The following is a 55035-nucleotide window of genomic DNA, read 5'->3' as shown; positions in this document are numbered from 1 at the left end:
CCGGGTGCTGCAATGCCACCCCGATAGCACACCCCCCGCCGAGGATTTCCTGCAGGGCGAGGCCGAGCCGATGCTGGCCAGACTGGCCGATCGCGGCCCGTGCGTGGCGCTGGCGCATTACGATTTCGGACGCGGCATCAAGCACGAAGACGTGGCCGAAGCCGCCCGGCTCAGCCCGTTGATCGCCCGGGTCATGGTACCCGGCGGCTTCCTGATCTCGGGTCAGCCGCTGGTGGGGTTCGAACAGATACGCGGCCCCGACAGCATCGCGCCCGACCGCTATCTTTTCTATCGCGCCTGATCAAGCCACGCGGCGCCCGCGTGACCACACCGCGCGTAGGGCCGGCACCGCATCCCGTATCCGGAACCGGATCAGATCGCCGCGCATTCCGGCTTCAATCGCGCCCCGATCCATCAGTCCGGCGGCCCGCGCCGGGGCCAAGGTCACGGTCTTCAATCCGCGCGCCATGTCCCCCCACATTCGGCCCAGTTGTACGGCAGACAACAGCAAGGCCGAAGGCACATAGTCGGACGACAGGATGTCCAGGTATCCGTGTCGGGCCAGGTCGCGCGCCGCCACGTTGCCGGAATGCGATCCGCCTCGGATCACGTTGGGCGCCCCCATCATCACTTGTATGCCGAGGTCATGGCAGGCCCGGGCGGCCTCGACGGTGGTGGGAAACTCGGCTAGGCGAATGCCGTGACCCGCCGACACCCGCACCTGCTCGGGCGTGGTGTCGTCATGGCTGGCCAGAACCGCCCCAAACCGACGCGCGGCCCGCACGACTTCGTGTTCGTGCCGGTCTCCGTTGCGGTCCCGCAAGGCCTTCAATTGGGCAACATGTTGCAGAAACATGTCGTCGTTCATCGCGTATTTGCCCTTCAGATAGGCCTCTAACTTGGACAGGTCGCGGAACTGGCGCTGCCCCGGCGTGTGATCCATCAGCGAAACGATGCCGACCCGGTCCTCGGGGCCGAAGTCGGCCAACTCCTCGATCAGGGTTTCCGAGCAGAGCTCGGCCCGCAGATGTAGAAAATGGCTGATCTTCAGCGCGTCCTGCGCCCGTAAGTCCCACAGTTCGCGCGAGAGCCCGCGCGCGTAGGGCAGATACCGCCGCGCACCCGACGGGATCGACCCGACCCGCATCGCATCGAACACCGTGGTGATTCCGGTACTGGCCAGTTCGGCGTCATGCGCGATGATCGCGGCGGCGTGGGGCCAGTCGACGCCCGGCCGCGGCTGGATGTGACGCTCGAGATTGTCGGTGTGCAGTTCGACCAGACCGGGGCCGACGAAATCTCCCTCGCAATCGATCGCGCCCCTGGGAACCCGAGGGCCGGGATCGACCGCGGCGATGGTTCCGCCGGCGACCCGGACACAGCCGCGTACGATCTCGTCGGGCAGAACCAGTGCGGCATTGGCAAGGATCAGTTCATCTGTCATCGGAATTTCACACGGATTGTTCTAACAAGAGGCCACGCAACAGGAGGCCAAGGTGACATACAGGCGCTACGCGATCTATTTCGTTCCCCCCCGCAGCGCGGATTGGGCCGCATTCGCAACGGCCTGGCTGGGCTGGGACGCCGAGACCGGGACCGAGGTTGGGCATCCTGCGGTCGATGGCCTCGATATTGCCAGCATCACCGAGGTTCCGCGCAAATACGGCCTGCACGCGACGTTGAAGCCGCCCTTTCGCCTGCGCGCCGGGCAGACACTGCCTGCACTCGAGGCGGCCTGTGCGCGCCTCGCGGCGGTACAGCGCGCGCTGACACTGGACGGGTTGGAAATCGCCCGGCTGGGCCGGTTCCTGGCCCTGCGCCCCTTGGGTGATACCGACGCGCTGAACGCGCTGGCCGCGGCCTGCGTCCGCGAGCTGGACGGGTTTCGGGCACCCTTGACCGATGCGGATCTGGCCCGCCGGCGCGCGGCCCGCCTGACACCCGCGCAAGAGGCCAACCTGGCGGCCTGGGGCTATCCTTACGTGCTGGACGCCTTTCGATTTCACATCACCCTGTCCGGCAAGCTGGACAAAGACACCCTCGGCCGAACCCAGGCGGTTCTGGAGTATCACCTTGCCCCCTTGTTGCCTGCCCCGTTCCACATTGCGGATCTGGCGCTGGTCGGCGAGGCCGAGGACGGGCGGTTTCACGTGATCCATCGCTATGCCCTTTCGCCCTGAAGCTGCCGCAGGATCTGATCGACGGTCCGCGCGAGCGGGCCAGAATTGTCCACGGTGATCACCCGCCGCAAACCGTCCGGCAGCGGGGTCTTGGCCCGCCCCAACCGATTGGCCTGCGCGGACGTGCTTTCCCGCCCGCGATCTCTGAGCCGTCGCGCCAGAACCTCGGGGGAGGCAGTCAACGAGACGACAACCAGATCTCCGAACACTTCCTGCGCCGGCAGCAGGACCGAACGGGACAGGTTGACCAGAATGCCACGGGCCGCGCGCCGCTGGTCCAGGATCGAGGCCGGGATTCCGTAGAGCAACCCATGCGCGGGCCAGTGCAGCGCAAAGGCACCATTGGACGCCAGCAGATGGAACTGCGCCTCGGTCACGCGTTCGAAATCCTCGCCTTGTTCGCCCATGGGTCGGGTGATCACCCGCCGAACGCGGCAATATCCCGGTTCCCGGTCCAGAAGCGCCTGGATCACGCTGTCCTTGCCCACGCCAGACGGCCCAGCCACGGCAATGACCGGCGCCAGACTCATATCATCCGCTCCGGCGCGAAGCCCGAAACATCCACCGCCCTGTCACAGACCCGATCGCGCGCCTCGGCGTCGTGGAATATGCCGACGATGGCGGCGCCACGCGCCTTGGCCTCGCCGATCAGCGACAACACGGTTTCGCGGTTCTCGGCATCCAGGCTGGCGGTCGGCTCGTCCAGCAACAGCGCCGGATAGTCATGCACGAAACCACGGGCGATGTTCACGCGCTGTTGCTCGCCGCCCGAAAAGGTCGTCGGGCTCAGGCCCCAAAGGCGTTCCGGGATGTTGAGCCGGCGCAGCAGTGCGCTGGCCCTCCCGCGTGCGGCCTGCCGATCCACGCCCAGCGCCAGCAACGGCTCGGCCACGACGTCCAGCGTCGGCACCCGCGGCACCACGCGCAGAAACTGACTGACATAGCCCAGAGTTTCGCGGCGCAGTTGCAAGATCTCGCGCGGTTGGGCCCGTGCGACGTCCAGGCCACCCACCCGCACCTGACCCGAGGCCGCCAGGTAATTACCGTAGATCACCCGCATCAGCGTGGACTTCCCGGCCCCGCTGGCCCCGGTCAGGGCCACGCATTCTCCGGCCTCGACCCGCAGCGACGCGCCAGCCATCACCGGGATCACGGCGTCGCCCAGATTGTGGAGGACGAAACTCTTGCTCACATCTGTCAGTTCGATCATCGCGGTTCACCCTTTCGCACGGTGTCAGACCTGCAGAACGCTGGACACAAGCAGTTGCGTATAGGCATGCTGCGGGTCGTCCAGCACCTGATCGGTCAGCCCCGCCTCGACCACCTCGCCATCCTTCATCACCATCAACCGGTCCGCCAGCAGCCGGACCACGGCGAGATCATGGGTGACGATGATGGCGCTCAGCCCCATCTCGCGCACCAGACCGCGCAGCAGGTCCAGCAGCCGCGCCTGCACCGAGACATCCAGCCCGCCGGTCGGTTCATCCATGAAGACCAGCCGCGGACCGGTCACCAGGTTGCGCGCGATCTGCAACCGTTGCTGCATGCCGCCCGAAAACGCGCTGGGTCGGTCGTCCACACGAGATTCTGCAATCTCGACCCGGCCCAGCCAATCCAGCGCCTGCCCGCGGATCTGACCATAATGCCGGCTCCCCACGGCCATCAGCCGCTCGCCGATATTGCCACCGGCGCTGACCGACATGCGCAGCCCGTCGCGGGCATGCTGATGCACAAAGGCCCAGTCGGTGCGCCCCAGCATCCGGCGGGCCGGTTCCGACATCGTGACCGTGTCCACCGGCCCATCGGTGCGGGTGTCGAAGATTACCTGCCCGGCATCCGGTTTCAGATGCCCGGCCAGACAGTTCAGCAGGGTCGACTTGCCCGACCCGCTTTCGCCGACGATCCCCATCACCTCGCCGGGGTAGAGGTCGAAACTGACATCCCGGCACCCGATCCGCGCGCCATAGCGTTTCTCGATGCCTTTGACCTGCAACAGCGGGGTCATGCCGCGCCCTCCTGCGTCAAACGCCCTTGGTGTCCGGCGTCGCGGCGGGACCGGCAGTAATCGGTGTCCGAGCACACGAACATCCGGTTGCCTGCATCGTCCGTGATCACCTCGTCCAGATAGCTGTCTTCGGCCCCACACAGATCGCAGGCATGATCGGCCTTGGCGGCCTCGAACGGGTAGTCCTCGAAATCGAGGCTGACCACCCGCGTATGCGGCGGCACCGCATAGATCCGCTGCTCGCGCCCGGCACCGAACAGCTGGATCGCGTTCATTTCCAGTTTCGGATTGTCGAATTTCGGGATCGGAGACGGGTCCATCACATAGCGCTCAGCCACCCGGACCGGATAGGCATAGGCCGTGGAAATCGCGCCGTGCTGGCTGATGTCTTCGTAGAGTTTCACATGCATCAACCCGTATTCCTGCAGGCTGTGCATCTTGCGTGTCTCGGTTTCGCGCGGTTCCAGAAACCGCAGTGGTTCGGGGATCGGGACCTGATAGACCAGGATCTGATCGGCGCGCAGCCGGGCCTCGGGGATACGGTGGCGGGTTTGGATGATGGTCGCCTTCCCGGTCTCTTCGGTCGTGACCACGCCCGCCGTCTTTTCAAAGAACTTTCGGATCGACACGGCATTGGTCGTGTCATCGGCACCCTGATCGATGACCTTGAACGTATCGTCGGGGGTCAGCGTCGCGGCCGAGACCTGAACCCCGCCCGTGCCCCAGCCATAGGGCATGGGCATCTCGCGGCTTGCAAAAGGCACCTGATAGCCGGGCACCGCCAAAGCCTTGAGAATGGCCCGACGGATCATCCGCTTGGTTTGTTCGTCCAAATATGCGAAGTTATACTCATTCATTTGATGTATCACTTTCGGTTTTTGGTGTTGTTGTGGACGGTTATCTGGTTGCCTCGGCCTTCGCGGTCGTCATGGTGTACTTTCTCTGGCGCAGGATACACTCCCGGCGACGGCGCCGGGCCATGCGACGCGACCAACATGGCGAATGGGCCGCGATCGGCTCGGAAACCGCCACACGGCCGTTTGCTGCCGACAAGACAACCCATCAAGCGGACAGGATGCAGGCAGGTCACGGAAGTCATTCTGCCGCCTCCGGTGATGCCACTCGTTCTTGGGCCTCGCGGCGCAATTTGCGCACCAGTTCCAGTTCGGACTGGAAATCGACGTAATGCGGCAGCTTGATATGCTCCAGAAAGCCGGTCGCCTGAATGTTATCGGCATGGCTTAGGACGAATTCCTGATCCTGCGCCGGGGCACCCAGATCGTCTTCGCCCAATTCCTCCCAGCGCAAGGCGCGGTCCACCAGCGCCATGGCGATGGCTTTGCGCTCGGACTGGCCGAAGACCAGCCCATAGCCGCGAGTAAACTGCGGCGGCTCGGTTTTTGATCCCTTGAACTGGTTCACCGTTTCGCATTCGGTCAGGGCGATCTCGCCGATCTCGATCGCGAAACCCAGTTCGGGGATTTCCATCTCGACCGCGACGGTGCCGATGCGCAACTCGCCCACGAAAGCGTGGTTGCGGGCATAGCCGCGCTGGGTCGAATAGGCCATCCCCAACACGAACCCTTCGTCCCCACGCGTCAGCGATTGCAGGCGCAGGGGGCGGTCGGCCGGGAACTCCATCGGTTCGCGCGTAAGGTCGCCCGGCGGTTCATCGCTGGCGGGTTCATCTTGAATTAGGCCTTCGTCCTTGAGGAATTCGGTGATGCGCGGGGTCGGCTCATGGCGCGGCGCGGCGGTGGGGGCTGCAGGCACCGCGCCATCGGCGGCCAGTTTGAAATCCAGCAGACGGTGCGTGTAGTCGAAGGTCGGGCCCAGAACCTGCCCGCCCGGTGCGTCCTTGAACGTGGCCGAGATCCGGCGATCGCAGGCCATGCCGCCGGTATCGACCGGGGTCGAATAGCCGAACCGCGGCAGGGTGGTACGGTAGGCGCGGATCAGGAAGATCGCCTCGATCAGATCACCGCGCGCCTGCTTGATCGCAAGTGCGGCCAGATCGGGGTCGTACAGAGAGCCCTCGGCCATCACGCGGTTCACCGCAAGGCTTAGTTGTTCGCGGATCTGCGCCAAGGACAATTCAGCCACGCCGGGATCGCCCCGGCGTTCCTCGGCCAGCCAAGCATGGGCGTTTTCGATCGCCTTTTCGCCCCCTTTGACGGCTACGTACATGGCCTAACCCTCGGGCTGGATGCGGGTGCTGCGCGGCAGGGCCGCGACCGTATCACCGCAGGTGAAGAAGAAATCGCACCCCAACGGATACAGGTCCGAATTGTCCTGCAGCGCCGCAACGTCGGGCACGGAAAGGCGTGCGGCGTCGCGGATGCCCGGACCTCGCAGGACTGCACCGGAAAGGTCCAGCGCGTCGCACTCCACGATCAGGGTGGCGGATCGGTCCGGATATTCCGGTGTGCCGATCCGGTATTGGTCCAACGGCACCAGGTCCGGCCAGCAGCCTACGGCGAAATCCGCCTGCTCGGCGGGCACGAGGGGCGCACCGGTATGGAAGGTCAGCCATTGGCGAATGGCCGAACTATCGGCCCCGCCCGCCAGATAAACGCCCGTATCCGGGTCGCATAGCGTCAGCAGAAGCGTTCCCGCGGCGACCGACAGGCCGTCGGGCGGGGTCGCGCCGACCAGCTGCCGCAACTCGCCCGGCCGGGCCATCACGGTCATGGCCGCACGAAAGGCGTGGGCCGCCTGAATCGGCGCGTCGGTGAAACCGCCTGAAAAACGGGTCTGTGGGGTCATTGATCCTCTCCCCGAACCATCGTGAAAAACTCGACCTTGGTGGCCGCGGCCTTCGCGGCCCGGGCCGATTTGGCCGCCTGGACCTGGCGGGTCAGCGGCTCCAGAATTTTCGCACGCACCTCGTCTGCGCCCCCGGTCTGCATCAGCGCGTCGATCAGAGCGGCGGTTTCGGCATGGGTCTTGTCGCGCCCCTGCACATATCCGTGGCCCTCGGTTCCATCGGCCAAGACCAGAGCGCAGCGCGTGACCGTCATCTCGCCCAGGTTGAATGGCGCGCCCGTACCGCCTGCCCGCCCCCGCACCATGACGCCGCCAATCTCGGGCGTGCGCAGCCACTGGAACTCGGGACGCGCGCCATAGCCGGACCACAAGGCCGCCAGCGACTCGGCCGGCGCACGTGCCAGAAGGCCCAGCCAGGCCCGTCGATCACCTGTCGCAATTTTTGTCTGTTCCGCCATCAAAGCCTCTTGGCCAAGTTGTCTACAACTACTATACAACTAGACAAATCATAACGAGGCAATGGGTGACTCGCAACGAATATGCTGTGAAGTTTTGATGACATGAGCCAAACACCGATCTGGAAGACCATCGCGCTGGCGCTGACCGCCGACATCGCCGAGGGCCGCTTTGCCACCGGCGACCGCCTGCCAACCGAGGCGCAGCTGGCCGCAACCCACGGCGTGAACCGCCACACGGTGCGCCGGGCCCTGGCCGAACTGGCCAAGCAAGGCCTGGTGCATCCGCGCCGCGGGGCCGGCGTGTTCGTTTCGGCAGCAGCGACCGATTACCCGATCGGCAAACGGGTCCGGTACCACCAGAACATCTCGGCCAGCGGCAAGATTCCGGGCAAGCGGGTACTGTCGCTGATCACCCGCGCCGCCGACAAGACCGAGGCCGAGGCGCTGAAGCTGACCCCCGGCGACCCGGTGCATGTCTATGACGGGTTGTCGCTGGCCGATGGACAACCGATCGCGGTGTTCCAAAGCGTCTTTCCTGCCGCCCGCCTGCCGGACCTGCCCGAGGCGCTGGCCGAGAACGGCTCGGTCACGCGGGCGCTGCGGTACTGCGGCGTGGCGGATTATACCCGTATCTCGACTCGCCTGACCGCCCGCGCGGCCGACGCGGTTCAGGCCCGGCACCTGCAACTGATCGAGGGCGCGCCGGTTCTGCATTCGGTCGGCATCAATGCCGATCCGCAGGGGCATCCGGTTGAATACGGCAAGACCGTCTTTGCCGGTGAGCGGGTCACCCTGACGCTGGATGACGACCACGGGTGATGCCGGTCAATCTTCGTATTTCTCCAGGAACGCCTCGGCGGGCAACGCGCGGAAATCGGGCAGCGCCGCGCGCAGGCGGGCATTGTCCCAGTCCCACCAGGCCAGAGCCATCATCCGCTCGGCCACCCGCTCCGGGAACCGGCGGCGGATGGGTTTGGCGGTGACACCGCCGACGATGGTATAAGGCGGCACGTCCTTGGTCACGATCGCCCCGGAGGCGACGACTGCCCCGTGCCCGATCGTCACCTCGGGCTTGATGATGGCCGCGTGGCCGATCCAGGTGTCGTGCCCGATATGCGCCAGCCGCCCCGCGCGCAGGGCGAACCAGTCCGCATCATCCTCGGCATCGTCCCAATAGTCAGCCGAGCGATAGTGGAAGTGATGCAGAGACGCTTTCTCAATCGGATGGTCGGTGGCCCCGATCCGGGTGAAACTGGCGATATTGGCGAATTTTCCGATCCTGGCATTGGCGATGTCGCAGGTCCGGTCGCAATAGGAGTAGTCCCCGATAACCGAATTCGTCACCCGCGTTCCGGCACCGATTTCGACAAAGGCGCCAAAGCTGCTGCCGGTTATCTGGCAATCCGGGTGGATGACGGGCTGGTCCGGTCGCAAGCGCGCCATGGTCTGCAAGTCCTCGTATGCGATTCAGGGCAACATCAGGGGCTTGGCCTGCGGGTCGCACGGTTTTCGCGCCTTGGGTGGCCCGCCCTGGATCAGCCGCCTGCGCAGCCAGCCCGAGAACCAGTCCATCAGCATGACCATCAGGATGACCAGCACGATGTAATAGGCCACCTCCTCCCAGTCTTTCTGGGTGATGATCGCCTGTGTCAGCAACAGACCGATCCCACCGCCGGTGATCGCCCCGATCACGGTCGCGCTGCGGGTGTTGGATTCCAGGAAGTACAGGACCTGGCTGAGCAGAACCGGCGTGATCTGCGGGATTACCCCGAAACGATATTTCTGCGGCGCATTGGCCCCGGTGGACTCTACGCCTTCGATCTGCTTTTGGTCGACGTTTTCCAGCGCCTCGGAAAAAATCTTGCCGAAGGTGCCGGTATCAGTGACGAGGATGGCCAGCGCCCCAGTCAGCGGCCCGGGCCCGAAGGCGCGCGCCAGCACCACCGTCCAGATCAGGCCATCCACCCCGCGCAGAAAATCGAAGACGCGCCGCACGATGAACCGGGCTGAGCGCAAAGGGTTGAAGTTCCGCGTCGCCGCGAAGGCCAGCGGCAGGGCGATCAGCGCGGCGCCGAATGTTCCCAGAAAGGCCATCAGGATGGTTTCGAAAATCGCCCAGGCCACGTCCTGATGGCGCCACATCTTGTTGGTCCAGAAATCGTTGAATATGGCCCCTGCCTGACCGCTGGCGGCCAGCCCGGCCAACTGGGCAAAGGACTTGCCATGATAGGGGCTGTCCAGCGTGAACCAGAACAGCTCCCAGCCAGTGAAGTATCGGAACACCTCGGCCCGGTTGCGCGTCACGGTCAGGCGCCCGGCTTCGGTGGTGATCGCCAGCCGGTTTCGCGACAGGCTGATCCACTCGGGCACCGCGTCCGAAGGCAGTTGGGCCTGCACTCCCGCTGATCGGCTGGGCGTGGCGCGCACCGTTCCATAGCCGGGGATGTCAAATTCGACAGAGTCAGGACCGAAGCGAACGACATGGCCGCCCTCAAGGTCGATCACCGTGGTTTCGCCGAGGGTCACCCAGTCGGGCGCCTGACCCTCGGGATAGGCGCCCTTGCGCTCGCCCTCGATGGCGACCGAGACGTCGCCAGTGCGGTTGTCGCGGGTCACATGGGTCTTGTAGCTGAAGCTGTCAGAAATCAGAATCCGGCCGTTTTCCCAGTTCGCCCGTCCGGCAAGACCGGGCATGTCGAAGGCAAAGAACACATAGATCAGGTAGACCAGAACCAGACCGGGCAGCGCGAGACTGGTCAGGCGTTTGCGCGCGAACAGGCGGTCGGCCCGGGCCTTCAGCGCCTCGCGGGGCAGATCGGTGGCAAAAGTCGTCATGCGGCGGTTCCTTTCTGCGCGCCCTCGGTCAGGCGGGTTCGCACCGACCCCGAAACCTGGTCGACGATCACGATCGTGACGAACAGCAGAAGAAAGATCGCCGCCGCGTCGTCATACCGTCCCTGCCCCCACGACATCGCGTTGCGCAGCTCATAACCAAGGCCCCCCGCGCCGACGAACCCCAGGATGGCCGAGGCGCGGATGTTGATCTCGAACCGCAGCAGGGCATAGCTGACATAGTTCGGGCCAACTTGTGGGATCACGCCCAGAACCATCCGCTGCGTCCAGGTGGCACCGACCGACTGCAGCCCCTCGACCGGCTTCAGCGACGCGTTTTCGTTGACCTCAGAAAACAACTTGCCGAGCGCACCGGCGGTATGGATGGCGATTGCGATCATGGCCGGAACCGGACCGCCACCCAGCACGAAGATCAGAACCAGCGCGATCACGATCTCGGGGACGGCCCGGCAGATATCGGCGAGGCGGCGAAACAGCGGGATCAGCCGAGGCCAGGGCGCCAGCCCCCGTGTCGAGACCAGCGCCAGAAATGCTCCTGCCAGCGTGCCGACCAGTGTGGCCGCTGCCGCGATGTTCAACGTTTCGACCAGGGCCGGAAAATACGCGACAAGGTTCGCGGGCATGTCCGCAATCTTGTCCCACGCCTCGGACAGCACCTCGGCCGGATAGTCCAGAACGCGGTGCAGGCCGTCGGTGAAACTGCCGGCATTGCGCCTGTCGGCGGTGCGGAACCCCGCAGCCATCAAGGCCACGAACAGGATCAGAAGAATTCCGCCATAGACCCGCTTTCGGCGGGTCATCGCGACATAGTCGTCGCGGACATCGTCTACGCTTCGGGCGCTGGCGGTCAGATCTGTCATGGAATTCTCCCGGATGGACGGCGAGGCCCGGCCTCAGGCCGGACCCCGGGGCGGCAAGGCTTGGCGTCAGTTCGACTTCAGCTTGCGGGCCTCGATGATGCTTTCATAGGCCGCATGGGTGATCGGTTCGAACCCTTTGGCTTCTCCCGCCGCCACGCCATAGAAACAGTCACGGTCCTTTTCGGCCAATCCGGCCATCAGCGCCGTCATCTTCGCCTTGATCTCGGCCGGCAGCGCCTTGCGCAGCACGACCGGGCCTTCGGGGATGGGCTTGGACCGCCAAATCTCGACCAGATCGTTCATGTCCACCAGACCGGCATCGACCGCCTTGCGCAGGGCACCCGAGTTGTATCCGTCTTCCCATTCACCCAGACCGTCGGCCCAGGTCACGCCGGCATCCACGTCGCCATTGCTGACGGCCACGATGGTCTGTTCGTGCCCACCGGTGAACTTGACTTGGCCGAAATAGTCACCCGCCTCCATCGTGGCGCCGATGGCCTGAGGGATCTCGATCGACGGGATCAGGTAGCCCGAGGTCGAGTTGGGATCGCCGAAGCCGAAGACCTTGTCCTTCATGTCGGCCAGCGACGCGATGCCGCTGTCCTTGCGGGCGAAACCGATGGAATGATACCCGAACCCGCCGTCGGTGTTGACCTTGACCAAAACCGGCTCGACCGCCTCGGGGTCGCTCAGATAGGTCTTGGCATAGGCCGAGGCCCCCAGCCAGGCCATATCGATCGTGCCGCCCAGCAGTCCCTGGATCACGCCGTTGTAGTCCGCCGGGGCGAAAAGCTTGGTTTCGACGCCCAGCGCGTCCTCGGTGTACTCACGCAGACATTCGTTGTTGTTCAGCCGGTCCTGTGCGTTTTCTCCGCCCAGGATGCCGATACGGAATTCCCCGATCTCCTCGGCCATGGCAGGCGCGCTCAGGGCAGTGGTCGCGACCAGGGCGGCAACAAGTTTCTTCATCTGTCTCTCTCCGGGTTGATTGGCCCACCCCGTTCATCGGGCCGGGCGATGAATGAGGTAGTTGGGGCTCAGATCGTGGCCTCGGCTTCCATCAGAGCCTTCCGGGTGGCATCCAGCGTTTCGATCTCGGTCGAGGTCGCGGTCTCGGAGAAGCTGGCATCAGCTCCGTAGATCTCGCGGGCGACGCCGGTGGTCAGCTGCTCGGGCAGGCCGTCGAACACGATGCGTCCGTCGCGCATGCCGACCACGCGGTCGCAATAGCGGCGCGCGGTGTCCAGCGTGTGCAGATTGGCGATCACGGTGCGGCCATCCTCTTCGTGGATGCGGCGCAGGGCCTGCATCACGACCTGCGCATTCATCGGGTCCAGCGAGGCGATGGGCTCATCGGCCAGGATGATCTTGGGGTCCTGCATCAGCGCCCGCGCGATGGCGACGCGTTGCTGCTGCCCGCCCGACAGCGCCTCGGCTCTTTTGGGGGCATGTTCGGCGATGCCCAGACGGTCCAGAATGTCGATGGCGCGGTGGATGTCCGCGGTCGGGAACAGGTTGAACAGGGTCGCCAGCGTCGAGTGCCGGTTCAGCGTTCCATGCAACACGTTCGAAACCACGTCCATGCGGGGCACAAGGTTGAATTGCTGGAAGATCATCGCGCAATCCGCCTGCCAGGCGCGTTTGTCGCGCCCCTTCAGGGTGGTCACGTCGCGCCCGTGAAACAGGATCTGTCCGGCGCTGGCATCGGTCAGGCGGTTGATCATACGCAGCAGGGTGGACTTGCCGGCACCCGACCGCCCGATGATCCCGATCATGCATGGCTTGTCGACGTCCAGCGTCGCGGTGTCGACGGCGGTTATGTCGCCGAAGCGCTTGGTCAGGTTTTCGATGCGCAGCACGGGCCACCCCCAGTTGTTGATGGCGGTCAGCTACTGACCCTGTTCAACGTCTGTGTGTCGGTCTGGTAAAACTTTTGCAAAGGCGCGACATTGACGCGGTACGGTGGGGCTGGGCAATGCCGCTCGTCCCGTCTATACGCGGGCCCAACACCTGAAACGTCAGATCTGTCACATGAGGCTGCCATGAGCTTTGACCGCAAGATCAAGATCGCTCCGTCGATCCTATCCGCCGATTTCGCCAATTTCGGGCAGGAGATCCAAGCCATCGAGGCCCAAGGCGCTGACTGGGTCCATGTTGACGTGATGGACGGGCATTTCGTGCCAAATCTCACCTTCGGCCCGCCGGCGGTCAAAGCGTTCCGGCCGCATGTCAAGACGGTGATGGACGTGCATCTGATGATCACGCCGGTCGACCCCTACATCCAGGCCTATGCCGATGCCGGCGCGGATTATCTGACGGCCCATGTCGAGGCCGGCCCACATACGCACCGCACACTGCAAGCGATCCGAGCGGCCGGGATGAAGGCAGGCGTGGCGCTTAACCCGGGCACTCCGGCCGAAGCAGTCGAGCATCTGCTGGATCTGGCCGATCTGGTCTGCGTGATGACGGTGAACCCCGGCTTTGGCGGGCAGAAATTCATCGACATGACCGCAAAGGTGCGCCGCCTGCGCGAGATGATCGGCGACCGCCCGGTGCATATCGAAATCGACGGGGGAGTCGACCCCTCGACCGCCCCGCTGGTCGCAGCGGCCGGTGCCGACGTTCTTGTTGCCGGTTCAGCGGTCTTCAAGGGCGGGTCGGTTGCGAACCCGGACGTTTATGGCCAGAACATCCGCGCCATTCGCGCCGCAGCCGAAGACCACGCGGTCTGACGGCCGCTCCCGCCAGTCGTCGACGTTTTTTTGACAAAACGCCTCCTCCTGTTGGGCCCGGCGCAGCAGATGTCGCGCGGGCGCGAAAGCGTTTTGCCGGCCCTGCCCCTAGGCCAGTTGATCCGCGAAATGCGTCAGCAGCTTGTGCTTGAGGATCTTGCCCGTGGGCGCGGCGGGCAGAGACGTGGCCAGCACGATCCGGCTGGGCCGTTTGTAGCCCGCAAGACGTGCGGCCACGAACTCCGCCAACTCTGCCTCGGACACAGCGCCGATTTCAGGCACTTGGACAAAGGCCAGTACCTGTTCGTCGCCGCCCACCCGATGCCCGATCACCGCAGACTGGATCACCAGCGGGTGGTCGTTCAGCGCGGCCTCGACCTCAGGCGGATAGACGTTGAAGCCGCCGTGAATGATCAGTTCCTTGGCGCGGCCGACGACGTGTAGATTTCCCTGCGCGTCAAGACGGCCGAGGTCGCCCGTGCGCAGCCACCCCTGGGCAAGCACCCGGCCCGTTTCCTCGCCGTTGCGATAGTACCCCTTCATCACATGGGGGCCGCGCGTCAGGATCTCGCCCACGCCATCTCCGCCGCCGGGTATAGTTTCGTCAATGCGCAGTTCGACCCCCGGCAAGGGCGGGCCGACCGAGATATCTGGATCCCCGATCCGGTTGTGCGAGGCGCAGATCCCCGCCGTGCTTTCGGTCATGCCATAGCCATTCTGCAGCGCGACGCCATAGAAGGCCTCGGCCTTGCGTTTCCACGCCGGGTCCAGCGGGGCGGCCCCGGACGAGGTATAGCGCAGGGCGTCCGACGGCAACCGCTCCAACCCCTGTTCCTGGGCATATTGCATCAGCAGGGCATGCATCTGCGGCACACCCGAAAACACCGTGACGCCCGCGTTCAACGCGGCAAAGGCGCGGTCCGCCGCGAACCGGGCATCCAGTTGGACGAAGGCCCCGGCCAGCGCCGATCCGGTGACGATCGAGGCCAGCCCGAAGATGTGCGAAATCGGCAGTACCCCATAGACCACGTCATCCTGCGTCAGTCCTCGAAAATTTGCCGATGTCAACCCGCCGAACCGCAGGTTTTCATGGGTCAGCATCACGCCCTTGGGCGTTCCGGTCGTGCCGGTGGTGAACAGCATCGCCGCGACATCCGCCAGATCGGGGTCGGGCGCGCTCGGGTACGGCGCGGCCAGGTGCAACTGCCCGAAGGCCCCGGAAACAGGCTGGGCCCCGGCCCTGTGCGCATGGCGTCGCGCCTCCGAAGACGCCGCCGATGTGAACAGGATCACTGACGGAGTGACGTGATCCACAATGCATGCCAACTCAGCCGCGGTCTGACGGGCGTTCACCGGCACCACGCAGGCGCCGATTCGGGAACAGGCAAACAACGCGGCCACCGCCGCACAGCAATTCTCGAGCACCAGCATGACCCGATCGCACGGGCGCACCCCCGAGGCCAGCAGGATGTCTGACAGCTCGGAAATCGCGCGGTCGAGGTCAGCATAGCTCCAATCGGCGCCGAACTCGTCGGCAAAGGCGCGGGCCCGCGGACGGGTCCGGATCTGGGCATCCGGATAATCGTGCCACTTGTTCATGTCCCTTCGCCCTCCCCTGCGCCGGAACCGGTTTTGCGCTCAGCGTTTCATGGTGCGCTTGAACACTCCCGCCGCCGTTGCGATCAGGGTTCCGTCGTCGCTGTGCAACTCTCCGGTCACATAGGCCAGCGTGCGCCCGCCACCCGTTGCGCGCCCCGTGGCCGTCACGCGCCCCTGACGCACCGCCGCCACATAGCTTGTGTTCAGCGACAGGGTCAGAACCAGCGGATGTTCGTCCCGGTCGAACCAGGCCGAGGCGGTGTTGCCGCAAGCCACGTCCAGAAGCATGGCGATGATGCCGCCATGCAGGATGCCCTGGCTATTCAAGTGATCCGCCCGGATGGTCAAATGACACCGGGCACGGCCGTCGGGGTCGGACAGATCCACCTCGAACCCGATCGCGTTCTGACAGCCCGATCGCCGGACCCTTGGGTCGTCTTCAGGCCGCGCCGAGTGCAATGAACCGCTCCAAATGATAATCCGCGTCGCCGAACCTGTGATCCGACATGACGATCCGCTTGGCAATATGCGCCAGCTCATATTCCTGCGTCATGGCGATGCCGCCATGCATCTGGATCGTTTCCTCGGCCACCAGCCGGCCCACCCGCGACACAAGGTTGCGGGCCGCGGCGATCTGCCGGTCGCGGTCAGGTGCTTCAAGGTGACCGGCCGCGTTGATCACCGCCGAGCGCGCCTGCTCCAGCTCGATCAGCATATCCGCGAACCGGTGCTGCAGGGCCTGAAAGGTCCCGATCGGGCGGCCGAACTGCTTGCGCGTCATCAGATATTGCCGTGTCAGTTCCACCGCACTTTCCATAGCGCCCAGAACCTCGGCGACCAGCGCGCAATTGGCTGCGGCCACAACGTCCATCAGCGGATCGAACCCCTGCCCCGCGGCGCCCAGACGCGCGCTTTCCGGCAGGCGCACATCGTCCAGAGTGACCTCGGCCGCTCGGCCTCCGGCCAGCATCGGATACCCGCGCAGACCCAGCCCCGGCGTATCAGCTGGCACCAGGAACAGAGATATGCCGTCCAGATCGAACGGCCCGCCCGTTTCGCGCGCGGATACGATCAGCTGCCCGGCGGCCTCGGCATTCACGACCACGGCCTTGCGCCCGTTCAGGATCAGATCCGTGCCGTCGGTCCGCACGGTGGTCTCGACCCGGCTCAGGTCATACCGGCTGGCAGGCTCACCATGCGCCAGCGCCAGATGCAGCGTGCCCGAGATCACCTGATCCAGCAACACTCGCTGATCGGGGGTGCCCGCCTGCGCGATCAGCCGGCCGCCCAGAATGCAGCTGTCCAGAACCGGCTCGACCACCCCGGCCCGGCCCAGTTCCTCGAACACGGTGGCGATGTCAAAGCCCGCCCCGCCGAACCCGCCATCCGCTTCGTCGAACAGCGCGCCCAGAACGCCCAGATCGGCCAGTTCGCGCCAGATGTCGGCGCTGAACCCCGCCGCGCTGTCCAGAATGTCGTTACGCACCGGAGTAGTGTAGCGGTCGGCCAAATAGCGCCGCAGAGTGTCCTGCAGCATCTGCCGTTCTTCGGTCAGGTTGAAATCCATCTCAGCCCCCCATCTTGACCTTGGCGATGATACCGCGCTGGATCTCGTTCGACCCGCCGAAGATCGACAGTTTCCGGTTGTTGAAATACTGGGCGGCGACCGGCGCGGCATAGTCCGGCCCGATCGGGTCGTTGTCGCCTGCCACCGCCTCGGAGGCGAAAGGCATCGCATAAGGCCCCACCGCGCGGCGGGCCAGGTCGTTGATCTCTTGCCGGATGATCGTACCCTTGACCTTCAGCATCGAGCTTTCCACCCCCGGTGCCTGTCCGGCCGAAGCCTGGCTGATGATGCGCATGTTGGTGGTGGCCATGGCCATCAGGTCGATCTCGACCCGTGCCAGCCGGGCGGCGAAATGCGGGTTCTCGATCAGGGGGCGGCCATTCGCGGTTTCGATCCGGGCAATCCGCTTGACCATGTCCAGCCCCGCCTGGCTGAAGCCAACCCCGGCGATGTTGGTGCGTTCATGCGTCAGCAGATACTTGGCATAGGTCCAGCCCTTGTTCTCCTCGCCCACCAGATTTTCGACCGGGACGCGCACATCGTCAAAGAACACCTCGTTCACCTCGGGCGTTCCGTCCAGCAGGACGATGGGGCGCACTTCGATCCCCGGCGTATTCATGTCGATCAGCAGGAACGAGATCCCCTCCTGCGCCTTGGCCTCGGGGTCGGTGCGCACCAGGCAGAAGATCCAGTTGGCGTATTGCGCCAGCGTGGTCCAAGTCTTCTGGCCGTTCACGACATAGTTGTCGCCGTCGCGCACCGCCCGGGTCTTCAGCGAGGCCAGGTCCGACCCGGCGCCCGGCTCGGAATAGCCTTGGCACCACCAGTGTTCACCATTCAGGATGCGCGGCAGAAAATAATCCTGCTGCGCCTTCGAGCCGAATTTCTGCAGCACCGGGCCCAGCATCGACAGGCCAAACGGCACGATGCGCGGCGCATAGGCGGCGGCGCATTCCTCCTCGAAGATATGGCGCTGAACCGCGTTCCACTCGGCGCCGCCAAACTCCTTCGGCCAGTTGAAATTCAACCAGCCGCGCTCGTTCAGCGTGGCATGCCACCACTCATACCCTTCCTTGCCGATGTTTCGGCCAGCCCGGATCTTGTCCGAGATCTCCTTGGGCAGTTTCTCGGCCAGAAAACCGCGTACCTCGTCGCGAAAGGCCTTCTCCTCGTCCGTATAATTCAAGTCCACATCCGCCCTCCTCCTCGACGCGATCGGAACCTTGCCTGCTCGGCCCCAAGGGCCGGGCAGCGCCGGACCGGCCCTCGATGGGCTGGCCCGGCGCCCCTTTCTTCAATAGATCTCGAACAGACCGGCCGCGCCCATGCCGCCGCCGATGCACATGGTCACGACACCCAGCTTGGCCCCGCGCCGCCGCCCTTCGCGCAGTAGATGGCCGACCATCCGCGCGCCGGTCATGCCGAATGGATGCCCGATGGCGATCGAGCCGCCGTTCACGTTGCATTTCTCGTCATCGATCCCCAGACGGTTGCGGCAGTACAGCGCCTGCGAGGCGAAGGCCTCGTTCAGCTCCCACAGGTCGATGTCATCAACGCTCAGACCATGCCGTTCCAGCAGGCGCGGCACAGCAAAGACCGGGCCGATACCCATCTCGTCGGGCTCACACCCCGCCACGCAGAACCCCTTGAACGCGCCCATGGGCTCCAGACCCCGGCGCTCTGCCTCGGCGCTGTCCATCACGACAACGGCGGCTGCGCCGTCCGACAGCTGGCTGGCATTGCCGGCAGTGATGTAGTTTCCGGGGCCACGCACAGGCTCCAGACCGGCCAGACCCTCCAGCGTCGTGTTCGGCCGGTTGCATTCATCCCGGTCCACGGTGACCTTCCGGTGCGAGATCTCGCCGGTCTCTTTGTCCTTGACCGCCATAATCGTCTGCATCGGCACGATTTCCTCATCGAACTTGCCGGCCGCCTGCGCCGCCGCGATGCGCTGCTGCGACCGCAGGCCATAGGCGTCCTGTTCTTCCCGGCTGATACCATAGCGTTCGGCCACGATGTCGGCAGTCTCGATCATCGTCATGTAGATCGCGGGCTTGTGCTCCTGAATCCACGCCTCGGGCACGGGGCGGGTTTTCGGCTGGACCAGCGAGATGCTCTCGACCCCACCGGCCACGATGGGGCCCGCGCCGCCCTCGGTGATGGCCTGCGCCGCCAGCGCCACGGTCTGCAGCCCCGACGAGCAGAACCGGTTCACCGTCATTCCCGAAACGCTGACCGGCAGACCGGCCCGGATGGCGATCTGGCGGGCGATGTTGCTGCCGGTCTCGCCTTCGGGGAAACCGCAACCGATGATGCAATCCTCAATCTCGGCGCCATCCAGCCCCGACCGTTCGACCGCGGCCTGAACCGCGTGGCCGCCCATCGTGGCGCCGTGAGTCATGTTGAACGAGCCCCGGAACGACTTGGCCAGCCCGGTGCGCGCGGCGGATACGATTACGGCTTGTTTCATCACTCGGCGCCCTTGTTCAGATCATCAAAGCTGCGGCCCTCGGCCACCAGTTTTTCCAGCAGTGGCGCGGGCTGCCAGAAATAGTCGTCCTCGGCCGACCAGGCGCGGATATCCTCCAGAATACCCGGCAGACCCTGCAGATCCGCCCATTTCAGCGGCCCGCCGCGATAACGCGGGAACCCATAGCCATAGAGCAGCACCACATCCACGTCCAAGGGGCGGCGCGCGATGCCCTCGCCCACCACCTTGGCGGCCTCATTGACCATCGCCACCATATATCGCCGCACGATCTCGTCATCCGTGAATGTGCGCGGGTTGATGCCCTGCGCCGCGCGGTCGGCCGCGATCAGGTCCAGAACCTCGGGGTTGGTCGTGCCACCGCGCTTGCCCTTTTCATAGACATAGAAGCCCTTACCGGTCTTCTGTCCGAAATGCCCGGCCTCACACAGTTTGTCGGCATAGCTGCTGTCGCGGGCACGCGGGTCCAGCCCCTCGGCGCGTTTGCGTTTGCGCACCGCCCAGCCGATATCCAGCCCGGCCAGATCGGACACCGCGAACGGCCCCATGGCAAAGCCGAAATCGGTCAGCGCCTTGTCGATCTGGAACGGGCTTGCCCCGTCCAGGACCATGTGGTCGGCGCAGGTGCGATAGGTGCTGAGGATCCGGTTGCCGATGAACCCGTCGCACACCCCCGCCCGCACCGAGACCTTTTTCAGCCGATGCCCCAGCGCAAAGCCGGTGGCGACCACCTCGGGCGCGGTCTTGTCGGCCACAACGATCTCGAGCAGCTTCATCACATGGGCAGGCGAGAAGAAATGCAGCCCGATCACGTCATGCGGGCGCGTAGTGGCGGCTGCAATTTCGTTGACGTCCAGATACGAGGTGTTGGTCGCCAGAACCGCCCCCGGTTTGCAGACCGCATCCATCTGGGCAAAGACCTGTTTCTTGACGTCCATATCCTCGAATACGGCCTCGATCACCAAATCGACGGCGCTCAGCGCGTCATAGCCGGTGGCAAGCTGCAACTGGTCCGACAGGATTGCGTCATGCTGTTGTTGGCTGATCTTGCCGCGCTTTAGGGCGCCGGCGATGTTTCCGGCGATCCGGTCCTTGGCGGCATGGGCGGCCTCCTGCGTCATCTCCAGCAAGGTCACGGGCAGACCCGCCAGCAAGGCGGCGGTGGCGATCCCCGCGCCCATCGTGCCGCCGCCGATGACCCCGATCTGATGCACCGGACGCGGCTCGACACCCTTCAGTTCAGGCAGTTTGCCCACAGCGCGTTCAGCGAAGAAGGCGTGGATCAGGCCCTTGCGCTGATCCGACTCCATCAACTGCATGAACAGTTCCCGCTCGCGCGCCATGCCCTCGGCAAAGTTGGGCGCCTCGCAGGCGGCTTGCACCGCGCGCACGGCAACAGCTGGGGACAGCTGGCCCCGGCCCTTCTTCAGAACGGCCTCGTAGACCTCATCGAAATCGACAGAGTCCGGCGCAGGCATCTCTCCGACTGCGCGACGGGGCGCGCCCGAGTCAAGCAGCTCCTGCGCATAGGCCAGCCCGATCTCGCGCGGGTCGCCATCCTGCACCTTGTCGATCACGCCCAGCTTCAGCGCCTCGTCGGCCTGGACATGGCGGCCGGTTGTGATCATATCCAGCGCGGCCTCGACCCCGGCCACGCGCGGCAGACGCTGAGTACCGCCGGCACCGGGCAGGATGCCCAGATTGACCTCGGGCAGACCGACCTTGGCTGAGGGGAGCGCGATGCGGTAGTGGCTGGACAACGCAACCTCGAGCCCGCCGCCCAGTGCCGTGCCGTGTAGCGCCGAAACCACCAGCAGGGGCGAGGCTTCGATTCGGTCGCACAAGCCCGGCAGCCAGGGCTCTTGCGGGGGTTTGCCGAACTCGCGGATATCGGCCCCTGCGAAATAGGTCCGCCCCTTGCCGTAGATCAACACCGCCTTTGCGCCCTCGGCCTCGGCCCGTTCAATTCCGGCCAGCAGGCCCCGGCGCACGTCCACGCCCAGCGCATTGACCGGCGGGTTGTTCGCCGCCAGCACCGCGATATCGCCAATCCGTTCGTATTCCACCGCCTCGGACATCAGACTTGGTCTCCTCTTGCCAACCAGAGCTTGTTCCGCATTGCGGAACAATATTCCGCAACAGATTGAACCCGTCCGCGCGCGGGTTCAACCCCTTATACCCGACTACGCCTCCGGGCCGCATTTGTTGTCGGCGAGCGGGGTCAAAACAACTTGTGAACCGGATCGCGGAAAACCGTGCTAGGCTTTGCCCACCCGGCCAATGAATTCGGCCGGGAACGAAAACAGATTGCAGAACAGGGAGTTTTGAAATGTGTGACGTTTGCGTAATGAACGCGGTGAAAGACCGGATGCTGTCCCGCCGTTCCTTTTTCAAGGCTGGCGCGGCGATGGCGGCAGGCACGGCGCTTGGAACGGTGGCAGCACCCCCTGCACTGGCCGCGGGTCATGGCGAGGTGCTGGACATGACCCATGTCTACGATGCCGATTTCCCCACTTATTTCGGCCAACCGGGGATCGAGGCGACCCAGGCCTTCAATTTCAAGGAACATGGCTTCAACCTGTTCAACCTGACCGTCAACGAACACACCGGCACGCATGTCGATGCCCCACTGCATTTCTCGGCGGATGGGCAGTCGGTGGACGAAATCCCGGTCGCGAACCTCGTCTGCCCTCTGTGCGTGGTGGACATTGCCGCCCGCGCGGCCGAGGACCCGGATGCGCAGGTGACCCCCGACGATCTGAAGGCGTGGATCGCGGCAAATGGCGACATCCCCGATGGCGCCTGCGTCGCCATGCATTCGGGATGGGCCGCCAAAACCGCCACGCCCGAGTTCCGCAACGCCGACGGCGACGGCAAGATGCATTTCCCCGGCTTCCACGTCGAAGCGGCTCAGATGTTGATCGAAGGAACCGGCGCGGTTGCGCTGGCCGTTGACACGCTGTCGCTGGATCACGGGCCATCGGCCGATTTCGTGACGCATTACGCGTGGCTGCCCACCAACCGCTACGGCATCGAGAACCTGGCCAATCTCGACAAGGTGCCCGCCAGCGGAGCAACGCTGGTGGTCGGCGCGCCGGCCCATCGTGGCGGGTCGGGCGGCCCGGCGCGCATCTTCGCGATGGTCTGAGCATGGCAACGGTTCGCCTGTTGACGGACGAAGAGGTCAGCGCCGAGGCGCTGGCCGTCTTCGATGACATCCGCGCCACCCGCAACACTGATTACATCAACAATTTCTGGCGCGCTCTGGCCCATGACCCGGTGTTGCTGAAAGCGACGTGGGAGCGGCTCAAGACCGTCATGGCCCCCGGCGCGTTGGACCCGTTGATGAAGGAGATGCTGTATGTGGCGGTTTCGATCGCCAACAATTGCGAATACTGCGTGCACTCCCATTCGGCCGCGGCCCGCGCCAAGGGCATGACCGACCAAATGCAGGCCGAGCTGCTGGCGGTGATCGCGATGGCCAGCCAGACCAACGCTCTGGTCACAGCCTTGCAGGTGCCGGTGGATGACCGGTTCAAAGCCTGAAATCCTGCATTCTGCCCGCAGATTTGCATCAGACGCACGGCGGGTATTCGGGGAGAACCCTAGCTGCACCGCAGCATCGGGTCTAACTACGCGGGGTCAACTTCAGACCAGAGGAGTTCTACTCATGGCACATACGACGCGCCGCCCGGCGGTCTTCAACCTGCTGTCGACAGTGGCCGATGTGTTCTACGGCATCTACGAGGCGCTAATCCGCATGGGCGAGGCCAACGCCAAAGTCGTCAAGATCAAGCAACTGCACGCGCTGACCGACGAAGAACTGGCCGCGCGTGGCATGAAGCGCGAAGACATCGTGCGTTTGGTGATGGCGGGCGTCTACTAAGACACGCCCGCATCCTGCATCTCGACCACGGCCTGCGCGGCCTTGGCATAGGCGGCTTTGCACAGGTCAAAGTCCGCTTCGGTCAGCGCCAGGGACGGATAGGTCTTGCCCGGTGACTTGAACATCCCGTTCTGCATCAGAACCGCATTGAACCGGGTGGCCTTGGCCGTATCCGCGCGGACTACATCCCTGTAATCCCGCACTTTTCCGTCCGTGAACACGATCTCGAACAGGGTCGAATCGCCGATGATACGATGGGCGACCCCCTGCTTGGTCAGCGCGGCCGAGGCCATGTCCATCAGACGCTGACCATTGGCGCGCAGCCGGTCGTACTGACCGGGACGGCGCAACACCTCCATCGTCTTGAGCCCGGCCACCGCTGCCACCGGATTGCCTGACAGAGTCCCCAGCTGCATCAGCCATTTCTCAGGTCCAACGGCGGGTTTGTCGAAATGGGCCATGATCTCGGCCCGCCCGGCGATCGCGGCCAGGGGAAAGCCGCCGCCGATGATCTTGCCCAGCGTGGCGATATCGGGGGTCACGCCATACAGCTCCTGCGCGCCGCCATAGGCGAAACGAAACCCGGTCACCACCTCGTCAAAGATCAGCACGATGCCGTACTTGTCGGCCTCGTCTCGCAGAAGTTGCAAGAAGCCGGGTTCGGGCGGGATGATGCGTTGCAGCGGCTCGACGATGATGCCCGCGACCTGGTTGCCGTGCTCGGCCAGCAGCGAGCGGATGTAATCCGGGTCGTTGAACGGCGCGATCAGCATTTCGGCCTGAACGCTGGCCGGTATGCCCGCGCTGTCGGGAACCGCCTGCGGGAAATTCACCATTCGTGACGGGGCTAGGCTCATCTGTGCTTCGGCGCTCATGCCGTGATAGCCGCCTTCGAACTTCACGATCTTGTCGCGGCCAGTAAAGGCGCGGGCCAGCCGGATCGCGTACATGTCAGCCTCGCCGCCGGACGAGACATAGCGGATCTGATCAGCGCAGGGCACGGCAGCGCAGATTTCCTCGGCCAGTTCGACCGCGCGCGCGTTGTTGGCGAAGAACGTCATGCCCTTGGGCATCTGTTCGGCGACGGCCTCCAAGACCTCGGGGTGGCCATGGCCCAGCAGCATCGGCCCCGAGCCGATCAGCAGGTCGACATATTCCTTGCCGTCTTCGTCCCAGACGCGGCTGCCCCGGCCCTCGCGGATGAAGACCGACGGGTTGAAATTGCCAAAGCCGCCGCCGGGCAGCACCGCGCGGGCGCGCTGGCCCCAGTCGGATTGGCTGAGATGTCGCGGCATGGTCGCCTCCCTAATCCAGTATCACGTCCGGCGCGCCCAGGTATTCGCGGTCTGGCGAGACGCCGAGGCCGATCCCGTCGGGCGGCGCGATCCGACCGCCCTTGCGGGCCGGGCCATCCGGCGCCAGCCGCGGCGCGACATAGCCCGACAGGTCGCACACGTTCATCAAGCGCGCGGGTTCGGTGGCCGCGCCCAGATGCAGCAGGGCGGCTGTGGTGACGTCAGACCCCCAGGTGTCTTCGACGCACATCTTCGCGCCCAGATGCAGGCACAGATCACGCGCGCGGCGCGCAGCCGACAGCCCGCCGAATTTCGACAGCTTCACCGCGACCGCGTCCATGCAGCCCAGCGCATGCGCGGCCAGCAGGCTGGCGGTGTCGTGTGCGCTTTCGTCCAGCTTCATCGGCAGGCCGGTGGCGGCGCGCACGCGGGCGCAATCTTCAATCGTGGCACAGGGTTGTTCCAGCATCACATCCAGATCCGCAACCGCCCGCCCCACCCGGCTGGCGTCCAGAGACGTGGCGCCGCAGTTCCAATCGCCATAGACCAGCGGCCCGTCGCCCACCGCCTCGCGCACCAGACGCAGGCGTTCGACATCGGCCTGCCAATCGGCATCCGCGCCCAGCTTGACCTGGAACTGGGTGATGCCCTGCGCCTGCGCCTCGCGGGCGATGCGGGCCATCTCGGCCGGGGCGATACAGGTGATCGAGTGATAGAGCGGCATCGTCTGCGCCCGCCGACCGCCCAGCAGCGCGTGCAGCGGCAGCCCTGCCACCTGCCCCGTCAGATCCCACAGCGCGATGTCAATCGCCGATTTGGCATAGACATGCCCCGGCAGGTGCCGGTCCAGCCGCGCCATCAACGCCTCGGGTCCGATCGGGTCGGCGCCCAGCAGAACCGCGGCCATGTCCTGAACCGCCGGAGCCACGCCGCGCGCATAGGCGGGCAGGTAATGCGGAATCGGGCAGACCTCGCCCCAGCCGGTCAGATCGTCATCGGTGTCCAGCGCCAGAACCACCGTTTCAACCGTGTCGCAGGCCTTGCCGTCAGCCATGTAATAGGCCTGGTGGCTGGTCAGCGGCACATGCCAGAGCGAAATGCGGGTGATGCGAGTCATTGGTACACGGCCTTGGGATCGCCCAGTGCATCTTCATCCGGGGCCAGGCCAAGGCCGGGGGCCTCGGGCAGTTCCAGATGACCCTGACGGTTGCGTGGGCCGCGTCCGCCCGCAACGTCCAGCGTTAGCATGTCCTGACAGGCCCAGACGCCCAGACGGTTGTGGTCGGGGATGGTGGCGGCCAGATGCAGCGCCTCGGTGTCGGCCAGAACCGAGCCGCCGGTGGCCATTACATACATGTCGATGCCATGCGCCAGCGCGATGTCCCGCATCCGAGCAGCCTTGGTCAGGCCGCCGACACGGTTGAGCTTGATCCCGAAGACCTCGGCCAGCCCGTCGCGGGCAATGCGCGCGGCGTCCTGCAGGGTGACCAGGCTTTCATCCACGCTGACCGGCGCGGAATGCAGGGCCCGGATGGCGGCGATGTCGTCCAGCGTCTCGCACGGTTGTTCGAACATCACGCCCAGATCCTCGGTGGCCTTCATCACCCGCAGCGCCTGCTGCCGCGTCCAGGCGCGGTTGACGTCATAGAGGATGCGCTCACCCGCCGGGCGGTGCGCCTCGACATCGCGTATGCGTTCTATGTCGCGATCCACGTCGCCGCCCACTTTGACCGAATGTACCCAATAGCCGCGGTCACGATAGCGATCCATCACCGCGCGGGTTTCCTCGATGGTCTTGGCCCCGACCGATGAGGCGATCGGCGCGGGGCTGCGCGACCCGCCGCCCATCAGATCGGCAATCGGCAAACCGGCCGCCTGTCCGGAAATGTCCCAGCAGGCCATGTCGATCGGCGACTTGGCATAAAGATGCCCGGGCAGCGCGTGGTCCATCGCCCGCTCGACCTCTAGAACCCGGCGGGGGTCCAGCCCGAGGACGAAGGGCGCCATGGTCTCGATCCCCGCCCGGATACCCGGTCCGTGCGCGGGCACATAGGTGTGGCCCCACGGCGTGCCCTCGCCCCAGCCGGTCAGGCCGGCGTCGGTTTCGATCTTGACGAAGGTGGCATCCAGCACCTCGAATTTCAGACGTCCGCCAGACAGCCAATAGGGATGCTCGAGCGGCAGATCGACGTGAAAGACCGAGATGCGAGAGATCTTCATGCGGCGTCCATCCTGGGCAGGTCGTTCAACCCCTCGCCCCGCCACAGTACGAAAGTGAGGATCGGCTGATCCCCTGTGGACATGGCGTGACTTTGCCAACTGGCATGCAACCGCGTGCCCTCAGCGCCCACAAAGGCCCGATCCCCGTCAACCTTGAAGACCGCGCCGCCCGCCAGCGTCAGATACAGCTCCTCGGCCTGGTGGCTGTGCCAGTCATAGTCCAACCCGGCGCCCCAATAGGCGACATAGCCTCGCAACTGGGTCGAATGGAAATGACCGGTTGGCCCGAACAGTTCGAAATACCCGTACCGATTGCGGAAATCGGCACCGACCTCTGCCTCGGAATAGGTTCGTTTCCAATGGGCAAGATGCGCCGCCGAACGAACCGCCTGAACGAGCCCCGTGGTCCGGGGTGATCCGGGCTGATCCAGCGCCTGCACCAGCGGCGTGGCGGGGATCGCCCGCGGTTGCAAACCGGTTGCGGTCAGGTCGGTGGGCCAGTTGCCGAATGCGGACAGCGCCGGCAGTGTTTGATGCAGTTGCCGCGCGGCTTCGAGAACGTTTTCCAGAGTCATGGGATCACCACGATGTTGCCGGTATGATGCTTGTCGATGAAGGCCTGCTGGGCCTCTCGCAGCTCAGTCAACGGGTAAGTGGCGGCCAACGCTGGCTTGATTTGCCCATTTTCTATGTATTTCACGACATCAAAGAAGTTCTGCGGCGTGTTTACGGTCGACCCGGTGAAGGTCAGATCGCGCAGGTAGAAGGTGCGCAGGTCGAATTGCACGATCGGACCGGCAATCGCGCCCGAACAGGTATAGCGCCCGCCACGCTCCAGCATGTCGATCAGTTTGGGCCAATTCTCTCCGCCCACGACATCAGCGACGACGGTGATCCGTTCGCCTTTCAGCTCGGCCCGCAAGTTCCTGGGGCTGCGCGGCAGGATGCGATCCGGACCCAGTTTGGCGACCTCGGGGTGCTTGGCCGCGCTGGCCATGGCGATCACACGTGCACCGCGCAGCTTGGACAGCTGGATCAGCGCCCCGCCCACACCGCCCGAGGCACCGGGGATCAGAACCGTGTCGCCCTCGCCGACCTGCGCCCTGTCCAACATGCCTTCGGCCGTCACATATGAGCAACTGAAGGTCGCCAGTTCGGCATCACTCAGGCCGGAGTCGATCGCCGCCACGCCGCGGATGTCGGCCTTGGTGTATTCGGCAAAGCCGCCGTCACATTCCGAGCCGAAATATCCGGCCTTGTCGCGATTCATCGGCTCAGACCAGTCGCGCAGCCAGCCCGCCACGATCACCCGCCGGCCGATGATCGCAGGATCGGCCCCCTCGCCCACGGCCACGACCGTGCCGACCGCATCCGCGCCCTGGATGCGTGGGAAGGTCAGAGGTGCGCCGCCCCAGGTGCTGTCGTCGTCATCCACCTCGGAATAGGCGCCGCCGGTGGTCGGCTCGTCCACCGCCTTGGAATACCAGCCGGTGCGGGTGTTCACATCCGTGTTGTTCAGTCCACAAGCACCAACCTTGATCAGCACCTCCATCGGGCCGGGTGTGGGCGTAGGCCAGTCCTCATGCCATTCGTATTTGTCCAGATCGCCATGCCCGGTCAGGACCATGGCTTTCATGGTTTTCGGGATCATACCGCAGCCTCCATCGCGGTGTCGGTGCGGGGCTGAACGCTGTGCGGGTCATAGGCAGGCGCGCCCAAGATCCGCCCGGGACGCGGCGCGCCCGCGATCACCACCTGCACCTCTGTTCCCGGCACATTGGCCTGCGGTTTGACATAGGCAAAGGCAAGGATCTTGCCGACCGTATGCCCGTAGGCCACCGAGGCGGTAGAGCCCACGACCTTGCCGTTCAGCAGGACCGCCTCGCCGCCATGCCCATCGTTCTGGCCATCCGGTTCGATCTCCAGATAGGCGCAGACCCAGCGCAGATCGGGGTTCAGAGTCCGGTCCTTGCCCAGGTATTCCTTGTCCGTGCGGGCAAAGCGCAGCACGTCGGCTTCGGCCAGGGTGACCTCGTTGGTCAACTCACCCGCGCCCTTGAAGGCCTTCTCCATCCGCAGCGCGTTCATCGCGAACGACCCGTAATCGGCGATGCCATGCGGCGCGCCCGCGGCCCAGAGCGCATCGTAGACGGCCAAGGCGCTGTCACGCGGCATGTGCAGTTCCCATCCCAATTCACCGGCATAGGACATGCGGAAAGCCCAGAGCCGGTGACCCGCCACGTCGATTTCCTGCGCGGTCAGCCATTTGAAACCGGTATTGCTCAGGTCGGCATCGGTGCAGGCGGCCAGAACCTCGCGCGCCCGGGGGCCATTGAGGCTGAGCGCGGCCCAGTCGTCGGATCGCAGGATGATATCGACGTTTTCTTCGTCGCGATGCTGGGTAAGGTGGTCCAGTAGGCGCTGCTCGAAGAAGGCGGCACAGACGAGGTAGTACCGGCCTTCGGCCAGTTTCACGACCGTGGTCTCCAGCTCGATCCGTCCACGGCGGTTGAGCATGTGGGTCAGCGCGATGCCGCCCACCTTTTGCGGCAGGCGGTTGGCAACCAACCGGTCCAGCAGGGCCCGGGCATCTGGGCCGCTGACCTCGACCTTGGTGAAGGCCGAGATATCCATAATGCCGACCGCCTCGCGCACGGCCCTGCATTCAACGGCGACCATGTCATGCACCACATTGCGGCGGAAAGAATAATGGTCGCGCTGTTCAACGCCATCCTTTGCGAACCAGCGGGGGCGCTCGTGGCCATAGACCTCTTCGAACACCGCCCCCTTGGCTTTAAGCCGGTCATACAGCGGGGACGGCTTGATCGGCCGCCCGGCAAGACGGTTGAAATGCGGAAACGGAATTTCGTGGCGCAGTTTGTAATCCTCATGCGCCTTGGTGACCTGCCAGTCTTTGGTGGCATAGGCCCCGAACCGGCGCGGATCATAGTCGCGCATCGAAATGTCGGCCGCGCCATGCACCATCCACCGCGCCAGTTCGCGCGTCAGGCCCGGGCCCCAGCCGATGCCGATCTGCGTGCCGCAGCAGCACCAATAGTTACGCACCCCCGGCGCCGGGCCGATCAGCGGATTGCCGTCGGGCGGGTGCGAGATCGCCCCGTGAACCTCGCGCTGGATGCCCAGATCGGCGAAAATCGGCATCCGGTTCAGGCTCTCTTCGAGCCACGGCATGACCCGGTCGTAATCGGCATCGAACAGCCAGTTTTCGTAGTCCCACGGGCAGTGGTCATGCCAGACCGAGTTCGAATTTTCCTTTTCGTAGATCCCGATCAGCCCGCGCTTCTGCTCCATGCGGATATAGCCCGAGACCTTGCGGTCATCGCGGATCACCGGCAACTCGTGATCGAGGTCCTGGAACTGTGGCACCGGTTCGGTCACGAAATAGTGGTGGGTCATCGAGGTCATCGGCAGTTGCAGGCCCGACCATTCGCCCATCTGCCGGGCATAAGTGCCACCCGCATTCACCACGTGTTCGCAGCGGATCGTGCCCCGTTCGGTCTCGACCACCCATTCGCCATTGGCCGCCTGCGTGATGTTGGTGGCCCGGCAGCGGCGGATGATCCGCGCGCCGAGCTGACGCGCCCCCGCCGCCATGGCCATGGTCACGTTCGTCGGGTCCACATGCCCGTCATCCGGCGTGTGCAGCGCGCCCAGAACCCCGTCGAGGTTGTAGAACGGGTGCAGTTCGGCCACGCGGTTGGGGCCCACCAGCTCGATGTTGAAGCCCAGTGACCGGCCCACCGACAGGGTGTGGCGCAGCCAGTCCATCTCGTCCTCGGTATAGGCCAGCCGGAACGAGCCGCAGCCATGCCATGTCACCGCCTGCCCGGTCTCTGCCTCAAGCGCTCCGGAATAAAGCCCGATGTTGTAGTCCACGCATTTGCCCAGACCAAAGGAACTGGTCGAGTGGGTGATCTGCCCGGCCGCATGCCAGGTGCTGCCGCTGGTCAGCTCGGCCTTTTCCAGCAGAACGACATCCGTCCAGCCCTCGTGCGCCAGGTGATAGGCCAGACCCACGCCCATGACACCTCCGCCCACGATCACCACGCGGGCCTGTGACGGCAGTTCCTTCCCGGACATGATTTTTCCTCTCACCGAGTCGCATTTCTTCTCGACAGGCTAAGGCCACATTTGTACCATCGTCAATCATGAATGACACAAATGTATCAAATGCCGTTCTTGACCGGCTGACCCGTGAATGGGACGCACTAACGCCCGAGGCGCAGAAAGCCGCCCGCTATGTGCTGGAAAATCCGGCGGATGTGGGCGTTTCGACCGTGCGCGAGATCGCCGAGGCCGCGAACGTGAAACCCAACACCTTCGTCCGCATGGCGCGGCAGGTGGGTTTTGAGGGGTACGAGGATTTCCGCGCGCCGTTCCGCGACGCCATCCGGCGTGGCACCGTGTCGTTCCCGGACCGCGCCCGCTGGCTGCAGGAGATCGGCAAATCCGGCGAACTGGGCGGGCTCTATGCCGACATGGTCGGAGCCGCGATCCGAAATATCGAGGAAACCTTCGCCGGGATCGACGCCACCCGGTTGCAGGCCGCGGCCGAGGCGATCTGGACATCCCGGCAGATTTTCACGCTGGGCGTCGGCGTCAACAACGCGAACGCGCGCAACTTTACCTATTTGGCCTCGACCGGGATGAAGCAGTTCCACGCCATTCCCCGGCCCGGCTCGACCCCGGTGGACGATCTGGCCTGGGCCGACGAACAGGACGTGCTGATCGCGATGACTTGCCACCCCTACCGGACCGAGGTGATCGAGGCGGTAAAGCTGGCCCGCGAACAGGGCATGACCGTGGTCGGCATTTCCGACAGCCCCGCCAGCCCGGTCATTCTGAACGCGCAACATGGGTTTGTCGTCGCCGCCGACACGCCCCAGTTCTTTCCGTCATCGGTTTCGACCATTGCGCTGCTAGAGACGCTTCTGTCTTTCGTGGTCGCCCTGTCCAGCGATGAAATCGTCGAGCGTGTCGAGCGGTTTCACCGCCGCCGGCACCAACTTGGCCTATATGCGGAGGAGCCTGAATGACCGCACCGCTGACCCGCTCGCTGGAAGCCCGCTATTACACCGACCCGGCGATATTTGAGCAGGAGAAACAGGGCCTTCTGGCCCGCACCTGGCAATTTGCCGGCCATGTGGCTCAGGTGCGCGAACCGGGCGACTATTTCGCCTTTGAAATCGCAGGTCAGAACCTGTTCTGCATCCGCGGGCGCGATGGCGAAATCCGCACCTTCTACAACGTCTGCCAGCACCGCGCGCATGAAATGGTGACCGGGGCCGGCAACACCCGCGTCGTCGTCTGCCCCTATCACGCGTGGACCTATGAGTTCACAGGGCACCTGCGCGCCGGACCCAACATCAAGTCGGTTCCGGGCTTCGACCGCAGCGCGATCTGCTTGACCCCGGTGCGGACCGAGCTGTTCAACGGCTTCATCTTCGTCAACCTCGACGATGACGCCGCCCCGATGGACGATTGGTACCCCGGGGTGCGAGCGGAAATCCGTGCATTCGTTCCACACATTGACGATCTTGAGCCGCTGGAATGGGTCGAGATACCCGAAAACTGCAACTGGAAGGTCAGTATCGAGAACTACTCGGAATGCTATCACTGCCCGACCAATCACCCGACCTTTGCCACCGGTGTGGTCAAACCCGAAACCTATGACATTCAACCCGATGCAGGCGGCGGATACGTTCTGCGCCATACGACCGAGTGTCAGAGCCTCGACAAGATGACCTATCCCATCGACCTTTCGGTGCCCCATGCGGGCGACTATCGGTCATGGTTTCTATGGCCGATGTTCTCGTTCCAGTGCTATCCCGGCAATGTCCTGAACACCTATCACTGGCGCGCGCATGATGCCGATCACTGTACCGTCTGGCGCGGATGGTACACCGAGGGCGGGTCCGAAAGCGCGGTGATCCGCCAACTGGCGGTGCAGGACCGGGAAACCACGGTCGAAGAAGACATCCGGCTGGTTGAAAGCGTGCATCGCGGCCTGAAATCGCGCGGCTATCGCCCCGGCCCGCTGGTGCTGGACCCGGCTTGCGGCGTATTGTCGGAACATTCGATCGCCCGCTTGCAGCAATGGATGCGCGAGGCGGTGGATACAGATGCAAGCGGAGTAGACGATGGCCGACATCTTTGACGAAGACCTGTTCCTGAAAGGACTGGCACAGCGCAAGGCGACGCTGGGCGACGAATACGTGGAGAAGAACTTGGCCTCGGCGGATGATTTCACCCGCCCGTTTCAGGAGGCCATGACAGCCTGGTGCTGGGGCTTTGGCTGGGGGGACGAGGTGATCGATCCCAAGACCCGTTCGATGATGAACCTGTCGATGATCGGCGCCCTGGGCAAGATGCACGAGTGGGAGATCCACTGTCGCGGAGCCCTGAACAACGGCGTCAGCAAGGAGGAAATCCGGGCGATCATCCACGTCGTCGGCATCTATTGTGGCGTCCCGCAGGCGCTGGAATGCTTTCGCGTGGCGCGCAAGGTTCTGACCGAGGCCGGTCAGCTTTAGCCACCCCCCACCGCCGCAGATCGAGATCACCCGCCCCGCGCGGGTTTCCTCGTTTCAGCACGAATATGTTACTGAATTTCGATTTGATGCACAGTTGCGTTACATTTTCCTTGCTGCGAATCGCTTCCGGGCGTATTACCCGACCAAGCGGTCACCTAATGACCTGAGCTCAAGACACGAGGTTTGACGCATGGACGCTTTCATCTGCGACGCACAGCGCACCCCGATCGGACGCTATGGCGGGGCCCTGTCCCAGGTTCGCACCGACGATCTGGCCGCGATCCCGTTGGCCGCGCTGAAAGAGCGGAACCCGCAGGTGGACTGGGCTAGCCTGGATGACGTGATCCTGGGCGATGCCAACCAGGCCGGCGAAAGCAACCGGAACGTGGCCCGCATGGCCGCCCTGCTGGCCGGTTTCCCGGTTCAGGTGCCCGGCACCACGATCAACCGCCTGTGCGCCAGCGGCATGGATGCGGTCGGCATGGCCGCGCGGGCCATCAAGGCGGGCGATTATGACATGGCGATTGCCGGTGGCGTCGAAAGCATGTCGCGCGCGCCCTTCGTGATGCCCAAGGCCACCAGCGCCTTTTCCCGCGCCAATTCGGTCTATGACACCACCATCGGCTGGCGCTTCGTGAACCCGAAGATGGAAAAAATGTACGGCACCGACACGATGCCGCAGACGGCCGACAACGTGGCCGAGGAATACAACATCAGCCGCGCTGATCAGGACGCATTCGCGGCACGCAGCCAGGCCCGCTGGGCCGCGGCGCACCAGGCCGGGGTGTTTGCGGAGGAGATCACCCCGGTCACCATCCCGCAGCGCAAGGGCGACGCCATCGTCGTCGATACGGACGAACACCCACGCCCCGGCACGACCGTCGAGAAGCTGGCCAGCCTGCACGGCGTCAACGGCCCGCACAAGACCGTGACCGCGGGCAACGCCTCGGGCGTCAATGACGGCGCCGCGGCCATTCTGCTGGCCAACGAGGCCGCCGCGCAGAAGAACGGCCTGACCCCGATGGCGCGTGTCGTGGGCATGGCGGTCGCGGGGGTCGAGCCTCGGGTCATGGGAATCGGTCCGGTCCCGGCCACCCGCAAAGTGCTGGCCCGCACAGGGCTGAGCATCGAGCAGATGGATGTGATAGAATTGAACGAGGCCTTCGCAGCTCAGGGTCTGGCCACCCTGCGTGAACTTGGCGTGGCCGATGACGCACCCCATGTGAATCCCAATGGCGGCGCCATCGCCATCGGCCATCCGCTGGGCATGTCCGGCGCTCGGCTGGTCATGACGGCGGCCTTTCAACTGCGCCGCACCGGCGGACGCTATGCCTTGTGCACCATGTGCGTGGGCGTAGGCCAGGGCGCCGCGCTAATTCTCGAACGCGTGTAAGGGAGGAGACCCGACATGTATGCTCAGATGATCAAGACGGCAGGAACAGGCGTCAAATCCCGCGAGGAAATGACCGAGCAGGAACGCGCCTTTCAGGACAAGATCGACGCCGACATCAAGATCGAGCCCAAGGACTGGATGCCCGACGACTATCGCGCGACGCTGATCCGCCAGATCGGGCAACACGCCCATTCCGAGATCGTCGGCCAGCTGCCCGAAGGCAACTGGATCACCCGCGCGCCCACGCTGGAACGCAAGGCAATCCTGCTGGCCAAGGTGCAGGACGAGGCCGGGCACGGCCTGTACCTGTACTGCGCCGCCGAAACTCTGGGCGTCAGCCGCGACGAACTGACCGAAATGCTGCTGGACGGGCGGATGAAATACAGCTCGATCTTCAACTATCCCACGCTGAACTGGGCCGATATCGGCGCGGTGGGCTGGCTGGTCGACGGGGCGGCTATCATGAACCAGGTGCCGCTGCAGCGCACCTCGTACGGGCCTTATTCGCGCGCGATGATCCGCATCTGCAAGGAAGAAAGCTTTCACCAGCGCCAGGGCTATGACGCGATCCGCAAGATGGCCGAGGGCACACCCGAACAGCGCAAGATGGCGCAGGACGCGCTGAACCGGTTCTGGTACCCGTCGCTGATGATGTTCGGCCCGTCCGACAAGGACTCGGTGCATTCGGCCCAGTCGATGGCGTGGAAGATCAAGATCAACACCAATGACGAACTGCGCCAGAAATTCGTGGATCAAACCGTGCCGCAGGCCGAGTATCTGGGCCTGACCATCCCCGACCCGGACCTGAAATGGAACGAAGAGCGCGGGCATTACGATTTCACTCAGCCCGACTGGTCGGAATTCTTCGACGTGATCAAGGGCAACGGCCCCTGCAACACCGACCGCCTGGCCGCCCGCAACAAGGCCTGGGACGACGGCAAATGGGTGCGTGACGGTCTGCTGGAACATTCCCGCAAGAAACGCGCCCGCAAGGTCGCAGCCGAATAACCCACCCGATAGGAGGACACCTGATGAAAAACGAATGGCCCCTGTGGGAAATCTTCATCCGCGGCCAGCACGGCATGAGCCACCGCCATGTCGGCTCGCTGCACGCGCCCGACGCCGAAATGGCGATCAAGAACGCCCGCGACGTCTATACCCGCCGCAACGAGGGCGTCTCGATCTGGGTGGTCGAGGCCAACAACATCACCGCCAGTTCGCCCAGCGACAAGGGTCCGCTGTACGAGCCCAGCGAAAGCAAGGTCTATCGTCACCCGACCTTTTTCGACATCCCCGAAGAAGTGGGGGCGATGTGATGACACGCGACGAGGCATTCCTGCAATTCCTGCTGCGGATGGGCGACAATACGCTGATCCTGGGCCATCGCGTCAGCGAATGGTGCGGCCACGCGCCGGTGCTGGAGGAAGACATCGCGCTGGCCAACACCGCGCTGGACCTGATCGGCCAGACGCAGATGTGGCTGGGCCTGGCCGGAGAGGTTCAGGGCGAAGGCAAGTCTGCCGACGATCTGGCCTTTCTGCGCGACGCGTGGGATTTCCGCAACGTGCTGCTGGTCGAGGTGCCCAACGGCGATTTCGGCCGCACCCTGATGCGCCAGTTCCTGTTTGATGCGTGGCACTCGATCATGCTGGGTCGGCTGATGAAATCGTCTGACGACCGGGTCGCGGCGATTGCCGAGAAGGCCAGCAAAGAGGTCGCCTATCACCTGGAACGGTCCAGCGACACGGTGGTCGGACTGGGCGACGGGACCGAGGAAAGCCACAGGCGCATGCAAGAGGCGCTGGATTACCTCTGGCCCTATGTCGGCGAGATGTTCGCCAGCGACGAGGTTGATGCCGAGATGGCCGCCGCGGGTATCGCACCCGACCCGGCCGGCCTACGCGAGGAATACGACGCGCTGGTTCAGCGCGTACTGACCGAAGCCACCCTGACCATTCCCGACAGCCGCTTTTCCCACAAGGGCGGCCGCGACGGGCGCATGCATACCGAACATCTGGGCCACCTGTTGACCCAGATGCAATGGCTGCAGCGGGCCTATCCGGGCGCAACCTGGTAAAGGCCGATGGATCGCGCCACCGTAGAGCAGGTCTGGGAATGGCTCGACGCCGTGCGCGACCCCGAGATTCCCGTGATCTCGGTCGTCGATCTGGGCATCGTGCGCGATGTGACATGGGAGGGCGACACGCTGAAGGTTGCCGTGACGCCCACCTATTCCGGCTGCCCGGCGACCTCGGTCATTGCAATGGACATCGAAACCGCCCTGCACGACCACGGCATCGACAAGATCAAGCTGGAGACCCGAATCTCTCCGGCCTGGACGACCGATTGGCTCAGCGACAAGGGCCGTGCGAAGCTCGAAGAATACGGCATCGCACCGCCCCAGCCCGCAGGCGGACCCGACCGCTGCCCGCATTGCGGCAGCACGGCAGTGGAAAAGGTCAGCCAGTTCGGCTCGACCCCGTGCAAGGCGCACTGGCGCTGCACCGACTGCCTGGAACCTTTCGACTATTTCAAGTGCATCTGAGGAGGACCGGATGGCACGTTTTCACGATCTGGAAGTCACCGACATCCACAAGACCATCCGCGACGCGGTCGTGGTCACTCTGAAGCCGGTGAACGGCGCGGCCGAGGCGTTCGACTTTGTCCAGGGCCAGTACCTGACCTTCCGCCGCGAATTTGACGGGGAAGAGCTGCGCCGCTCCTACTCGATCTGCGCGGGCAAGGATGACGGCGTTCTGCAGGTGGGCATCAAACGGGTCGAGGGCGGCGCTTTTTCGACCTGGGCCAACACCGAGCTGAAAGTGGGCGACAGGTTGCAGGCGATGCCGCCGATGGGGGCCTTCCACACGCCGCTGGACCCGTCCGCGCACCGGCAGTACCTGGGCTTTGCCGGCGGGTCGGGCATCACGCCGGTTCTGTCAATCCTAAAGACCACGCTGGCACGCGAACCGCATTCGCGCTTCACGCTGGTCTATGCCAACAAGGGCGTGAACACGATCATGTTCCGCGAAGAGCTGGAAGACCTGAAGAACCAGTACATGGGCCGCCTGAACGTGATCCATATCCTGGAAACCGACGCGCAGGAGATCGACCTGTTCACCGGGCTGGTAACCAAAGAGAAATGCGCCGAACTGTTCCAGCATTGGATCGACGTCGAAAACACCGACACCGCCTTCATCTGCGGCCCCGAGCCGATGATGCTGGGCATTGCCGAGGCGTTGCGCGAACACGGGCTGGATGACAGCCAGATCAAGTTCGAGCTGTTTGCCAGCGCCCAACCGGGCCGCGCCAAACGCAAGCAGGGCGATGCCGCCAGCGCCGCGCAGGCCAACCAGACCCAGGCGCGGGTCACGCTGGACGGCGCCACCCAGACCATCACCATGCCCAAGGACCAGACCATTCTGGACGCGGCGCTGGAAAACGCGATGGACGCCCCCTATGCCTGCAAGGCCGGGGTCTGTTCGACCTGCCGCTGCAAGGTGATCGAAGGCGAGGTCGAGATGGTCGCCAACCACGCGCTCGAGGATTACGAGGTCGAGAAAGGCTATGTGCTCAGCTGCCAGGCCTACCCGCTGACCGACAATGTCGTCGTCGATTACGACCAATAAAGGGAGAGGGACCATGGCCGAAGACATGAGCATCGAAAGCTACCTGGCCGCGGGCGGCGTTCTGACCAACCCGACCAACGTGCCGCCCCGATACCGCGCGGAGTTGATGAAGCTGATGGCGACCTTCGTCGACAGCGAACTGGCCGGTGCGGCTGGGTTTGCCGACATCATCAACCAGGGACCGGGCATCAAGGAACGCATCGCGGCGGCGAAGATCGTTCTGGAAAAGACCGACAATGCCGACCGCGTCCTGAAGATCATGGGCGAGTTCGGCGCGGATACCGACCGCTATGCCACGCATCACCCGTGGACCGCGCGGCTGGACCGTTCCGCCGATATCGGGGCCACGCGCAGCGAACATGACATGCGCCTTGCGGTCTTCAACTATCCGATCGAAGGCTGGACCGATGCGGTGGTGATGAACCTGCTGATGAGCCGCGCCGTGGGCGTGCAACTGGCCGAGTTCGCGCTGGTGTCCTATCAGCCGCTGGCCGAGGCGTTCCGCGCCATTGCCCCGATCGAGGCACATCACGGTGAATTGGCCCTGGAAGGCGCGGTCAAGCTGTTGGAACAGGGCGCGGCGCCGGCCATGCAGGACTCGGTCGATTACTGGTGGCCCCGCGTGGCCGCAAGTTTCGGCGCGGGCGACCCCGAGCGGATGGAAAAGCTGCGCCAGATGGGCCTGCGCCGCGCCTCGGGGGTCGAACTGAAAAACCGCTGGCTGGCCGAGGCCGCCGAGGTCGTAACGCGGCTTGGCTTGCGCACCCCGTGATCACCGCCCGCTGGGGCGGCTGATCAGGCCGTATTTAAGGGCAAGCGATCGCAGGCCGCGACGCCGTGGCCGAGCCACCTTGCCCGTGCCCGCGTCAACCGCACCGGCCTTGCGGTCGAACTCATAGACGTCGATGATGCGCTCGGCGCAGCCGCAGGCCTCGCCCATCCCGACCTTGGCGAAATAGAATTCGTCGAACCGTTCGGGTTTTTGCATGGCGCCCTCCGACCGCAAGTAGACGCCGGTTTGGCTCAAAAGCCAAATCACAATGCCGGCAGGGCCGGTGCTACAGCGCCTTGACGCCCGACAGGGTCAGGTTGCTGACCAGCGCGGCATAGTCCCGGCGCGCCTGTGCATCGGCACCGGAATTCCACATGTAGTACCAGTTCAGCATGCCGAAGACCGACATAGTGGCCGAGCGCAGCTTGGACCTGTTGCCGCGAAACACGTCAGGAGCGACTTCGGCAATGATGGAACTGAGGAAATTCACCATGTCGCGCTGATACCCGCGCAGCAGGCGCTGCTGCTCCTCGGGCAGGGCCGACATGCCGCTGGTCTGAACCCGGTGTTCGTCATCCACGCCCTGATAAGCCAACAGGATTTCAGCCACCACGCGGTGAAGCTTGTCGGGCGGGCTGAGGCCTTCAATCTCGAGCCCGCAGATCAGGTCGCGCAATTCCCGCAGATAGGTCTCGAGAATGTCGAACAGGATCGCGTCCTTGCTGTCATAATAGTGATAGATGTTGGCCTTCGAGATCCCGCATTCGCGCGCAAGCTGGGTCATCGAGGCGCGGTCGAAGCCTTCGCGGGCAAAGACCCGCGCCGCCGATTTAAGGATCTGCGCGCGTTTCTGGTCGTGATCTTTTGCAATCGTACGGGCCAAACCTCACTCCTTGTCTCGGTTGTCGACGACGCGCTTGGCCTTGCCCTGGCTGCGCTCGACATCGCCGGGGTCCCCTACAACGATCTCGGTGGAAACGCCAACGAAGTCCTTGATCCGCTTGGTCAGCATGCGGGCGGCGGCGGTCTTGCTGAGTTCATCGGCCGCGTCGGGCATCGCCTCGACATAGACGCGCATCGCGTCCATGCGGCCGGATTTGTACAGCTCGATCTGGTAATGCGCGGCAATGCCGCCGGTGGCCATGACCTGTTCCTCGATCTGGCTGGGGAAGACGTTGACCCCGCGCAGGATGATCATGTCGTCGCTGCGGCCGGTGATCTTCTCCATCCGTCGCATCGAGCGCGCGGTGCCCGGCAGCAACCGCGTCAGGTCGCGGGTGCGGTAGCGGATCATCGGCAGGCCTTCTTTGGTCAGCGTGGTAAAGACCAGCTCACCCATTTCGCCGTCGGGCAGAACCTCGCCGGTCTGAGGGTCGATGATCTCGGGATAGAAATGATCCTCCCAGATGACCGGGCCGTCCTTGGTTTCCACGCATTCGTTGGCGACGCCCGGCCCCATGATCTCGGACAGGCCGTATATGTCGACGGCATGCATGTCAAAGGCCTGCTCGACCTCTTTCCGCATCGCATCCGTCCAGGGCTCGGCCCCGAACACGCCCACCGACAGCGAGCTTTCGCGCGGGTCCATCCCGACCTTGTGATACTGCTCGAGGATGTTGAGCATGTAGGACGGCGTGACCATGATGCCGTCGGGTTTGAAATCGGTGATCAGGGCTACCTGTTTCTCGGTCTGACCGCCGGACATGGGAACGACCGTAGCGCCCAGTCGCTCGATTCCGTAATGCGCGCCCAGACCGCCAGTAAACAGGCCGTAGCCGTAGGCGTTGTGGATCATGTCGCCCTTGCGCAGACCGCTGGCGCGTAGGCTGCGGGCCACCAGATCGGCCCAGTTGTCGATGTCGTTCCTGGTGTAACCTACCACGGTCGGCTTGCCCGTGGTGCCGGACGACGCATGCAGGCGGATGATCTGTTCGCGCGGCACGGCAAACAGACCGAACGGATAGTGGTCGCGCAGGTCATTCTTGTAGGTGAAGGGGAACTTGGCCAGATCGTCCAGGGTTTTCAGATCGTCGGGATGCACCCCTGCTTCGTCGAACCGCTGTTTGTACATCGGCACATTGTCATAGGCGTGACGCAGCGACCATTTCAGGCGGTCCAGCTGCAAGCTGCGGATTTCATCGATCGACGCGATCTCGATCGGGTCAAGATCCGCTTTGTTCGGGGTCAGATCCTTCATGATGTCCTCCTCACCTCAAGATTCTGGAAACAGGGTCCCGTTGATCGCGCGGGAAAAGCCCCGGAACTCGGCGATCTTGTGGCCATCCTGGTTGGTCACTGTCACGTCATAGATGCCGCTGCGGCCGGTCAGGCTCTGCTCGGTCGCGCGGGCGGTCAGCCGGTCGCCCAGCCGGCCCGGCGCGACATAGCTGATCACGTTGTGCTGGGCCACGGTCGACTGGTTGCGGCTGTTGCAGGCAAAGGCAAAGGCGCTGTCGGCCAGCATGAAGGTCACGCCGCCATGGCAGATTCCGTGCCCGTTGCAATGGTGCTGCTGCACGGTCAGCGCCAGCGTCGCGGTGCCCTCGTCGACCTCGACCAGTTCCATCCCCGCCCATTTCGAGGCATGGTCCTGCGCCCACATCGCGGCGGCGGCTTTTTCGGCGCGTTCTTTCGGTGTCATGCTCATTTGCCCCGAAACTCCGGGCTGCGCTTTTCCAGAAAGGCCGCGACGCCTTCGGCATAGTCGGCGGATTCACCGCAGGTCTTCATGGCGTCGGCCTCGATCTCAAGATGATCGGTCAGACTGTTGGTCGCGGCGGCCTGGATGGTCTGCTTGGTCAGGCCCAGGCCGAGCGTCGGACCGTTCGACAGGCGTTCGGCCAGCGCGCGCGCCTCGCTCATCAGATCGGCATCAGGCAGGGCTTTCCAGATCAGGCCCCAGTCCTCGGCCGTTTTCGCCGCCAAAGGCTCGCCGGTCAGAGCCAGTCCCTTGGCACGCGCCTCGCCCAGCAGATGCGGCAGGTGCCAGCTGCCTCCGGTATCGGGGATCAGCCCGACCTTGGCGAAGGATTGGATGAATTTCGCGGACTCGGCGGCCAGCACGATATCGCAGGCCAGCGCAAGATTGGCGCCCGCGCCCGCGGCCACGCCATTGACCGCGCAGATCACCGGAAAGTTCAGCGACCGGATCAACCGCACCAGCGGCGCATAGAAAGTGCGAACCGTGTGGCCCAGATCCGGCGGACCGTCCATTTTCGACGGGTCGCGATCGGCCAGATCCTGCCCGGCGCAGAACCCACGCCCGGCCCCGGTCAGCAGGATCGCCCGCGCGCCCTCATCGCGCGCGCTTTCGATGGCGCGGCGCAGGGCATGATGCATTTCTTCGGTGAAACTGTTCAGGCGATCAGGGCGGTTGAGAGTGATTTCCACATAATTTCCATGCCACTGCGCAAGAATCGTATCGCTCATGGGCCGCTCGCTTTGCATTCGTTTCGATATTCTTCTTGCATTAACCGAACGGTTGGTCAATAAATTTCTCCGACGAAGTGCCGAATCCGGCTTTCGGCCGGTTGATGGTTACAAAAGTGACCATTAACGCATTAATGACTCATGTTTTGGAGGAGGAAACCAGTCATGAAACTCAACGGGATCAAAACGCTGTTGGCGACTGCTGCCCTGGCAGTATCGGGCAGCGTGGCATTTGCAGCGGACTACACCCTGACGATTTCCAGCTGGGCGCCGCCCACCCACGGAATCAACGCCAAGATGTGGCCCAAATTCGTCGAGATGGTTGAAGAGGCCACCGACGGCAAGGTGACCGCCGAGCTGAAGCTGGGCATCGCCCCGCCCCCGGCCCAGATGGACCTGATAATGGATGGTGCGGCGGATGCGTCGATCATCTTCCACGGTTATCAGCCGGGCCGTTTCGTGACGACCAAGCTGATCGAACTGCCGGGTTATGAGGGTTCGGCCGAGGCCGCCTCGGTCGCGTACTGGCGGGCCTATGACAAGTACCTGAAGGCGGCCGACGAACATCGCGGCGTCAAGGTCATCGCCCTGCACACCCACGGCCCGGCCCAGCTGCACACCAGCAGCCCGGTGACCTCGATGGACCAGATTTCGGGCCTCAAGGTTCGTATCCCCGGTGGTGTCGGTGGCGACGTAGGCACCGCACTGGGTGCGACCGGCATCCAGGTTCCGGCCCCCAAAGTCTATGAAACGCTGGCCTCAAAGGCCGCCGATGGCGTGGTCATGCCGTTCGAATCGCGCAAGGGCTTCAAGCTGACCGAGGTTGCCCCGAACGTCTATGAGATGCCGGGCGGCCTGTATCGCGGGTCGTTTGCCTTTATCATGAACGAAGACACGTTTGCCGACCTGCCGGAAGACATCCAGCAAGCACTGGAGGAAAACGTGTTCGGCGAGCCGCTGAGCCGCGAAATCGGCAAGATCTGGGACGAGATCGACGCCATCGGCCGGGATGAGACCCAAGCCACCGAAGGCAACGCCATCCAAGAGGCCAGCGCCGAGGACATGGAAAAGTTCGCGACGATCGCCGAGGGCGTCCGCGCCAAGGTCATTGCCGAGGTCAACGAAGCCGGCGTCGATGCGCAAGCCGCCTATGACATGATCAAGTCAGAAATGTCCTCGAACTGATCCTTGATGCGGGGCGGCACTGGCCGCCCCCATCCAGCCCCTTCCGGAGCCACCCGATGACCCCTCTCATCCAGCTTGTACGGCGCGCCAGCGTCCTGCCGGTGATTGTCGCCTGCACGGCCCTGTTCATCCTGATGGTGATGACCTTCTGCGACGTGATCTTGCGGTCGGTCTTCAACGCGCCGATCGAGGCCGCCACCGAACTGACGCGCATCCTGATGGCGATTCTGGTGTTCTCGGTGCTGCCCATCATCTCGGTCACCAACGGGCATATCGCCGTGGACCTGACCGACGGTATCTTCCACCGCCTGAGGCTCAGCCGCCTTCGCGACGCGGTGATCTATATTCTCAGCGGCGTCATGCTGTACTGGCCGGTCCAGCGCGTCTGGGTCCTGGCCGAGCGCGCCCGCGATTACGGCGATGTTACCGAATATCTCAGCATCCCGACCTACCTCGTTGGCTGGTTCATCACTGCATCGGTGGCGATCACCTCCGTGGTGATGATCATCACCGGCCTGCTGCACCTTTTCGCACCCAAAACCCTGACGGAAACCTCCTAATGACCGCTGCACTGATTGGATTTGCCCTTGTCCTGATCCTGGTGCTGATGCGCCTGCCCATTGTCTTTGCCATGGGGCTGGTCGGTACGCTGGGCTTCGCGTATGAACGCGGCGGCTCGATCTTTGACGAGCGCGGGCTGAAGGCCGCGATGTCGATGGTTGGCCGCCAGATCACCGATACCGCGCAGGATTACGGCCTGTCGGTCGTGCCGCTGTTCATCCTAATGGGCCTGTTCGTCAACAAGGGTGGCATGGCGCGCGAACTTTATGCGGTTTCCAACGCTTTTCTGGGCCACATGCGCGGCGGTATCGCCATGGCGACCGTGGCGGCCTGCGGCGGGTTCTCGGCGATCTGCGGATCGTCGCTGGCCACCGCTGCGACCATGTCCAAAGTCGCCATGCCGCAGATGCGCCGTTACGGTTATTCCGACGAGCTCTCGACCGCCTCGATCGCAGCCGGCGGAACGCTGGGCATCCTGATCCCGCCCTCGGTCATCCTGGTCATCTATGGGCTGCTGACCGAAACCTCGATCGGCAAGCTGTTCATGGCCGGCATCATTCCCGGCGCACTGGGCATCCTGTTCTACCTGTTCGCCGTGCGCTGGACCGTCTGGCGCAACCCGGAGGCCGGCCCGGCCGGTGCACGCGCCAGCTGGGGCGAGCGCATCAGCGCGCTGGGGTCCGTCTGGGCGGTGCTTCTGCTGTTCTTCCTGGTGATCGGCGGGCTGTATGGCGTGTTCGATTTCGAACCGCTGAACCTGACCTTTTCGCCGACCGAGGCCGCAGGCATGGGCGCCGCCGGCGCCTTTCTGATCGCGCTGTTCCGCGGTGGGCTGACCGTGGGATCGACCTTTGAGGTGCTGAAGGAAACCTGCTTTACCGCAGCCGCGCTGTTCGCGGTGCTGATCGGTGCGCAGATCTTTTCGAACTTCATCAACCTGGCCGGTCTGCCCGAGGCGCTGATCGCCATGGTCACCGCTTATGACGTGGCGCCGTTCGTGGTGATCCTCATGATCCTCGGCATCTACATCATCCTGGGCTGCGTATTCGAATCCCTGTCGATGCTGCTGCTGACTGTTCCGATATTTTTCCCGCTGGTGACCTCGCTGGGCTATGACCCGATCTGGTTCGGCATCGTCGTGGTGGTGGTAACCGAGATTTCGCTGATCACCCCGCCGGTGGGCCTTAACGTGTTCATCCTGAAAGGCGTGGTGGGGGATGTCTCGACCGGCACGATCTTTCGCGGCGTGACCCCGTTCTGGGTGGCCGACATCTTCCGCCTGGCGCTGATCGTTCTGGTTCCGATCGTGGTTCTGTACCTGCCGCAACAGATGGGCGCGCTGGGTCACTGAGCACATTTCGCCGCGCAAAGCGGCCCCAATACAGGAGCATTTCATGTCTCTGAAACAGATTTCCAGTTTCGCCGCGGGCCAGTGGGTTGCGCCCGGAGCCGGGGCCCGCACCATCGCCTCGGCGATCACCGGAGAGCCCTTTGCCACCGCCGGAAACGACGCGCTGGACGTGCAGGCGATGCTGGCACATGCCCGCGACGTGGGCGGGCCTGCTCTGCGCCGGCTGACTTTCCATGAACGCGCCAAGATGCTCAAGGCGCTGGCGCAGGCGCTGTCGGAACAGAAACAGGCGCTCTATGACCTCAGCTTTGAAACCGGCGCCACGCAGAAGGATCATCTGATCGACATCGACGGCGGCATCGGCACCATGTTCGTCTTTGCCTCGAAAGGGCGGCGCGAGATGCCCGACGGCCATGTCTATCTGGATGGCGATGTCGAGCAGCTGTCGCGGAACGGCACCTTCTTGGGCCAGCACGTCTGCACCCCGTTGCAAGGGGTCGCGGTGCATATCAACGCTTTCAACTTCCCGGTCTGGGGGATGCTTGAGAAACTGGCCCCAACCCTGCTGGCCGGGGTTCCAGCGATCGTCAAGCCGGCCACCAACAGCTGCTATGTCACCGAACTGGCCGTGCGGATCATGCTCGACAGCGGCATCCTGCCCGACGGCGCACTGCAGCTGGTCTCGGGCGGGCTGGGCGACATGCTGGATCATTTGACCTGTCAGGACGTGGTCAGTTTTACCGGCTCGGCCGACACCGCGATGAAGCTGCGGCAGAACCCGGTGATCTTGACCAACTCGGTGCGGTTCGTGGCTGAGCAGGACAGCCTGAACGCCTCGATCCTTGGCCCCGACGCGGCACCCGGCACGCCCGAATTCGACCTGTTCGTCAAGGAAGTCGTACGCGAGATGACGACGAAAGCCGGGCAGAAATGCACCGCCATCCGCCGCATCATCGCACCCCAGGCGCAGGTCGAGCCGCTGATCGCCGCGATCTCAGCCAAGCTGGCGCAGACCACGATCGGCGATCCGCGGCTGGACGGCACGCGCATGGGCGCGCTGGTGTCGAACGGGCAGAAGGCCGACGTTCTGGCCAAGGCCAGCCTCATCGGGCAAGAAGCCGAACGCGTATTCGGCGACCCGGATGCCTTCGAGGTGATCGGCGCCGACGCCACAAAAGGCGCCTTCGTACCGCCGATGCTGTTTCACTGCGCCGATCCCGACGCCGCCAAGCATGTGCATAACACCGAGGCGTTCGGCCCGGTCTCGACCATCATGGGCTATCGCGATCTGGACCACGCCATCGCGCTGGCCAATCGCGGCCAGGGGTCGCTGGTCACCTCGCTGATCACCCATGATCCCGAGGTCGCGCGCCAGGTGGTGATGGGCGCGGCTGCCTTCAACGGGCGGATCTACATCAACGACCGCGACTCGATGCAGGAATCCACCGGCCATGGCTCGCCCCTGCCGCACATGGTCCATGGCGGCCCCGGCCGCGCCGGCGGCGGTGAAGAGATGGGCGGCGTGCGCGGCGTGAAACACTACATGCAGCGCACGGCCTTGCAGGGCTCGCCCCGGATGCTGGCGACGATCGGCGCGAAATGGATCCCCGGCGCGCCCGAGATCCAAGGCCCGGCGCATCCCTTCACCCGCAAGTTCGGGGAACTGCAGATCGGTGAGACGCTGCACACGGCGCCTCGGACCATCACGCTGGACGACATCGAACATTTCGCCCATTTCACAGGCGACACCTTCTATGCCCACATGGACGAGGACGCGGCGGCCAGAAACCCGTTTTTTCCGGGCCGGGTGGCGCATGGCTATCTGCTGCTGAGTTTTGCCGCCGGCCTGTTCGTCGAACCGAACGAGGGGCCGGTGCTGGCCAATACAGGGCTGGACGGCCTGCGCTTCATGAAGCCGGTCGTGGCCGGCGACAGCATCAAGGTCCGCCTGACGGTCAAGCAAAAGACCCGCCGCACCGACGACTATGGCGAGGTGCGCTGGCACGTGACCCTGACCAATCAGGATGACGAGAAGGTCGCCGAATACGAACTGCTGACCATGAACGCCTACTGAGCGCACGGCAAAGTGTTTTTCTTGCACCGTCAGGCCGGATAGACTGGGTGCATGACCAACGCGCATCCGTGGTTCACCAAGGCCGTGGCCGAATTGGCCGACCCGCAGAATCAGCGGGTCTGGTCGATCATCGTGTCGCTGTTCGGCGACATGGCGCAGGAGCGCGGCGCCAAGATATCGGGTGGGGCGCTGGGCCGCATCATCGAACCGATGGGCATCAAGCCCGAGGCGATCCGCGTCGCGCTGCACCGTCTGCGCAAGGATGGCTGGATCGAAAGCGACCGGATCGGGCGGGTCTCGATGCATTTCCTGACCGAATATGGCCGCACGCAGTCGGCCCGGGTCACCCCGCGCATCTATGCCCGCGATCCTGCGCCAGATGCGCCGTTGCACCTGCTGATCGCCGAGGATAGCACCGGCACCCGGCTGCTCGAGGACATTCTGCTCAGCCACGATTACACGCCGATCGCGCGCAACGCCGCGTTGGGATCGGGGGCACCGCCCGAGGACCAGGACGAGCTGCTGATCCTTGAGGTTACTGCCCGCTCGGTTCCGCAATGGGTGCATGAAAAGCTGTTCCCGTCGGATCTGCGCGCGGCTTGCCGATCCTTGCACGAGACCGTCCGCCACGTGTCTCAGGACCGCCCGGCCAGTTGGGAGCCCACGCCCTGTCAGATCGGCACCCTGCGCACGTTGATCGTGCACCGGTGGCGGCGCGTCGTTCTGCGTCTGCCCGACCTGCCCGACGGTTTCTGCCCGCCGGACTGGACCGGCCCGGCCTGTCGGGCGCAGGTGTTCCGCCTGCTGGACCAACTGCCGCGCCCCCGGCCCGGCGACCTGAATGACGACTGATCCGGCGGCGGGTTCCTCTTGGTGCCGCTCTTGGCCTATCCTCATGGGCGACACGCCCTGACACGAGGCCCTGCCGATGACCCTGCTGCCGATCGCCGTGACCGCAGTCTGCCTGCTGCTCATCGGGCTGCACCTGTGGACACGCTACCTGACGAAGACAGGCACCAGACGCGTGCCGCAGGCGGGGCGGATCGTGCCGGTTGACGGTGGCAGTATCCACTATGTCGCCGCGGGCGACCCGTCCAGCCCGGCCCTTGTGATGATCCACGGGCTGACCGGGCAGTTGCAGCACTTCACCTATGAAATGGCCGACCGGCTGACCGACAGGTTTTACGTGATCGCGCTGGACCGTCCCGGCTGCGGGTATTCGACCCGAGATTGCGCGCGGCTGGCAACCCTGCCCGAACAAGCCCGCATGATCCACGAGTTCCTGCAGGCGATCCACGTCAAACACCCGCTTCTGGTCGGACACTCCCTTGGCGGAGCGGTTTCGTTGGCCATGGCGCTGGACTACCCCAACCACGTCCGCGGTCTGGCCTTGCTGGCGCCGTTGACGCATCGGGTGCCCGAGACCCCTGCCATCTTCAAGGCGCTGGAGATCCGCAGCGAAAGGGTGCGCCATCTGATCGCCAACACGATCGCGGTGCCGCTGGCCAGACTCACGGCGCCGCATGTCATCGACCAGGCCTTCGCCCCCGAGCCGGCGCCGGATGACTTTCTGGACCGCGCCGGGGGCGCCCTGGGCCTGCGGCCGTCGGCCTATGTGACCGGATCGCAAGATTTGGCCGGTGTGGACGCGAGCATTGACTCGCAGGTCGCGCGCTATGGCGACTTGCGGGTTCCCGGCGGGATCCTGTTCGGCGCCGACGACCCGATCCTGTCGCCGGAATGCCAAGGCGCATCCATGGCTGACTTCGGTCTCGTGTACGAGCGGCTTGCAGGGCAGGGCCACATGATTCCGATGACGGCGCCCGATGACTGCGCAGATTTCGTCCGTCGCGTCGCAAACAATGCTCCGCGAACCGACCCGACGCCTTCCAAACCAAGACAGGCCTGACCAGAAAGAAATCTGGTGGATTGAGTATTTTTCCCTCTTGACCCTCTCGGGCACCTCCCGTAAATCGCCACTCACCTTGGCGGAGTAGCTCAGTTGGTTAGAGCAGCGGAATCATAATCCGCGTGTCGGGGGTTCAAGTCCCTCCTCCGCTACCAAATCTTCCCTAAAAAATCAGGCACTTGCAGTCAGCAGCCAAAATCCTCCCAACGAGTTTTTCGCCGGGACTGCAATGGGACTGCACCCCCGGCTCTTACGATTCTATTTCGATTTCAGCAGATTGTCTTGTCGATCAGGTCAAATCCTCGATCGGTAGGCATACAGAACAAGCACTGGCCACCGCTGGCCTCCGCCCAAGCTTCCCCGATCTGGCGCTTGGCTTCCTCAGCTTCGTAAAGGTGCGCCCCCTTGTATTCGACCACAAGGATGCGCCCATCGTTCAACATGGCCACAAAGTCTGGATAGAACTTGCCGTGCGGTAGTTGAAGCCAAAAAGAGGTCTTCTTGTTCTCGACATTCCGAATCCAGTATTTCACTGCGTCCAGTCGATCCAGATACACGGCGCAATCAAACTCCTCCCCCTCGGCTTTCAGATCGCCGATCAAAGGGGTGTAGTGCTTGTTGAACTTTGTTGCACCGGCGTAGGGCTGGTTAAATGCGTAGCTCTGTTCGTCGAATATCATAGATAGCTCGGCGCTGGTGTCGAACTGATCGGCATGGGCGGCGAACAAAGCGGCGTAGTTGTCGGATTCTCGGTTAGATCGCAGGTCGGAAATGAACCCTGCAAGAGCCTTGCGCAGGTCATACTTGTTCCGAGCCAATACATCCAAGTCATACCCGTTCTCGATGAGCTTGTTCAGTGCGCTTCTGATGAAGACGACGGCGCTTGGTTTGGTGATATCCGGGTGTTTGATTCCGATATCGATCCAGTTGGCAAGCCTGGCCAGTGTCCAGGCTGGTTCTTGGATGACGGCAGCAAGTTCACCTTGGACACGCCGGGCAAAGTCGATCTCTACTTTGCCGCTTGTGGAAATGTCGATCTGTCCAGACTGACTTTCATCGACGATTTTGAAGCGATTGACGATATCCGAGGCGTCGCACTCATCCAGCCGCCAAGGAAGGTCAAGGAAATGCTCCTTGCTGAATAGCTGCAACTCGCCCTGTTTGCGGAAACCCAGCAACGGGACGATGAATGGCGGCTTGTCGGTGTCCTCTGCCGCCGAGGTCTGAAAGTTGTTCGTCTTTGCGTATAGGCGTTCGACAACAGGCGCAGCTTTGGGGGATTTGGCAAAGGCAAGCTGGATCAGATTCCGGCTTTCCTTAGTCATGGGACCTTTGAATGCCAAGGACCGACTTTCCGCGTCATAGGTCAATCGCTGTTTGACCGAAGCCGGCAGCCTATCGATGGCTTCCTGCACGGCTTCGTCAGACAGATCCTCGTCGGGCAAAGGATCAGACCTATGCTCGAACTCTTTGGCAGCTTCCTCAAACGCCATATCGCTCTGCGAGGCGATGAACGCAGCGGCTTCAAGCTTGTTGAAACCTGCGCCTTCCACAAGACCATCTTTCAGCTTTTGAGCCGTGGCGTCGAAGCTGGCAGATGCAACATAAGCGTATGCCTGATTGAGCGCCGGACGGTTCTTTAGTTTCGCTTTGGGCATCCTAAGAACACGGCCCAGGATTTGCTCAATGGCAGTTGAGGAAACCTGTTCAGCAACCGAACACAGCACATAGGCAAAGGGGCAGTCCCAGCCTTCTTTCAGCTTCTGCACGGTGATGATGTAGCGCACCCGGCATTCCGGGTCTGCAATGTCATGATCGTCCAGATCCTTTCGCGGACCGGAATGAACCGCAATCTGGTCTTTCGGTATGCCTTTGTCTTCATGCAGAAACTTCTCGATCTTGTCATAGGTCAGGCGTGTCGGATCGGTGGCCGAGTTGCTTTGTGCCTGAAAGAGAACCAAAGGTCGGATGTATTCACCGGTCTGAGCTTGTTCGGCGTTTGCTGCTTCTTCCAGGGCTGCTTGGCAATCCAGCGCCGCGCCAATCGTCTTTTGCCAATCCCGATCCGTGGTGAGCTTGATCGGCATCTTTATCATCTGCTCCGCTTTCAACTCGGCGGCGGAAACCGAATAGAGGATATTGGATGCGTGCTTGTCTTTGGCCGGGTTGTGCTCGGTCTGCGGGGTTGCCGTCAGTTCCAAGATCAGCGAGGGACTAAACCTCGCCAGCGTGTCGAAGGATAGTGCCGTGCGGGCGTTGTGCGCCTCATCAACGATCACCATAGGCCGGTGCAGGCGCAGCAGGTTGGCCAGTGAGGCCACCGGGCGATTTGTGCCTTCAACCTTCTCCAACCGTTCTTCCTGCGCTTCCGAAAGGCCCGAGAAGTGGTCCATCAGAGCGCCCGCGTCCTGATAGACCTTCAAGCCTTCGCTATCCTCGTCGCCGTTCGGTTTTTCGCGCCGGAAAGACTGGATCGTTGAAACGATGATGCAGGCCCCGCCCTCTGCGTCGGCGCGGGACATGGCCAAAGCTTCGTCCTTTGTCAGTATCGAGACATTCCGACCGAAATCCTTGGCCAATGCCGCCCGATAGGGATGTTCAGGGTTCTTCAAGGCTGCAACGGTCTGTTCAAGGATCGGCGTCGATGGCACAAGCCACAGCACCATTGGGTTCGCAGCCTGCAAATACTCCTGGGCAGCGATGCCAACGGAGTGAGCCGCCATGATCGTCTTGCCGCCACCCGTCGGAACACGAAGGCAGACATAGGGCGTTCCCTGGGCAATCACCGGGGCGTCGCGGTATGGCAGGTTGGTGGCTTTGTAAAAGGCGACATTGCAGCCGTCATTGTTGCAGTCGCGCAGATAACTACGGAAACGGTCGAGTGCCGCTTTCTGATATTCTTTCAGGTCGAGATTCACAGCAGCCATATCAAGCCCCCTCGATCTGATAAGGGATTTGCTTGAACACGACGCCCTCGGCTTTCAGCCGCTCAGGCGAGACTGTGCAGCCCTCGGCATAGACGACGCGTTCGCCTTCAAAGCCATCCGGGGCGGATGGCAAGCTGGCCAATGCATCCGGCGTCAGCACATTCCCGGCGGCTTCGCGGGGGAAGCCCTGTTCGGCGGGAGAAAACAGCAGATAGACAATCTTGTCCTTGTGCTGTCCGATCAGCGGGGTAGAGCCATCCACCTTTTTCGGCAACGGTGCGCCGGTCTCGGAAAAGAACACATGCGCGGCCAGATCGGGAAAACTCACCGCCTCGTCGATATCGCCGAACTCATTGAAGAGTGGTGTGCCCAAGCGGCAATAGCGGAAGCCTCCGCCAAGCCCCTCGACGGGCTTCTCTGGGTCTCCACCCTTGTCATAGCCGTTGATGACACGGCGCAGGCGTTTCGCGGTGATTTCCGGTGCGATTTTCTCATCCATTTCGACAAGGATGAACCTGCGGTTGCCACCATCCTGTTTATTCATCTTCAAGACAGAATGTCCCGTTGTCCCTGATCCCGCAAATGAATCCAACACAAGATCATTCGGACCGGTTGCTACCTGCAATACTCTGTCAATCAAGCTGGTTGGTTTTGGAGTATCGAAAGACGCTGATTGCAGAATGTCTCTTATTTCTCTTTTTGCATCTTGGTTGTCTCCAACTTCTTCACGCAGCCACAGCGTTTTGCATACCACGCCCTCCGAAACCTCAGACAGGAACCGCTTTAGCCTTGGCCCCGCAGTTCCATTTGCACCAAACCAAATCCTGTCATCCGCAACCAGTTCGTTGAAGCGCTCGGGGGACACAGACCAACATCTACCCTGGGGAGGATTTACGACTTTGCCGCTGGGAGTGGTGATTGGGTAGTCTGTCGCGGCAGAGTATGTCTTTACAGATAAGTTGTCCGACATCCACGGGCCGCGAGGGTCGTTGTCGGGATTCTTATACATGGAGCCGGTGGTTTCGCCTCTGGGCAACTTGTTTGGAGTAAAATCGCCTTTTCGGTTCGCATAAACCACCAAGAAATCGTGGCTGTCCGAAAACCAAGTTGCATCGTTTTGGGGCGCATACTTCTTTTGCCAAATGATGGATGCGACGAAGTTCTGCGGCCTAAAAACTTCGTCGAGTAGCGAGCGCAAGCGATGGTGTTCATCGTCGTCAATGCTGACGAAAATCACTCCATCTTCCCGCAGGAACTCCCGCAGCAACCGCAGGCGCGGATACATCATGCAAAGCCACTTGTCATGGCGCGACAAGTCTTCGGCCTCTTTGCCGACGACCTTGCCCAGCCACGCCTTGATCTCGGGCGAGGCCACATTGTCATTATAAACCCACCCCTCGTTCCCGGTGTTGTAGGGCGGGTCGATGTAGATGCATTTTACCTTGCCCGCGTAGTAGGGCAGCAGCGCCTTTAACGCTTCCAAGTTGTCGCCCTGCACCAGCAGGTTCCCGGCATCCGGATCGCCTGCCGAAAGTTCTCCATCGCAATGGACAAGGCGGTAGGGCACTTCGCGGTGATGATTGACGACGGCTTTTTTGCCGATCCAGTCCAATGTTGGCATGTCGATTTTGTCTTCTCTGCTCGGAGGCCTGGGGTTGCAGGCCGGGAAAATCTGCCTACATGACTACCGCCTACCGGAGAGACGATGCAATGCGCTTGCAGATGGAACCGTTCGGAAAAAATTTTGGCTTCGGACTTCGGATTTGGGGGAAAGAGAAAATATAGCTTCCGCCTAACCAAAGAAGGAAGACTATGACACCTCAAACCCAAACCATCACTGACCATCTTGTCGATATCAAAACCGTATGCGCCGTGCTTTGCCGTTCTCGTGCCAGCATCTACCGCGACATTGAACGCGGCGATTTTCCCAAGCCGATCAAGCGGGGCAACTCTTCGCGCTGGCGGGCTTCCGATTTGAATCGGATCATTGCACAAGACGGCGACATGGACGCCTGACTCGCCCAAGCAGATCGCCGATCCACATTGCCCTCTAACCCTTTTGCTCAGCCCCGCCTCTGCGGGGCTTCGTCATTTCCGGCGGATGGCGATGTGCTTCTTGGGCGGGGAGTCTCGGTGCTGAGCGGCTCTGCCCATCACGAGGCAAGAGGCGCGCGCGCAGGGTATCGCGCAGCATTATCAACTCACGATAAACCCGCCGAAAACGACGCCCACCGCGAAGACGGCGAACAAGCCCAAGGCGGGCAGCCGCCAGGAATGGCGGTTGTCGCCCTGGGCGCGGTTGAGAGCGGCTTTGGTTTGAGCAATCTGCTGTGCCTGCGTGG

Annotated in this window: 57 protein-coding genes and 1 tRNA gene (2 of these 58 only partly in view); 25 read left to right on the top strand and 33 right to left on the bottom strand. The window is 63.5% G+C overall.

The features are described from left to right. On the top strand, positions 1-301 hold the 3' portion of the coding sequence (locus tag AC2FNS_RS10495; RefSeq protein ID WP_496686850.1) for a class I SAM-dependent methyltransferase. It extends 176 nt beyond the left edge of the window; the window shows 301 of its 477 coding nt (coding positions 177-477); the start codon falls outside the window, past its left edge; the stop codon is at positions 299-301. On the opposite strand, the gene AC2FNS_RS10490 is transcribed toward AC2FNS_RS10495, so the two are convergent. Then, positions 302-1444: an alpha-D-ribose 1-methylphosphonate 5-triphosphate diphosphatase gene (locus AC2FNS_RS10490; RefSeq protein WP_496803839.1), complete on the bottom strand. Its 1143-nt coding sequence runs from the start codon at positions 1442-1444 to the stop codon at positions 302-304. A gap of 52 nt (positions 1445-1496) precedes the next feature. Between AC2FNS_RS10490 and AC2FNS_RS10485 the strand changes: the two genes are divergently transcribed. Continuing rightward, positions 1497-2180, top strand: coding sequence for a DUF1045 domain-containing protein (locus AC2FNS_RS10485; RefSeq protein ID WP_496686848.1), 684 nt, complete (start codon positions 1497-1499; stop codon positions 2178-2180). Here AC2FNS_RS10485 and AC2FNS_RS10480 read toward each other — a convergent pair. The 7 genes from AC2FNS_RS10480 to phnG all read right to left on the bottom strand — a co-directional run bounded on the left by AC2FNS_RS10480 (position 2162) and on the right by phnG (position 7409). Beyond that, positions 2162-2710, bottom strand: a complete 549-nt coding sequence (locus AC2FNS_RS10480; RefSeq protein ID WP_496711843.1) for a ribose 1,5-bisphosphate phosphokinase PhnN — start codon at positions 2708-2710, stop codon at positions 2162-2164. The genes AC2FNS_RS10485 and AC2FNS_RS10480 overlap by 19 nt on opposite strands. Beyond that, on the bottom strand, positions 2707-3390 hold the full coding sequence (phnL, locus tag AC2FNS_RS10475; protein WP_496711844.1) for a phosphonate C-P lyase system protein PhnL: 684 nt from the start codon (positions 3388-3390) through the stop codon (positions 2707-2709). Before phnL ends, AC2FNS_RS10480 begins: the two co-directional genes overlap by 4 nt. A 24-nt stretch (positions 3391-3414) precedes the next feature. Beyond that, positions 3415-4185 (bottom strand): phosphonate C-P lyase system protein PhnK, encoded by a 771-nt coding sequence (gene phnK / locus AC2FNS_RS10470; protein WP_490360369.1) that lies wholly within the window; start codon positions 4183-4185, stop codon positions 3415-3417. Then, the gene (locus AC2FNS_RS10465) at positions 4182-5042 is read right to left on the bottom strand and encodes an alpha-D-ribose 1-methylphosphonate 5-phosphate C-P-lyase PhnJ (RefSeq protein WP_496711846.1); all 861 of its coding nucleotides are present in this window, start codon (positions 5040-5042) and stop codon (positions 4182-4184) included. Before AC2FNS_RS10465 ends, phnK begins: the two co-directional genes overlap by 4 nt. Positions 5043-5280: 238 nt before the next feature. Next, positions 5281-6372: a carbon-phosphorus lyase complex subunit gene (locus AC2FNS_RS10460; RefSeq protein ID WP_496711847.1), complete on the bottom strand. Its 1092-nt coding sequence runs from the start codon at positions 6370-6372 to the stop codon at positions 5281-5283. Between the two features lie 3 nt (positions 6373-6375). After that, positions 6376-6951: a phosphonate C-P lyase system protein PhnH gene (gene phnH, locus AC2FNS_RS10455; protein ID WP_496711848.1), complete on the bottom strand. Its 576-nt coding sequence runs from the start codon at positions 6949-6951 to the stop codon at positions 6376-6378. Further along, positions 6948-7409: a phosphonate C-P lyase system protein PhnG gene (gene phnG, locus AC2FNS_RS10450; protein WP_496711849.1), complete on the bottom strand. Its 462-nt coding sequence runs from the start codon at positions 7407-7409 to the stop codon at positions 6948-6950. The genes phnH and phnG overlap by 4 nt, the downstream gene beginning before the upstream one ends. Positions 7410-7511: 102 nt before the next feature. Here phnG and phnF point away from each other — a divergent pair, with 102 nt between their 5' ends. Further along, complete coding sequence (gene phnF, locus AC2FNS_RS10445; protein ID WP_496686836.1) at positions 7512-8228, top strand: phosphonate metabolism transcriptional regulator PhnF; 717 nt, start codon at positions 7512-7514, stop codon at positions 8226-8228. A gap of 6 nt (positions 8229-8234) precedes the next feature. Here the strand turns inward: phnF and AC2FNS_RS10440 are convergent, their stop codons facing one another. From AC2FNS_RS10440 to phnC, 5 genes are all read right to left on the bottom strand, one after another. Further along, complete coding sequence (locus tag AC2FNS_RS10440; protein ID WP_496711850.1) at positions 8235-8852, bottom strand: LbetaH domain-containing protein; 618 nt, start codon at positions 8850-8852, stop codon at positions 8235-8237. Positions 8853-8876: 24 nt separating this feature from the next. Beyond that, the gene (phnE, locus tag AC2FNS_RS10435) at positions 8877-10244 is read right to left on the bottom strand and encodes a phosphonate ABC transporter, permease protein PhnE (protein ID WP_496711851.1); all 1368 of its coding nucleotides are present in this window, start codon (positions 10242-10244) and stop codon (positions 8877-8879) included. Next, the gene (phnE, locus tag AC2FNS_RS10430; protein WP_496711852.1) at positions 10241-11122 is read right to left on the bottom strand and encodes a phosphonate ABC transporter, permease protein PhnE; all 882 of its coding nucleotides are present in this window, start codon (positions 11120-11122) and stop codon (positions 10241-10243) included. The genes phnE (AC2FNS_RS10435) and phnE (AC2FNS_RS10430) overlap by 4 nt, the downstream gene beginning before the upstream one ends. Positions 11123-11188: 66 nt before the next feature. Next, entirely contained in the window at positions 11189-12091 is a 903-nt protein-coding gene (phnD, locus tag AC2FNS_RS10425; RefSeq protein ID WP_496711853.1) for a phosphonate ABC transporter substrate-binding protein, read from the bottom strand. A gap of 68 nt (positions 12092-12159) precedes the next feature. Further along, the gene (gene phnC, locus AC2FNS_RS10420; RefSeq protein ID WP_496711854.1) at positions 12160-12981 is read right to left on the bottom strand and encodes a phosphonate ABC transporter ATP-binding protein; all 822 of its coding nucleotides are present in this window, start codon (positions 12979-12981) and stop codon (positions 12160-12162) included. 183 nt (positions 12982-13164) lie between these two features. Between phnC and rpe the strand changes: the two genes are divergently transcribed. Further along, entirely contained in the window at positions 13165-13854 is a 690-nt protein-coding gene (rpe, locus tag AC2FNS_RS10415) for a ribulose-phosphate 3-epimerase (RefSeq protein WP_496727662.1), read from the top strand. 108 nt (positions 13855-13962) lie between these two features. Here the strand turns inward: rpe and AC2FNS_RS10410 are convergent, their stop codons facing one another. From AC2FNS_RS10410 to AC2FNS_RS10385, 6 genes are all read right to left on the bottom strand, one after another. After that, a complete protein-coding gene (locus tag AC2FNS_RS10410) occupies positions 13963-15453 on the bottom strand; it encodes a class I adenylate-forming enzyme family protein (protein ID WP_496712870.1) in 1491 nt (496 codons plus the stop codon). Between the two features lie 39 nt (positions 15454-15492). Next, positions 15493-15993 (bottom strand): PaaI family thioesterase, encoded by a 501-nt coding sequence (locus AC2FNS_RS10405; protein WP_496795501.1) that lies wholly within the window; start codon positions 15991-15993, stop codon positions 15493-15495. Continuing rightward, positions 15893-17020 (bottom strand): acyl-CoA dehydrogenase family protein, encoded by a 1128-nt coding sequence (locus AC2FNS_RS10400; protein ID WP_496712874.1) that lies wholly within the window; start codon positions 17018-17020, stop codon positions 15893-15895. Before AC2FNS_RS10400 ends, AC2FNS_RS10405 begins: the two co-directional genes overlap by 101 nt. Position 17021: 1 nt before the next feature. Next, the gene (locus AC2FNS_RS10395) at positions 17022-18212 is read right to left on the bottom strand and encodes an acyl-CoA dehydrogenase family protein (RefSeq protein ID WP_496712876.1); all 1191 of its coding nucleotides are present in this window, start codon (positions 18210-18212) and stop codon (positions 17022-17024) included. A gap of 102 nt (positions 18213-18314) precedes the next feature. After that, a complete protein-coding gene (locus AC2FNS_RS10390; RefSeq protein ID WP_496712877.1) occupies positions 18315-19490 on the bottom strand; it encodes an acetyl-CoA C-acyltransferase in 1176 nt (391 codons plus the stop codon). Beyond that, a complete protein-coding gene (locus AC2FNS_RS10385; protein ID WP_496712879.1) occupies positions 19490-21586 on the bottom strand; it encodes a 3-hydroxyacyl-CoA dehydrogenase NAD-binding domain-containing protein in 2097 nt (698 codons plus the stop codon). The genes AC2FNS_RS10390 and AC2FNS_RS10385 overlap by 1 nt, the downstream gene beginning before the upstream one ends. Positions 21587-21837: 251 nt before the next feature. On the opposite strand from AC2FNS_RS10385, the gene AC2FNS_RS10380 reads away from it, so the two are divergent. The 3 genes from AC2FNS_RS10380 to AC2FNS_RS10370 all read left to right on the top strand — a co-directional run bounded on the left by AC2FNS_RS10380 (position 21838) and on the right by AC2FNS_RS10370 (position 23394). Further along, a complete protein-coding gene (locus AC2FNS_RS10380) occupies positions 21838-22656 on the top strand; it encodes a cyclase family protein (protein WP_496712881.1) in 819 nt (272 codons plus the stop codon). A gap of 2 nt (positions 22657-22658) precedes the next feature. Then, entirely contained in the window at positions 22659-23054 is a 396-nt protein-coding gene (locus AC2FNS_RS10375; RefSeq protein ID WP_496679011.1) for a carboxymuconolactone decarboxylase family protein, read from the top strand. A 124-nt stretch (positions 23055-23178) separates the two neighbouring features. Continuing rightward, on the top strand, positions 23179-23394 hold the full coding sequence (locus AC2FNS_RS10370; protein ID WP_496679012.1) for a DUF1127 domain-containing protein: 216 nt from the start codon (positions 23179-23181) through the stop codon (positions 23392-23394). Here the strand turns inward: AC2FNS_RS10370 and AC2FNS_RS10365 are convergent. Genes AC2FNS_RS10365 through AC2FNS_RS10340 form a run of 6 tightly spaced genes read right to left on the bottom strand, consistent with a single transcriptional unit; the run spans position 23391 to position 31010 of the window. Continuing rightward, positions 23391-24689: an aspartate aminotransferase family protein gene (locus AC2FNS_RS10365; RefSeq protein ID WP_496712883.1), complete on the bottom strand. Its 1299-nt coding sequence runs from the start codon at positions 24687-24689 to the stop codon at positions 23391-23393. The genes AC2FNS_RS10370 and AC2FNS_RS10365 overlap by 4 nt on opposite strands. 10 nt (positions 24690-24699) lie before the next feature. Next, positions 24700-25806 carry a mandelate racemase/muconate lactonizing enzyme family protein gene (locus tag AC2FNS_RS10360; protein ID WP_496712885.1) on the bottom strand — a complete coding sequence of 369 codons (1107 nt, stop codon included), beginning with the start codon at positions 25804-25806 and terminating at the stop codon, positions 24700-24702. After that, positions 25803-26909, bottom strand: coding sequence for a mandelate racemase/muconate lactonizing enzyme family protein (locus AC2FNS_RS10355; protein ID WP_496712887.1), 1107 nt, complete (start codon positions 26907-26909; stop codon positions 25803-25805). The genes AC2FNS_RS10360 and AC2FNS_RS10355 overlap by 4 nt, the downstream gene beginning before the upstream one ends. Then, positions 26906-27484, bottom strand: coding sequence for a dimethylsulfonioproprionate lyase family protein (locus AC2FNS_RS10350; protein WP_496712889.1), 579 nt, complete (start codon positions 27482-27484; stop codon positions 26906-26908). The genes AC2FNS_RS10355 and AC2FNS_RS10350 overlap by 4 nt, the downstream gene beginning before the upstream one ends. Next, the gene (locus tag AC2FNS_RS10345) at positions 27481-28560 is read right to left on the bottom strand and encodes an alcohol dehydrogenase family protein (protein WP_496712891.1); all 1080 of its coding nucleotides are present in this window, start codon (positions 28558-28560) and stop codon (positions 27481-27483) included. Before AC2FNS_RS10345 ends, AC2FNS_RS10350 begins: the two co-directional genes overlap by 4 nt. Further along, complete coding sequence (locus AC2FNS_RS10340) at positions 28557-31010, bottom strand: FAD-dependent oxidoreductase (protein WP_496712893.1); 2454 nt, start codon at positions 31008-31010, stop codon at positions 28557-28559. The genes AC2FNS_RS10345 and AC2FNS_RS10340 overlap by 4 nt, the downstream gene beginning before the upstream one ends. Positions 31011-31078: 68 nt before the next feature. Between AC2FNS_RS10340 and AC2FNS_RS10335 the strand changes: the two genes are divergently transcribed. The 10 genes from AC2FNS_RS10335 (at position 31079) to AC2FNS_RS10290 (ending at position 39257) form a co-directional block, all read left to right on the top strand. Then, complete coding sequence (locus tag AC2FNS_RS10335) at positions 31079-31966, top strand: MurR/RpiR family transcriptional regulator (RefSeq protein WP_496679023.1); 888 nt, start codon at positions 31079-31081, stop codon at positions 31964-31966. After that, positions 31963-33087 carry an aromatic ring-hydroxylating oxygenase subunit alpha gene (locus AC2FNS_RS10330; protein ID WP_496712895.1) on the top strand — a complete coding sequence of 375 codons (1125 nt, stop codon included), beginning with the start codon at positions 31963-31965 and terminating at the stop codon, positions 33085-33087. The genes AC2FNS_RS10335 and AC2FNS_RS10330 overlap by 4 nt, the downstream gene beginning before the upstream one ends. Next, positions 33071-33463 carry a carboxymuconolactone decarboxylase family protein gene (locus AC2FNS_RS10325; protein WP_496679026.1) on the top strand — a complete coding sequence of 131 codons (393 nt, stop codon included), beginning with the start codon at positions 33071-33073 and terminating at the stop codon, positions 33461-33463. Before AC2FNS_RS10330 ends, AC2FNS_RS10325 begins: the two co-directional genes overlap by 17 nt. Positions 33464-33653: 190 nt before the next feature. Continuing rightward, positions 33654-34856: a 3-oxoadipyl-CoA thiolase gene (gene pcaF / locus AC2FNS_RS10320; protein WP_496679027.1), complete on the top strand. Its 1203-nt coding sequence runs from the start codon at positions 33654-33656 to the stop codon at positions 34854-34856. 15 nt (positions 34857-34871) lie between these two features. Beyond that, positions 34872-35864: a 1,2-phenylacetyl-CoA epoxidase subunit PaaA gene (gene paaA, locus AC2FNS_RS10315; RefSeq protein ID WP_496679029.1), complete on the top strand. Its 993-nt coding sequence runs from the start codon at positions 34872-34874 to the stop codon at positions 35862-35864. A 23-nt stretch (positions 35865-35887) separates the two neighbouring features. Continuing rightward, on the top strand, positions 35888-36172 hold the full coding sequence (paaB, locus tag AC2FNS_RS10310; protein WP_005978248.1) for a 1,2-phenylacetyl-CoA epoxidase subunit PaaB: 285 nt from the start codon (positions 35888-35890) through the stop codon (positions 36170-36172). Then, positions 36172-36933, top strand: coding sequence for a 1,2-phenylacetyl-CoA epoxidase subunit PaaC (gene paaC / locus AC2FNS_RS10305; RefSeq protein WP_496712897.1), 762 nt, complete (start codon positions 36172-36174; stop codon positions 36931-36933). The genes paaB and paaC overlap by 1 nt, the downstream gene beginning before the upstream one ends. A gap of 6 nt (positions 36934-36939) precedes the next feature. After that, on the top strand, positions 36940-37401 hold the full coding sequence (gene paaD / locus AC2FNS_RS10300) for a 1,2-phenylacetyl-CoA epoxidase subunit PaaD (RefSeq protein WP_496803838.1): 462 nt from the start codon (positions 36940-36942) through the stop codon (positions 37399-37401). A gap of 10 nt (positions 37402-37411) precedes the next feature. Then, positions 37412-38485 (top strand): 2Fe-2S iron-sulfur cluster-binding protein, encoded by a 1074-nt coding sequence (locus AC2FNS_RS10295; protein WP_496686801.1) that lies wholly within the window; start codon positions 37412-37414, stop codon positions 38483-38485. Between the two features lie 13 nt (positions 38486-38498). Continuing rightward, complete coding sequence (locus tag AC2FNS_RS10290; RefSeq protein WP_496712899.1) at positions 38499-39257, top strand: Phenylacetic acid catabolic protein; 759 nt, start codon at positions 38499-38501, stop codon at positions 39255-39257. On the opposite strand, the gene AC2FNS_RS10285 is transcribed toward AC2FNS_RS10290, so the two are convergent. From AC2FNS_RS10285 to paaG, 5 genes are all read right to left on the bottom strand, one after another. Next, complete coding sequence (locus tag AC2FNS_RS10285; protein WP_496712900.1) at positions 39258-39473, bottom strand: hypothetical protein; 216 nt, start codon at positions 39471-39473, stop codon at positions 39258-39260. Positions 39474-39543: 70 nt separating this feature from the next. Then, positions 39544-40140: a TetR/AcrR family transcriptional regulator gene (locus tag AC2FNS_RS10280; protein ID WP_496679037.1), complete on the bottom strand. Its 597-nt coding sequence runs from the start codon at positions 40138-40140 to the stop codon at positions 39544-39546. 3 nt (positions 40141-40143) lie between these two features. Then, positions 40144-41454, bottom strand: a complete 1311-nt coding sequence (gene paaK / locus AC2FNS_RS10275) for a phenylacetate--CoA ligase PaaK (RefSeq protein ID WP_496797631.1) — start codon at positions 41452-41454, stop codon at positions 40144-40146. A gap of 15 nt (positions 41455-41469) precedes the next feature. Continuing rightward, a complete protein-coding gene (gene paaI, locus AC2FNS_RS10270; protein ID WP_496686796.1) occupies positions 41470-41898 on the bottom strand; it encodes a hydroxyphenylacetyl-CoA thioesterase PaaI in 429 nt (142 codons plus the stop codon). A 2-nt stretch (positions 41899-41900) separates the two neighbouring features. Beyond that, on the bottom strand, positions 41901-42686 hold the full coding sequence (paaG, locus tag AC2FNS_RS10265; RefSeq protein WP_496679042.1) for a 2-(1,2-epoxy-1,2-dihydrophenyl)acetyl-CoA isomerase PaaG: 786 nt from the start codon (positions 42684-42686) through the stop codon (positions 41901-41903). 165 nt (positions 42687-42851) lie between these two features. Here paaG and AC2FNS_RS10260 point away from each other — a divergent pair, with 165 nt between their 5' ends. The 7 genes from AC2FNS_RS10260 (at position 42852) to AC2FNS_RS10230 (ending at position 49921) form a co-directional block, all read left to right on the top strand. After that, positions 42852-43871, top strand: a complete 1020-nt coding sequence (locus AC2FNS_RS10260) for a TRAP transporter substrate-binding protein (RefSeq protein ID WP_496679043.1) — start codon at positions 42852-42854, stop codon at positions 43869-43871. A gap of 56 nt (positions 43872-43927) precedes the next feature. Next, positions 43928-44431 carry a TRAP transporter small permease gene (locus tag AC2FNS_RS10255; protein ID WP_496712904.1) on the top strand — a complete coding sequence of 168 codons (504 nt, stop codon included), beginning with the start codon at positions 43928-43930 and terminating at the stop codon, positions 44429-44431. Continuing rightward, on the top strand, positions 44431-45783 hold the full coding sequence (locus tag AC2FNS_RS10250) for a TRAP transporter large permease (RefSeq protein ID WP_496679045.1): 1353 nt from the start codon (positions 44431-44433) through the stop codon (positions 45781-45783). Before AC2FNS_RS10255 ends, AC2FNS_RS10250 begins: the two co-directional genes overlap by 1 nt. A gap of 43 nt (positions 45784-45826) precedes the next feature. Beyond that, positions 45827-47857, top strand: a complete 2031-nt coding sequence (gene paaZ / locus AC2FNS_RS10245; RefSeq protein WP_496712906.1) for a phenylacetic acid degradation bifunctional protein PaaZ — start codon at positions 45827-45829, stop codon at positions 47855-47857. A 51-nt stretch (positions 47858-47908) separates the two neighbouring features. After that, on the top strand, positions 47909-48709 hold the full coding sequence (locus tag AC2FNS_RS10240) for a PaaX family transcriptional regulator C-terminal domain-containing protein (protein ID WP_496712908.1): 801 nt from the start codon (positions 47909-47911) through the stop codon (positions 48707-48709). A 76-nt stretch (positions 48710-48785) separates the two neighbouring features. Then, positions 48786-49766, top strand: a complete 981-nt coding sequence (locus tag AC2FNS_RS10235) for an alpha/beta fold hydrolase (RefSeq protein WP_496803837.1) — start codon at positions 48786-48788, stop codon at positions 49764-49766. A 78-nt stretch (positions 49767-49844) separates the two neighbouring features. Beyond that, positions 49845-49921 (top strand) — tRNA-Met (locus tag AC2FNS_RS10230). 114 nt (positions 49922-50035) lie between these two features. On the opposite strand, the gene AC2FNS_RS10225 is transcribed toward AC2FNS_RS10230, so the two are convergent. Beyond that, positions 50036-52693 carry a DEAD/DEAH box helicase gene (locus AC2FNS_RS10225; protein ID WP_496803836.1) on the bottom strand — a complete coding sequence of 886 codons (2658 nt, stop codon included), beginning with the start codon at positions 52691-52693 and terminating at the stop codon, positions 50036-50038. A gap of 1 nt (position 52694) precedes the next feature. Next, entirely contained in the window at positions 52695-54314 is a 1620-nt protein-coding gene (locus tag AC2FNS_RS10220) for a site-specific DNA-methyltransferase (protein ID WP_496803835.1), read from the bottom strand. Between the two features lie 191 nt (positions 54315-54505). Between AC2FNS_RS10220 and AC2FNS_RS10215 the strand changes: the two genes are divergently transcribed. Beyond that, positions 54506-54709 (top strand): helix-turn-helix transcriptional regulator, encoded by a 204-nt coding sequence (locus AC2FNS_RS10215; RefSeq protein ID WP_496803834.1) that lies wholly within the window; start codon positions 54506-54508, stop codon positions 54707-54709. A 180-nt stretch (positions 54710-54889) separates the two neighbouring features. On the opposite strand, the gene AC2FNS_RS10210 is transcribed toward AC2FNS_RS10215, so the two are convergent. Continuing rightward, positions 54890-55035, bottom strand: the 3' end of a protein-coding gene (locus AC2FNS_RS10210; RefSeq protein ID WP_496803833.1) for a hypothetical protein. It continues 172 nt past the right edge of the window; 146 of the gene's 318 nt are visible here — the last part of the coding sequence; its start codon lies off the right edge, out of view — the gene reads right to left on this strand; it ends in the stop codon at positions 54890-54892.

The organism is Ruegeria sp. BHSA191 (assembly GCF_059613325.1).
Note: the sequence above shows the minus strand (reverse complement) of the source record. Positions and strands in the feature narration are given on the sequence as shown.

Coding starts and splice junctions, on each gene's coding strand:
- AC2FNS_RS10490 (WP_496803839.1), bottom strand. CDS start 1,444: ATGACAGATGAACTGATCCTTGCCAATGCCGCACTGGTTCTGCCCGAC.
- AC2FNS_RS10480 (WP_496711843.1), bottom strand. CDS start 2,710: ATGAGTCTGGCGCCGGTCATTGCCGTGGCTGGGCCGTCTGGCGTGGGC.
- phnL (WP_496711844.1), bottom strand. CDS start 3,390: ATGATCGAACTGACAGATGTGAGCAAGAGTTTCGTCCTCCACAATCTG.
- phnK (WP_490360369.1), bottom strand. CDS start 4,185: ATGACCCCGCTGTTGCAGGTCAAAGGCATCGAGAAACGCTATGGCGCG.
- AC2FNS_RS10465 (WP_496711846.1), bottom strand. CDS start 5,042: ATGAATGAGTATAACTTCGCATATTTGGACGAACAAACCAAGCGGATG.
- AC2FNS_RS10460 (WP_496711847.1), bottom strand. CDS start 6,372: ATGTACGTAGCCGTCAAAGGGGGCGAAAAGGCGATCGAAAACGCCCAT.
- phnH (WP_496711848.1), bottom strand. CDS start 6,951: ATGACCCCACAGACCCGTTTTTCAGGCGGTTTCACCGACGCGCCGATT.
- phnG (WP_496711849.1), bottom strand. CDS start 7,409: ATGGCGGAACAGACAAAAATTGCGACAGGTGATCGACGGGCCTGGCTG.
- phnF (WP_496686836.1), top strand. CDS start 7,512: ATGAGCCAAACACCGATCTGGAAGACCATCGCGCTGGCGCTGACCGCC.
- AC2FNS_RS10440 (WP_496711850.1), bottom strand. CDS start 8,852: ATGGCGCGCTTGCGACCGGACCAGCCCGTCATCCACCCGGATTGCCAG.
- phnE (WP_496711851.1), bottom strand. CDS start 10,244: ATGACGACTTTTGCCACCGATCTGCCCCGCGAGGCGCTGAAGGCCCGG.
- phnE (WP_496711852.1), bottom strand. CDS start 11,122: ATGACAGATCTGACCGCCAGCGCCCGAAGCGTAGACGATGTCCGCGAC.
- phnD (WP_496711853.1), bottom strand. CDS start 12,091: ATGAAGAAACTTGTTGCCGCCCTGGTCGCGACCACTGCCCTGAGCGCG.
- rpe (WP_496727662.1), top strand. CDS start 13,165: ATGAGCTTTGACCGCAAGATCAAGATCGCTCCGTCGATCCTATCCGCC.
- AC2FNS_RS10410 (WP_496712870.1), bottom strand. CDS start 15,453: ATGAACAAGTGGCACGATTATCCGGATGCCCAGATCCGGACCCGTCCG.
- AC2FNS_RS10405 (WP_496795501.1), bottom strand. CDS start 15,993: ATGAGCTGGCGCATATTGCCAAGCGGATCGTCATGTCGGATCACAGGT.
- AC2FNS_RS10400 (WP_496712874.1), bottom strand. CDS start 17,020: ATGGATTTCAACCTGACCGAAGAACGGCAGATGCTGCAGGACACTCTG.
- AC2FNS_RS10390 (WP_496712877.1), bottom strand. CDS start 19,490: ATGAAACAAGCCGTAATCGTATCCGCCGCGCGCACCGGGCTGGCCAAG.
- AC2FNS_RS10385 (WP_496712879.1), bottom strand. CDS start 21,586: ATGTCCGAGGCGGTGGAATACGAACGGATTGGCGATATCGCGGTGCTG.
- AC2FNS_RS10380 (WP_496712881.1), top strand. CDS start 21,838: ATGTGTGACGTTTGCGTAATGAACGCGGTGAAAGACCGGATGCTGTCC.
- AC2FNS_RS10375 (WP_496679011.1), top strand. CDS start 22,659: ATGGCAACGGTTCGCCTGTTGACGGACGAAGAGGTCAGCGCCGAGGCG.
- AC2FNS_RS10370 (WP_496679012.1), top strand. CDS start 23,179: ATGGCACATACGACGCGCCGCCCGGCGGTCTTCAACCTGCTGTCGACA.
- AC2FNS_RS10365 (WP_496712883.1), bottom strand. CDS start 24,689: ATGCCGCGACATCTCAGCCAATCCGACTGGGGCCAGCGCGCCCGCGCG.
- AC2FNS_RS10360 (WP_496712885.1), bottom strand. CDS start 25,806: ATGACTCGCATCACCCGCATTTCGCTCTGGCATGTGCCGCTGACCAGC.
- AC2FNS_RS10355 (WP_496712887.1), bottom strand. CDS start 26,909: ATGAAGATCTCTCGCATCTCGGTCTTTCACGTCGATCTGCCGCTCGAG.
- AC2FNS_RS10350 (WP_496712889.1), bottom strand. CDS start 27,484: ATGACTCTGGAAAACGTTCTCGAAGCCGCGCGGCAACTGCATCAAACA.
- AC2FNS_RS10345 (WP_496712891.1), bottom strand. CDS start 28,560: ATGATCCCGAAAACCATGAAAGCCATGGTCCTGACCGGGCATGGCGAT.
- AC2FNS_RS10340 (WP_496712893.1), bottom strand. CDS start 31,010: ATGTCCGGGAAGGAACTGCCGTCACAGGCCCGCGTGGTGATCGTGGGC.
- AC2FNS_RS10335 (WP_496679023.1), top strand. CDS start 31,079: ATGAATGACACAAATGTATCAAATGCCGTTCTTGACCGGCTGACCCGT.
- AC2FNS_RS10330 (WP_496712895.1), top strand. CDS start 31,963: ATGACCGCACCGCTGACCCGCTCGCTGGAAGCCCGCTATTACACCGAC.
- AC2FNS_RS10325 (WP_496679026.1), top strand. CDS start 33,071: ATGGCCGACATCTTTGACGAAGACCTGTTCCTGAAAGGACTGGCACAG.
- pcaF (WP_496679027.1), top strand. CDS start 33,654: ATGGACGCTTTCATCTGCGACGCACAGCGCACCCCGATCGGACGCTAT.
- paaA (WP_496679029.1), top strand. CDS start 34,872: ATGTATGCTCAGATGATCAAGACGGCAGGAACAGGCGTCAAATCCCGC.
- paaB (WP_005978248.1), top strand. CDS start 35,888: ATGAAAAACGAATGGCCCCTGTGGGAAATCTTCATCCGCGGCCAGCAC.
- paaC (WP_496712897.1), top strand. CDS start 36,172: ATGACACGCGACGAGGCATTCCTGCAATTCCTGCTGCGGATGGGCGAC.
- paaD (WP_496803838.1), top strand. CDS start 36,940: ATGGATCGCGCCACCGTAGAGCAGGTCTGGGAATGGCTCGACGCCGTG.
- AC2FNS_RS10295 (WP_496686801.1), top strand. CDS start 37,412: ATGGCACGTTTTCACGATCTGGAAGTCACCGACATCCACAAGACCATC.
- AC2FNS_RS10290 (WP_496712899.1), top strand. CDS start 38,499: ATGGCCGAAGACATGAGCATCGAAAGCTACCTGGCCGCGGGCGGCGTT.
- AC2FNS_RS10285 (WP_496712900.1), bottom strand. CDS start 39,473: ATGCAAAAACCCGAACGGTTCGACGAATTCTATTTCGCCAAGGTCGGG.
- paaK (WP_496797631.1), bottom strand. CDS start 41,454: ATGAAGGATCTGACCCCGAACAAAGCGGATCTTGACCCGATCGAGATC.
- paaI (WP_496686796.1), bottom strand. CDS start 41,898: ATGACACCGAAAGAACGCGCCGAAAAAGCCGCCGCCGCGATGTGGGCG.
- paaG (WP_496679042.1), bottom strand. CDS start 42,686: ATGAGCGATACGATTCTTGCGCAGTGGCATGGAAATTATGTGGAAATC.
- AC2FNS_RS10260 (WP_496679043.1), top strand. CDS start 42,852: ATGAAACTCAACGGGATCAAAACGCTGTTGGCGACTGCTGCCCTGGCA.
- AC2FNS_RS10255 (WP_496712904.1), top strand. CDS start 43,928: ATGACCCCTCTCATCCAGCTTGTACGGCGCGCCAGCGTCCTGCCGGTG.
- AC2FNS_RS10250 (WP_496679045.1), top strand. CDS start 44,431: ATGACCGCTGCACTGATTGGATTTGCCCTTGTCCTGATCCTGGTGCTG.
- paaZ (WP_496712906.1), top strand. CDS start 45,827: ATGTCTCTGAAACAGATTTCCAGTTTCGCCGCGGGCCAGTGGGTTGCG.
- AC2FNS_RS10240 (WP_496712908.1), top strand. CDS start 47,909: ATGACCAACGCGCATCCGTGGTTCACCAAGGCCGTGGCCGAATTGGCC.
- AC2FNS_RS10235 (WP_496803837.1), top strand. CDS start 48,786: ATGACCCTGCTGCCGATCGCCGTGACCGCAGTCTGCCTGCTGCTCATC.
- AC2FNS_RS10225 (WP_496803836.1), bottom strand. CDS start 52,693: ATGGCTGCTGTGAATCTCGACCTGAAAGAATATCAGAAAGCGGCACTC.
- AC2FNS_RS10220 (WP_496803835.1), bottom strand. CDS start 54,314: ATGCCAACATTGGACTGGATCGGCAAAAAAGCCGTCGTCAATCATCAC.
- AC2FNS_RS10215 (WP_496803834.1), top strand. CDS start 54,506: ATGACACCTCAAACCCAAACCATCACTGACCATCTTGTCGATATCAAA.